The organism is Enterobacter cloacae complex sp. IR5428 (assembly GCF_049238585.1).
In the GTDB taxonomy this organism is placed as follows: Bacteria; Pseudomonadota; Gammaproteobacteria; order Enterobacterales; family Enterobacteriaceae; genus Enterobacter; species Enterobacter intestinihominis.
The window spans coordinates 1-57,671 of sequence record NZ_JBMKHV010000009.1; the positions used below are offsets into that span (position 1 = coordinate 1).

At 56.4% G+C, this 57,671-nt stretch carries 48 protein-coding genes and 1 rRNA gene (1 of these 49 running past the window's edge); 24 read left to right on the forward strand and 25 right to left on the reverse strand.

All coding sequences use genetic code 11. The features are described from left to right. Positions 1-5: 5 nt before the first annotated feature. The 3 genes from rrf (at position 6) to birA (ending at position 2,243) form a co-directional block, all read left to right on the forward strand. A 5S ribosomal RNA gene (rrf, locus tag ACOTXC_RS14440) occupies positions 6-121 on the forward strand. Positions 122-255: 134 nt separating this feature from the next. Beyond that, a complete protein-coding gene (gene murB, locus ACOTXC_RS14445; RefSeq protein WP_063138096.1) occupies positions 256-1,284 on the forward strand; it encodes a UDP-N-acetylmuramate dehydrogenase in 1,029 nt (342 codons plus the stop codon). Further along, positions 1,281-2,243 carry a bifunctional biotin--[acetyl-CoA-carboxylase] ligase/biotin operon repressor BirA gene (birA, locus tag ACOTXC_RS14450; protein WP_003861169.1) on the forward strand — a complete coding sequence of 321 codons (963 nt, stop codon included), beginning with the start codon at positions 1,281-1,283 and terminating at the stop codon, positions 2,241-2,243. Before murB ends, birA begins: the two co-directional genes overlap by 4 nt. Before the next feature lie 32 nt (positions 2,244-2,275). Here the strand turns inward: birA and bcsG are convergent, their stop codons facing one another. Genes bcsG through bcsE form a run of 3 tightly spaced genes read right to left on the reverse strand, consistent with a single transcriptional unit; the run spans position 2,276 to position 5,701 of the window. Then, entirely contained in the window at positions 2,276-3,955 is a 1,680-nt protein-coding gene (gene bcsG, locus ACOTXC_RS14455) for a cellulose biosynthesis protein BcsG (protein ID WP_165716348.1), read from the reverse strand. After that, entirely contained in the window at positions 3,948-4,142 is a 195-nt protein-coding gene (gene bcsF / locus ACOTXC_RS14460; RefSeq protein ID WP_022649733.1) for a cellulose biosynthesis protein BcsF, read from the reverse strand. The genes bcsG and bcsF overlap by 8 nt, the downstream gene beginning before the upstream one ends. Further along, positions 4,139-5,701 carry a cellulose biosynthesis c-di-GMP-binding protein BcsE gene (gene bcsE, locus ACOTXC_RS14465; protein ID WP_022649732.1) on the reverse strand — a complete coding sequence of 521 codons (1,563 nt, stop codon included), beginning with the start codon at positions 5,699-5,701 and terminating at the stop codon, positions 4,139-4,141. The genes bcsF and bcsE overlap by 4 nt, the downstream gene beginning before the upstream one ends. A 174-nt stretch (positions 5,702-5,875) precedes the next feature. On the opposite strand from bcsE, the gene bcsR reads away from it, so the two are divergent. The 9 genes from bcsR (at position 5,876) to ACOTXC_RS14510 (ending at position 21,736) form a co-directional block, all read left to right on the forward strand. Then, positions 5,876-6,064, forward strand: coding sequence for a cellulose biosynthesis protein BcsR (bcsR, locus tag ACOTXC_RS14470; protein WP_022649731.1), 189 nt, complete (start codon positions 5,876-5,878; stop codon positions 6,062-6,064). A gap of 11 nt (positions 6,065-6,075) precedes the next feature. Then, the gene (bcsQ, locus tag ACOTXC_RS14475; RefSeq protein WP_023298843.1) at positions 6,076-6,828 is read left to right on the forward strand and encodes a cellulose biosynthesis protein BcsQ; all 753 of its coding nucleotides are present in this window, start codon (positions 6,076-6,078) and stop codon (positions 6,826-6,828) included. Continuing rightward, entirely contained in the window at positions 6,825-9,440 is a 2,616-nt protein-coding gene (gene bcsA / locus ACOTXC_RS14480; protein WP_023298842.1) for a UDP-forming cellulose synthase catalytic subunit, read from the forward strand. The genes bcsQ and bcsA overlap by 4 nt, the downstream gene beginning before the upstream one ends. A gap of 10 nt (positions 9,441-9,450) precedes the next feature. Continuing rightward, positions 9,451-11,874 (forward strand): cellulose biosynthesis cyclic di-GMP-binding regulatory protein BcsB, encoded by a 2,424-nt coding sequence (bcsB, locus tag ACOTXC_RS14485; protein WP_421767793.1) that lies wholly within the window; start codon positions 9,451-9,453, stop codon positions 11,872-11,874. Between the two features lie 6 nt (positions 11,875-11,880). Beyond that, positions 11,881-12,987 carry a cellulose synthase complex periplasmic endoglucanase BcsZ gene (bcsZ, locus tag ACOTXC_RS14490; RefSeq protein ID WP_045622444.1) on the forward strand — a complete coding sequence of 369 codons (1,107 nt, stop codon included), beginning with the start codon at positions 11,881-11,883 and terminating at the stop codon, positions 12,985-12,987. After that, positions 12,969-16,451 (forward strand): cellulose synthase complex outer membrane protein BcsC, encoded by a 3,483-nt coding sequence (bcsC, locus tag ACOTXC_RS14495; protein ID WP_421767794.1) that lies wholly within the window; start codon positions 12,969-12,971, stop codon positions 16,449-16,451. Before bcsZ ends, bcsC begins: the two co-directional genes overlap by 19 nt. Positions 16,452-16,571: 120 nt before the next feature. After that, a complete protein-coding gene (gene hmsP, locus ACOTXC_RS14500) occupies positions 16,572-18,578 on the forward strand; it encodes a biofilm formation regulator HmsP (protein WP_023307153.1) in 2,007 nt (668 codons plus the stop codon). A gap of 159 nt (positions 18,579-18,737) precedes the next feature. Beyond that, positions 18,738-20,024, forward strand: coding sequence for a C4-dicarboxylate transporter DctC (dctA, locus tag ACOTXC_RS14505; protein ID WP_022649724.1), 1,287 nt, complete (start codon positions 18,738-18,740; stop codon positions 20,022-20,024). Positions 20,025-20,245: 221 nt separating this feature from the next. After that, a complete protein-coding gene (locus ACOTXC_RS14510; protein WP_022649723.1) occupies positions 20,246-21,736 on the forward strand; it encodes a M16 family metallopeptidase in 1,491 nt (496 codons plus the stop codon). Positions 21,737-22,142: 406 nt separating this feature from the next. Here the strand turns inward: ACOTXC_RS14510 and ACOTXC_RS14515 are convergent, their stop codons facing one another. Beyond that, entirely contained in the window at positions 22,143-23,072 is a 930-nt protein-coding gene (locus ACOTXC_RS14515) for a sugar kinase (RefSeq protein ID WP_022649722.1), read from the reverse strand. Between the two features lie 230 nt (positions 23,073-23,302). Here ACOTXC_RS14515 and pdeH point away from each other — a divergent pair, with 230 nt between their 5' ends. Then, positions 23,303-24,076 (forward strand): cyclic-guanylate-specific phosphodiesterase, encoded by a 774-nt coding sequence (pdeH, locus tag ACOTXC_RS14520; RefSeq protein ID WP_015571521.1) that lies wholly within the window; start codon positions 23,303-23,305, stop codon positions 24,074-24,076. Positions 24,077-24,141: 65 nt separating this feature from the next. Continuing rightward, positions 24,142-26,184 (forward strand): AsmA family protein, encoded by a 2,043-nt coding sequence (locus ACOTXC_RS14525; RefSeq protein ID WP_023298835.1) that lies wholly within the window; start codon positions 24,142-24,144, stop codon positions 26,182-26,184. A 93-nt stretch (positions 26,185-26,277) separates the two neighbouring features. Here ACOTXC_RS14525 and ACOTXC_RS14530 read toward each other — a convergent pair whose 3' ends face one another. The 3 genes from ACOTXC_RS14530 to ACOTXC_RS14540 all read right to left on the reverse strand — a co-directional run bounded on the left by ACOTXC_RS14530 (position 26,278) and on the right by ACOTXC_RS14540 (position 29,836). After that, complete coding sequence (locus ACOTXC_RS14530) at positions 26,278-27,600, reverse strand: MFS transporter (protein ID WP_022649720.1); 1,323 nt, start codon at positions 27,598-27,600, stop codon at positions 26,278-26,280. 260 nt (positions 27,601-27,860) lie between these two features. Then, positions 27,861-28,886 carry an inner membrane protein YhjD gene (gene yhjD, locus ACOTXC_RS14535; RefSeq protein ID WP_022649719.1) on the reverse strand — a complete coding sequence of 342 codons (1,026 nt, stop codon included), beginning with the start codon at positions 28,884-28,886 and terminating at the stop codon, positions 27,861-27,863. Positions 28,887-28,936: 50 nt separating this feature from the next. Then, a complete protein-coding gene (locus ACOTXC_RS14540) occupies positions 28,937-29,836 on the reverse strand; it encodes a LysR family transcriptional regulator (RefSeq protein WP_421767795.1) in 900 nt (299 codons plus the stop codon). 119 nt (positions 29,837-29,955) lie between these two features. On the opposite strand from ACOTXC_RS14540, the gene ACOTXC_RS14545 reads away from it, so the two are divergent. Both ACOTXC_RS14545 and ACOTXC_RS14550 read left to right on the forward strand, forming a co-directional pair. Continuing rightward, positions 29,956-30,714, forward strand: coding sequence for an SDR family NAD(P)-dependent oxidoreductase (locus ACOTXC_RS14545; protein ID WP_047052705.1), 759 nt, complete (start codon positions 29,956-29,958; stop codon positions 30,712-30,714). Between the two features lie 174 nt (positions 30,715-30,888). Continuing rightward, positions 30,889-31,491, forward strand: coding sequence for a response regulator transcription factor (locus tag ACOTXC_RS14550; RefSeq protein WP_022649715.1), 603 nt, complete (start codon positions 30,889-30,891; stop codon positions 31,489-31,491). On the opposite strand, the gene ACOTXC_RS14555 is transcribed toward ACOTXC_RS14550, so the two are convergent. Together ACOTXC_RS14555 and ACOTXC_RS14560 are read right to left on the reverse strand one after the other, a co-directional pair. Then, entirely contained in the window at positions 31,470-31,808 is a 339-nt protein-coding gene (locus tag ACOTXC_RS14555) for a lysozyme (RefSeq protein ID WP_022649714.1), read from the reverse strand. The genes ACOTXC_RS14550 and ACOTXC_RS14555 overlap by 22 nt on opposite strands. 71 nt (positions 31,809-31,879) lie before the next feature. After that, positions 31,880-32,419: a GNAT family N-acetyltransferase gene (locus tag ACOTXC_RS14560; protein ID WP_022649713.1), complete on the reverse strand. Its 540-nt coding sequence runs from the start codon at positions 32,417-32,419 to the stop codon at positions 31,880-31,882. 146 nt (positions 32,420-32,565) lie between these two features. Between ACOTXC_RS14560 and ACOTXC_RS14565 the strand changes: the two genes are divergently transcribed. After that, a complete protein-coding gene (locus tag ACOTXC_RS14565) occupies positions 32,566-34,152 on the forward strand; it encodes an STY4199 family HEPN domain-containing protein (RefSeq protein WP_421767796.1) in 1,587 nt (528 codons plus the stop codon). Between the two features lie 47 nt (positions 34,153-34,199). On the opposite strand, the gene ACOTXC_RS14570 is transcribed toward ACOTXC_RS14565, so the two are convergent. The 3 genes from ACOTXC_RS14570 to ACOTXC_RS14580 form a co-directional block, all read right to left on the reverse strand. Continuing rightward, a complete protein-coding gene (locus tag ACOTXC_RS14570; RefSeq protein WP_022649711.1) occupies positions 34,200-35,849 on the reverse strand; it encodes an alpha,alpha-trehalase in 1,650 nt (549 codons plus the stop codon). 182 nt (positions 35,850-36,031) lie between these two features. After that, a complete protein-coding gene (gorA, locus tag ACOTXC_RS14575) occupies positions 36,032-37,384 on the reverse strand; it encodes a glutathione-disulfide reductase (protein ID WP_421767797.1) in 1,353 nt (450 codons plus the stop codon). Between the two features lie 71 nt (positions 37,385-37,455). Next, a complete protein-coding gene (locus tag ACOTXC_RS14580) occupies positions 37,456-38,298 on the reverse strand; it encodes a 23S rRNA (adenine(2030)-N(6))-methyltransferase RlmJ (protein ID WP_022649709.1) in 843 nt (280 codons plus the stop codon). 208 nt (positions 38,299-38,506) lie between these two features. Here ACOTXC_RS14580 and prlC point away from each other — a divergent pair, with 208 nt between their 5' ends. Then, on the forward strand, positions 38,507-40,549 hold the full coding sequence (prlC, locus tag ACOTXC_RS14585; protein WP_038416884.1) for an oligopeptidase A: 2,043 nt from the start codon (positions 38,507-38,509) through the stop codon (positions 40,547-40,549). Positions 40,550-40,556: 7 nt separating this feature from the next. Beyond that, on the forward strand, positions 40,557-41,309 hold the full coding sequence (rsmJ, locus tag ACOTXC_RS14590) for a 16S rRNA (guanine(1516)-N(2))-methyltransferase RsmJ (RefSeq protein WP_032671543.1): 753 nt from the start codon (positions 40,557-40,559) through the stop codon (positions 41,307-41,309). Positions 41,310-41,402: 93 nt separating this feature from the next. Here rsmJ and uspA read toward each other — a convergent pair whose 3' ends face one another. Next, a complete protein-coding gene (uspA, locus tag ACOTXC_RS14595) occupies positions 41,403-41,840 on the reverse strand; it encodes a universal stress protein UspA (RefSeq protein ID WP_003861223.1) in 438 nt (145 codons plus the stop codon). A 283-nt stretch (positions 41,841-42,123) separates the two neighbouring features. Here uspA and uspB point away from each other — a divergent pair, with 283 nt between their 5' ends. Further along, positions 42,124-42,459, forward strand: coding sequence for a universal stress protein UspB (gene uspB, locus ACOTXC_RS14600; protein WP_003861224.1), 336 nt, complete (start codon positions 42,124-42,126; stop codon positions 42,457-42,459). Between the two features lie 54 nt (positions 42,460-42,513). Here uspB and pitA read toward each other — a convergent pair whose 3' ends face one another. Beyond that, positions 42,514-44,013: an inorganic phosphate transporter PitA gene (pitA, locus tag ACOTXC_RS14605; protein ID WP_022649706.1), complete on the reverse strand. Its 1,500-nt coding sequence runs from the start codon at positions 44,011-44,013 to the stop codon at positions 42,514-42,516. A 228-nt stretch (positions 44,014-44,241) separates the two neighbouring features. On the opposite strand from pitA, the gene ACOTXC_RS14610 reads away from it, so the two are divergent. Next, positions 44,242-45,438 (forward strand): NAD(P)/FAD-dependent oxidoreductase, encoded by a 1,197-nt coding sequence (locus tag ACOTXC_RS14610; RefSeq protein WP_126315244.1) that lies wholly within the window; start codon positions 44,242-44,244, stop codon positions 45,436-45,438. A gap of 30 nt (positions 45,439-45,468) precedes the next feature. On the opposite strand, the gene ACOTXC_RS14615 is transcribed toward ACOTXC_RS14610, so the two are convergent. Together ACOTXC_RS14615 and ACOTXC_RS14620 are read right to left on the reverse strand one after the other, a co-directional pair. Further along, positions 45,469-46,413 (reverse strand): hydroxyacid dehydrogenase, encoded by a 945-nt coding sequence (locus ACOTXC_RS14615; protein ID WP_063152543.1) that lies wholly within the window; start codon positions 46,411-46,413, stop codon positions 45,469-45,471. After that, positions 46,413-47,105 carry an RraA family protein gene (locus tag ACOTXC_RS14620; RefSeq protein ID WP_022649701.1) on the reverse strand — a complete coding sequence of 231 codons (693 nt, stop codon included), beginning with the start codon at positions 47,103-47,105 and terminating at the stop codon, positions 46,413-46,415. The genes ACOTXC_RS14615 and ACOTXC_RS14620 overlap by 1 nt, the downstream gene beginning before the upstream one ends. Before the next feature lie 169 nt (positions 47,106-47,274). Here ACOTXC_RS14620 and ACOTXC_RS14625 point away from each other — a divergent pair, with 169 nt between their 5' ends. Continuing rightward, a complete protein-coding gene (locus tag ACOTXC_RS14625; RefSeq protein ID WP_032674096.1) occupies positions 47,275-48,012 on the forward strand; it encodes an IclR family transcriptional regulator in 738 nt (245 codons plus the stop codon). A 36-nt stretch (positions 48,013-48,048) separates the two neighbouring features. Here the strand turns inward: ACOTXC_RS14625 and ACOTXC_RS14630 are convergent, their stop codons facing one another. Further along, on the reverse strand, positions 48,049-49,383 hold the full coding sequence (locus tag ACOTXC_RS14630) for an MFS transporter (RefSeq protein ID WP_022649699.1): 1,335 nt from the start codon (positions 49,381-49,383) through the stop codon (positions 48,049-48,051). A 328-nt stretch (positions 49,384-49,711) separates the two neighbouring features. Here ACOTXC_RS14630 and ACOTXC_RS14635 point away from each other — a divergent pair, with 328 nt between their 5' ends. Then, positions 49,712-50,737 carry a TerC/Alx family metal homeostasis membrane protein gene (locus tag ACOTXC_RS14635; protein WP_038416880.1) on the forward strand — a complete coding sequence of 342 codons (1,026 nt, stop codon included), beginning with the start codon at positions 49,712-49,714 and terminating at the stop codon, positions 50,735-50,737. Positions 50,738-50,797: 60 nt separating this feature from the next. Here the strand turns inward: ACOTXC_RS14635 and ACOTXC_RS14640 are convergent, their stop codons facing one another. The 3 genes from ACOTXC_RS14640 to ACOTXC_RS14650 form a co-directional block, all read right to left on the reverse strand. Further along, a complete protein-coding gene (locus ACOTXC_RS14640; RefSeq protein WP_022649697.1) occupies positions 50,798-51,460 on the reverse strand; it encodes an HAD family hydrolase in 663 nt (220 codons plus the stop codon). 106 nt (positions 51,461-51,566) lie between these two features. After that, on the reverse strand, positions 51,567-52,361 hold the full coding sequence (locus tag ACOTXC_RS14645; protein ID WP_022649696.1) for an SDR family NAD(P)-dependent oxidoreductase: 795 nt from the start codon (positions 52,359-52,361) through the stop codon (positions 51,567-51,569). Between the two features lie 32 nt (positions 52,362-52,393). Beyond that, the gene (locus ACOTXC_RS14650) at positions 52,394-53,275 is read right to left on the reverse strand and encodes a LysR family transcriptional regulator (protein WP_023298821.1); all 882 of its coding nucleotides are present in this window, start codon (positions 53,273-53,275) and stop codon (positions 52,394-52,396) included. Between the two features lie 99 nt (positions 53,276-53,374). Between ACOTXC_RS14650 and ACOTXC_RS14655 the strand changes: the two genes are divergently transcribed. Then, positions 53,375-53,881, forward strand: a complete 507-nt coding sequence (locus ACOTXC_RS14655) for a phenolic acid decarboxylase (RefSeq protein WP_022649694.1) — start codon at positions 53,375-53,377, stop codon at positions 53,879-53,881. A 59-nt stretch (positions 53,882-53,940) separates the two neighbouring features. Here the strand turns inward: ACOTXC_RS14655 and acpT are convergent, their stop codons facing one another. The 5 genes in view from acpT to ACOTXC_RS14680 are tightly spaced (at most 2 nt apart) and all read right to left on the reverse strand, a layout consistent with a single transcriptional unit that may run on beyond the window. Then, complete coding sequence (gene acpT / locus ACOTXC_RS14660; protein ID WP_022649693.1) at positions 53,941-54,534, reverse strand: 4'-phosphopantetheinyl transferase AcpT; 594 nt, start codon at positions 54,532-54,534, stop codon at positions 53,941-53,943. A 2-nt stretch (positions 54,535-54,536) separates the two neighbouring features. Then, a complete protein-coding gene (locus tag ACOTXC_RS14665; RefSeq protein ID WP_023298820.1) occupies positions 54,537-55,766 on the reverse strand; it encodes a beta-ketoacyl-ACP synthase in 1,230 nt (409 codons plus the stop codon). Beyond that, positions 55,763-56,494, reverse strand: a complete 732-nt coding sequence (locus ACOTXC_RS14670; protein ID WP_032626847.1) for a 3-ketoacyl-ACP reductase FabG2 — start codon at positions 56,492-56,494, stop codon at positions 55,763-55,765. The genes ACOTXC_RS14665 and ACOTXC_RS14670 overlap by 4 nt, the downstream gene beginning before the upstream one ends. After that, positions 56,488-56,961, reverse strand: a complete 474-nt coding sequence (locus tag ACOTXC_RS14675) for a 3-hydroxy-fatty acyl-ACP dehydratase (RefSeq protein ID WP_271074511.1) — start codon at positions 56,959-56,961, stop codon at positions 56,488-56,490. The genes ACOTXC_RS14670 and ACOTXC_RS14675 overlap by 7 nt, the downstream gene beginning before the upstream one ends. Further along, positions 56,961-57,671, reverse strand: the 3' portion of a protein-coding gene (locus ACOTXC_RS14680) for a beta-ketoacyl-[acyl-carrier-protein] synthase family protein (protein ID WP_046620697.1). Its footprint extends 456 nt past the window's final position; 711 of the gene's 1,167 nt are visible here — the last part of the coding sequence; its start codon lies beyond the right edge, outside the window; the stop codon is at positions 56,961-56,963. The genes ACOTXC_RS14675 and ACOTXC_RS14680 overlap by 1 nt, the downstream gene beginning before the upstream one ends.

Genomic DNA, 57,671 nt, shown 5'->3' on the forward strand with positions numbered 1-57,671 from the left:
ATTTGCCTGGCGGCTTTAGCGCGGTGGTCCCACCTGACCCCATGCCGAACTCAGAAGTGAAACGCCGTAGCGCCGATGGTAGTGTGGGGTCTCCCCATGTGAGAGTAGGGAACTGCCAGGCATCAAACAAGTGAAGAGGCCATCCGCAAGGATGGCCTTTTTGCGTTTCTGCACCTGCTTCCTTTCCATAAACTAATCACCCATCCCTTCGTATATACGGTAAACTATCCCGGTTTTTGCATCAGGATAGCGTCTATGAATCACTCCCTTAAGCCCTGGAATACCTTTGGTATTCAACGGAATGCTAATCAAATTGTACGTGCCGACAGTGCTCAGCAGTTGCTGAATGCCTGGCAAAACGCAACAGAAAACGGTGAACCCGTACTTATTCTGGGCGAAGGAAGTAATGTCCTGTTTCTCGATGATTTTGCGGGGACGGTAATCGTTAATCGCATCATGGGGATTGAGCGTAAAGAGAGCGCTGACAGCTGGCATTTACACGTGGGTGCTGGCGAAAACTGGCACCATCTGGTGCAATATACCCTTGAAAAAGGGATGCCCGGACTGGAAAACCTGGCCCTCATCCCGGGCTGTGCAGGATCATCTCCTATTCAAAACATCGGTGCCTACGGCATTGAACTGAAACACGTCTGCGAATATGTCGACTGCATCGAACTCGCGACCGGAACGGCGAAGCGTTTGACCGCAGAGCAGTGCCGCTTTGGCTATCGCGACAGCATTTTCAAGCACGACTATCAGGATCGTTTTGTCATTGTGGCCGTTGGCCTGCGTCTGCCGAAAGCATGGAAACCCGTTCTGACTTACGGCGATCTGGCCCGTCTCGATCCGGCTACCGTCACACCGCGTGAGGTTTTTGATTCCGTTTGCCACATGCGAATGACCAAGCTACCGGACCCGAAAGTTAACGGAAATGCGGGCAGTTTCTTCAAAAATCCGGTGATCGGCAGCGAAAATGCGAAAGCGTTTCTCGCTGGCTGGCCAACGGCCCCGCATTATCCTCAGGCGGATGGCAGCGTGAAGCTGGCCGCAGGCTGGCTTATCGATCAATGTGAATTAAAAGGTACTACGCTCGGTGGCGCTGCTGTTCATCGTCAGCAGGCACTGGTGCTGATCAATCAGTCCAACGCGACAAGTGAGGATGTCGTCAACCTGGCGCATCATGTTCGCCAGCGTGTGGGCGAAAAATTTAACGTCTGGCTGGAGCCTGAAGTTCGCTTTATTGGCCGAACGGGCGAAGTGAATGCCGTGGAGACCATTGCGTGAAGGACAATACTATTCCGTTAACTCTCATCGGTATTCTTGCTGATGGCGAGTTTCATTCTGGCGAGCAGCTGGGCGAACAGCTGGGCATGAGCCGCGCTGCCATCAATAAACATATTCAAACGCTCCGCGACTGGGGCGTGGATGTGTTTACGGTGCCGGGAAAAGGCTACAGCCTGCCGGAACCAATCCAGTTACTGAATGAAGAGATCATCCGCAGCCAGATTGGACACGGTAACGTCGCGGTATTGCCGGTCATTGATTCGACGAACCAGTATCTGCTGGATCGCCTGAGCGAGCTAAAATCCGGTGATGCCTGCGTTGCCGAGTACCAACAGGCAGGACGTGGCCGCCGGGGGCGTAAGTGGTTTTCGCCATTTGGTGCCAACCTCTACCTTTCCATGTACTGGCGGCTTGAACAGGGGCCAGCTGCGGCCATCGGGCTGAGCCTGGTCATCGGCATTGTGATGGCAGAGGTGCTGCACGATCTGGGTGCCGATCAGGTGCGGGTAAAATGGCCCAACGATCTGTATCTCAACGATCGAAAGCTGGCGGGGATCCTGGTCGAACTGACAGGAAAAACAGGCGATGCCGCACAGATCGTCATTGGGGCGGGGCTGAACATGGTGATGCGAAACGTGCAGAACGATGTCGTGAATCAGGCCTGGACCAACCTGCAGGAAGCGGGGATCACCATCGATCGCAATACGCTTGCCGTCCGCATGATCAATGAGTTGCGTAGTTCGCTGACGCTCTTTGAACAAGAGGGGTTAGCGCCATTCCTGTCCCGCTGGGAAAAGCTGGATAACTTTATTAACCGACCGGTGAAGCTGCTGATTGGGGATAAAGAGATTTACGGCACATCACGCGGCATTGACGCGCAGGGCGCGTTGCTGCTTGAACAGGATGGCGTGATTAAGCCCTGGGTGGGCGGTGAAATTTCATTACGAAGTGCAGAGTAACCCTCTCCCCACAGGGGAGAGGGTGTAGCAGGTCACTGCGGATACGGCACCCAATCCCCGGCATTCAGCCGGACATAAGGCTTATTCTGATACTGGATCACCACCGCATTGGCGTTTTCCGATACCTCCGCCGTCTGCGGCAGCCCGCTGGTGAGCTGATCCCAGTTCACGCTATCTTCCACAAACAGCTTACCGTCTACAGCGCGAGCAACCAGTTCCGAGATGGCCAGATAGCTGCTTGGCTGGGTGATCTCAACTGGCGCGCCCTGATGCGGTGCCTTCATGCCAAAGAACTTAATCCCGGCCGGAACGTTTGTGATGGACGGGCTTGGGATATCGCGCAGACCAGACACCTGCATCCTGTCGCCTTTCAGCGCTCCACCATGTTCCGGAACCACCACCACCATCACTTTACGGCCTGATTTTTCCAGCTCGTTGAAGAACGCGTTCAGCTCGTCGAAGAACTTCTGCGCACGGGCCTTATAATCGGCCGTTTTACTTACGCCGGGATAATGGTTCCCGTCGTGAAGCGGCAGCGTATTATAGAACGTCGCGCTACGCGTCCCTTCCTCTTTACCGACGGTGTCGAACCAGCGCTTAAGTACGGCGGTATCGTCATAGACCGGCGAGCCATCGAAGCCCAGTAACGTCACTGGCAGCCCTTTCTGGTCCATCAGCGGGGCCTGCATGCCACCCTGTTCACGCACTTCTTTCAGGAAGTTACCGAACTGACCGTTATGGCCCATCATCAGGTGTTGGGTAAAGCCCAGTTTTGCCAGGTTATCAAACAGGTAACACTGGTTAGCTGCCGGCTGGTAGAGATTCTTATGCGAAGGCTGCCCACAGCTTGCGCGCAGCAGGCGGATAGCCGCTGGGCCGCTGTACGACGTGGCCGAGTTGAAGTCTTTGAACTGAATATCGAAATGCGACCACAGCGGGTGCGACATCAAACCAGCCGCGTCAACGTCAGCCCAGGACAGAGAACAGATGTTAATGACCAGCAACTCAAACGGCTGAGCATCGGCAGGCAGCGCGTCCGGGAATTTCGTCTGACGCTTATCTTCCGCAGCGTAAAAACTGGAGAGCCACGCGTTCAGGTTCGTAGATGTCGGCGGTGCCGTCTGCGCTGGAATATCCCCAACCACAGGCGTATCCCCTGCTGTCGCGACGGTAGCGGCGGCGGAACCGCCCGTGGTGGTTACGGTTGTCGTCGGCTGACCGGCTGGCCACAGCGAGAAGCTCGGGCCCGTCAGCGTCAGTACGTTTAGCCAGATCATAATCGCGACGACAAACACCGTCACCCGGATCCACTGAGACAGGAACAGCCAGGCAACCAGCAGGACAAATACCGCGCCAATCATCTGCCAGTTAATAAAGCGCTCAACCAGATCGAGCATATAGTCCGCACTGAAACCTGCGACCTGGGAGCCCTGGCTCATAATGCTTTCGGGGCCGGGTAGCCAGGTATCATGCCAGAACAGGGCGAAACCGATAGGGATAGCAATCCAGTGACGTATACGGTGCAGCCTGAGGTTCGGGATTGGCATCAGGAGGAATGCCATAAACACCAGATTAAGCAGCGGGTGGAAATTAAGATAGCCTGCCCACAGCAGACCAAACTTCACCAGAAAGTAGAAATTCCAGCCGGACAGACCGCGCCAGTATTGCCAGAGTGGCGATGGCGCTGAAGAGGTATAGGTAGAATTAGTCATGTTTTCGGTTTGCCTTGACGTTTGAAGCGCGAGTCAGTGTTCCGGCGGGTTTAATATAGCGAGGTTTGACGAACAGTAATCTGATCGTATCGCGAATACGGCGCAGGGAATGGCGTGCATAGTAGCCAAGCGGCAAAAAAATCAGCGCGCACAGAACAACCAGTTGGATGATATCGCTGATATTCATAATGGAACGCTCTCCTTGTTCTCATCCATTAAGCGTAGCGGCTCAGGAACCCGACGCCATACATGCCCGTCATGTTTCGCGTTCAGAACCGGTTTGGCACCACTTGTTACAGGCAACGGTTTGGCCCATTTTTCAGGTGCCAGGGCTCGCATCTGGACAAGCTCAGCGCTGATCAAATTATCTTCAAACCAGACCATGCGGTTCGAGAAAATATCCCCGGTAGGCAGCGGGAAGATATGGTTCAGGGCGGTATCCAGATCGTTCACCCGACAGAAGGAGAGGAACAGCACCAGGCGATTATCGCCAATGGTCATGATATCCCCGATACGATTAGGGCGGCACAAGGTGAGCGCCTGCTCAACGCGAATGCCCGGCACAGGACGCAGGGCAACCATCACCCCTTTTCCGTCTGCCGGTAAAAGCGTATTGCTCATCATGTTGCCCACCGCATCGCAGAAGGTGTCCCATTTCTGGTAGCCGCGCAGTTTCATCGGCTGCGTCATTGAAAGCAGGGTGCTGATATCTTCCGGAACATATCGATTAAACTGCTGGCCCTGAATGCTTTCGATCAGCGTCAGACAGCGCGACAGGGGAGCATTCCAGGGAATGACCATATTCGCGCCGCAGCCCAGTAATAAGCGCTCATCGGTGGCGCGCAGGCTGGTATTATTTTCACGTACCACGATTTTTAACGCGCTGCCGCGCTGGCGACGTAATGTGTGAATGTGCCGTGCCAGCGTTTCGATTTGGTTATTCTGGATCAACGAGAAGATAATGGTCGCCGCCTGCGTGGTGCGCGCCTCATCAAATAAGGCCTCGTTGGTTTCGAATAGTGACCAGTGCTCAGACAGTGCAGGCGCACCTTCCAGTACCGCAATATGACTCAGAACGCGCTTTTCATCACTGCGTGGCTGAACCACCGTCTCTTCCTGTTGAGCAAGATGCCACTCGTCCCCGACATTTTTGAGGGTAAGCTGCTGTCGGGAGCTCACCCCTTTTTCATTGCACCAGAAAGCCACGTCGTAAAGATGGCTGTCAGTCTGGACACGAATACTGGCCAGGCCATAGAGGGAACGGTATTCACTCATTAAAAGTGAAAAAAGTTTGTCGTTATTACTGCCCGGGTTAACAACCAATAAGGTGCAATTTTGATTTTTTGCCCATCTGCTGATTCTTCCCAGCCATTTCAGCAGTTTTTCAGACGGGATATTTTGTAGACCGTTTTGAGAACATTTAAGAATCAGTAAATAGTGTTCAGGAACAATAGAGCACTGAATATCGCGGGGCAAAAAGTATAAACTGTCGGCCTCCGCTGGCATGGAAAATAATCGTACTGTCTGGGGTCCACGGTCAGTTTCGAGCCTGATGATTGACTTTGGCTCATCGCCCATCGTAATGACGGCCACGCGGTAATCCTTACCCTGCGCCGCTATCGTCTGGTTTACCAGACTGATGGCATCTTCATTACGATCCGTATTAACCCACCAGACTCCTCCGACTGGCATGTGGCGCAATTCGTCCCATAATGACTGGATGCCAATAGAAAATATGGAGTCCACGGTGTCCCTCTTTTCGTCGAATTTCTATGTCTCTCAGTTTACTAGCGAAAGCGTAGAAATAAACCTAACATTGAAATTAAAGAACATCAGATTTAGCATGTAAATGAAATTTCGTGGGCAGGACGCCTCGCTGCATCTGAATCTTATGATTTTACTCAAAGGGATGAAATAAGAATGCAAAATAACGAACCCGCAACTCCAGTCGACCCAAGCCTGGGTTACACATTCCAAAACGATTTTCTGGCGCTCACGCAGGCTTTTTCATTGCCTGAAATAGATTACACCGATATTTCCCAGCGGGAACAGTTGGCTGCGGCTATTAAACGTTGGCCGTTATTAGCTGAGTTTGCCCAACAACAATAAGGAAGCCATTGATGGCCGTACTAGGATTACAGGGCGTCCGTGGTGGAGTGGGTACAACTTCCGTAACCGCGGCGCTGGCGTGGTCATTACAGGTTTTAGGTGAATCAGTACTGGTTATTGATGCCTGCTCCGATAATTTGCTGCGCATGTCATTCAATGTCGACTTTACGCATGAAAACGGCTGGGGGCGCGCGCTTCTGGACGATAAAGACTGGCGGGATGCGGGTTTGCGCTATACCTCCCAGCTCGATTTGCTTCCCTTTGGTCAGATGACGGAAACCGAACGCGGGAATGAAGCTGCGTTTCAGCGCCTGTTCTCTCGCTTCACCACCGCTTTGCAGAGTCTGAAAGAGAGCGGACACTATCAGTGGATCCTGCTGGACCTGCCGCACGGCGCCGCGTCGCTGACCCGCCAGCTTCTGTCGCAGTGCGACCATGTGCTCTCCATTGCGAACGTAGATGCGAATTGTCATATCCGTCTGCATCAACAGGCAATGCCTGCCAATGCCCATATTCTGATTAACGATCTGCGCATTGGCAGCCAGATCCAGGACGATCTGTACCAGGTCTGGCTCCAGAGTCAGCGCCGCCTGTTGCCAATGGTTATTCATCGTGACGAAGCGATGGCGGAGTGCCTCGCTTCCAAACAACCGCTTGGGGAGTACCGTAGTGATTCACTGGCGGCAGAAGAGATCCTGACGCTGGCCAACTGGTGTCTGCTGCACTTTGCTAAACGGCCGGAGCCTGCCGGGAGTTCAGTATGAGCCGCCTGACCAACTGGTTGCTCATCCCGCCGGTCAGTTCGCGCTTAAGTGAACGCTACCGCCATTACCGTCATCATGGCGCCTCATCGCTGAGCGCTGCGCTGGGCTGCTTCTGGATGATTCTGGCGTGGATGTTCATCCCCCTCGAACATCCACGCTGGCAACGTATTCGTGCGCGCCACGGTGAACTCTATCCGCATATCAACCCTGACAAGCCGCGTCCGCTCGATCCCGCGCGCTACGCTATACAGTCCATCTGGCTTCTGGCGACCTCAACGGGTGCGGAGAAAAAAACGTCCCGCTGGCGCAGCTTCGATCGCGTGCAGAACTTACGTGAACACTATCACCAGTGGCTTAACCGGCTACCCGACCGGGTTGGCGATAGAACAGGTCATTTAGATAATCACAAAGAGCTCGGGCACCTTCACCCGGGCTTACGGCGTTTTATTCTCGGCGTGGTGGTGGTGTTCTCGCTCATACTGGCGCTGGTCTGTATTACCCAGCCCTTCAACCCGCTGGCACAGTTTACCTTCCTGATCCTGCTGTGGGGCGTGGCGCTGCTGGTGCGGCGCATTCCGGGGCGTTTTTCTGCCCTGATGCTGATCGTGCTGTCGCTGACCGTTTCCTGCCGCTACATCTGGTGGCGATATACCTCAACGCTGAACTGGGACGATCCGGTCAGCCTGGTGTGTGGGTTAGTGCTGCTGTTTGCTGAGACCTACGCCTGGATCGTGCTGGTGCTGGGTTACTTCCAGGTTATCTGGCCGCTGAATCGACAGCCGGTGCCGCTGCCAAAAGACACGACCCAGTGGCCAACGGTGGACCTCTTCGTGCCGACCTACAACGAAGACCTGTCGGTGGTGAAAAACACCATTTACGCCGCGCTGGGTATCGACTGGCCGAAGGATAAAATCAAAATCTGGATCCTTGATGACGGTGGCCGCGCCGAGTTCCGCCAGTTCGCGGACGAAGTAGGGGTCGAGTACATCGCCCGTACCACGCATGAACACGCTAAGGCCGGTAACATCAACAATGCGCTGAAATATGCCAAAGGGGAGTTCGTCTCTATTTTCGACTGCGACCACGTGCCAACGCGCTCGTTCCTGCAAATGACCATGGGCTGGTTCCTGAAGGAGAAAGAGCTGGCGATGATGCAGACGCCGCACCACTTCTTCTCGCCGGATCCGTTTGAACGTAACCTCGGTCGTTTTCGTAAAACCCCGAACGAGGGCACACTGTTCTATGGTCTGGTGCAGGACGGGAACGACATGTGGGACGCAACGTTCTTCTGCGGCTCCTGTGCGGTGATCCGCCGTAAACCGCTGGATGAAATTGGCGGGATCGCCGTCGAGACGGTCACGGAAGATGCGCACACTTCGCTGCGTCTGCACCGTCTTGGCTATACCTCCGCCTACATGCGCATTCCTCAGGCGGCGGGGCTGGCCACGGAATCCCTGTCGGCGCATATCGGCCAGCGTATTCGCTGGGCGCGCGGCATGGTGCAAATTTTCCGCCTCGATAACCCGCTGATGGGTAAAGGACTGAAACTGGCGCAACGGCTGTGCTACGTCAACGCCATGTTCCACTTCCTGTCGGGTATTCCACGGCTTATCTTCCTCACTGCGCCGCTGGCGTTCCTGCTTCTTCACGCTTACATCATCTATGCGCCTGCGCTGATGATTGCCCTGTTCGTTCTGCCGCACATGATCCACGCCAGCCTGACGAACTCGAAGATTCAGGGGAAATATCGCCATTCGTTCTGGAGTGAAATCTACGAAACGGTGCTGGCCTGGTATATCGCGCCGCCAACCATGGTGGCGCTGATTAACCCGCATAAAGGGAAATTCAACGTCACCGCGAAGGGCGGGCTGGTGGAAGAGGAGTATGTCGACTGGGTGATCTCCCGGCCCTATATCTTCCTGGTGCTGCTGAATATTGTAGGCGTGATTGTTGGGGTCTGGCGCTACTTCTACGGTCCGGAAAACGAAATTCTGACGGTCTTCGTGAGTATGGCGTGGGTGTTTTATAACCTGATTATCCTCGGTGGCGCGGTGGCGGTATCAGTGGAGAGTAAACAGGTTCGCCGCGCGCATCGCGTCGAAATCAGCATGCCAGCGGCCATTGCCCGCGACGATGGACATCTCTTCTCCTGTACCGTACATGACTTTTCGGATGGCGGTCTGGGTATCAAGATCAACGGTCAGGCGAAGGTGCTTGAGGGGCAGAAGGTCAACCTATTGCTTAAGCGCGGCCAGCAGGAGTATGTCTTCCCGACTCAGGTGGTACGTGTGAGAGGAAATGAAGTGGGTCTGCAACTGATGCCGCTGACTAAAAAGCAACATATTGATTTTGTGCAGTGTACGTTTGCCCGCGCGGATACGTGGGCTCTCTGGCAGGACAGCTTCCCTGAGGATAAGCCTCTGGAAAGCCTGCTGGATATTCTTAAGCTGGGGTTCCGTGGCTATCGTCACCTTGCAGAATTTGCCCCGTCGTCGGTGAAATTAATTTTCCGGTCACTTACTTCACTGGTTTCCTGGGTCGTGTCGTTCATTCCGCGTCGACCTGAGCGAGATGAAGCGAAGCAGGCGGACCCGGTTATGGCTCAACAATGATGATAACGCGATGAAAACAAAACTTTCCTGGTTATGTGCAGTGGCAATGGGGATGAGTGCGCTCCCTGCAACAGTGGCTAACGCGGCGCCTGATAACGCAGCGACCACACCCGCGCCAACGGTGCCTGTCGTCGCGCAAGCGACCGATCCGGTAGTGACGGCGGCGCCGGGGCAGACGGAAAACGTCGTCCCGAATCAGCCGACGACGGGGAATACGCTGCCCGCCGACAACCCGGTGGTTGGGCAGGTTATGCCTGGCGTGCCGGGAGCCAGTGCACCGGTGGTTGCGGAAAATACGCCGTCGCGTGACGTTAAGCTGACGTTCGCCCAGATCGCGCCTCCTCCGGGCAGCATGGTTCTGCGCGGCATCAACCCAAATGGCGGTGTCGAATTCGGTATGCGTAGCGATGAAGTCGTGTCGAAAGCGATGCTCAACCTGGAATACACGCCATCGCCGTCGCTGCTGCCGGTGCAATCCCAGCTTAAGGTCTATCTGAATGATGAGCTGATGGACGTCCTGCCCGTCACCAAAGAGCAACTGGGCAAGAAAACCCTGGCTCAGGTGCCGATTAACCCGCTGTTTATCACCGACTTTAACCGCGTGCGTCTGGAATTTGTCGGCCATTACCGCGATGTCTGTGAAAACCCGGCCAGCAGCACCCTGTGGCTGGATGTTGGTCGTAACTCTTCGCTTCAGATGACCTATCAGCCGCTGGCGTTGAAAAACGATCTCTCCGCCTTCCCGGTGCCGTTCTTCGACCCGCGTGATAACCGTCCACTGAACCTGCCAATGGTGTTTGCGGGCTCTCCTGATGTGACCGAACAGCTGGCGGCCTCTATCGTGGCATCCTGGTTTGGTTCCCGCTCCGGCTGGCGTGGCCAGAGTTTCCCGGTTATGTACGACAAAATGCCGGACAAAAACGCGATTGTGTTTGCCACCAACGCCAAACGCCCGGCATTCCTGCGGGACCATCCAGAGGTGAAAGCGCCCACCATCGAGATGATCAGCCATCCCGACAATCCGTACGTGAAGCTGCTGGTGATCTTCGGGCGTGATGATAAAGATCTGGTGCAGGCGGCAAAAGGCATTGCGCAGGGCAATATCCTGTTCCGCGGTAATAGCGTCGTGGTGGATGAGGTGAAACCGCTGCTGGCACGTAAGCCTTATGATGCGCCGAACTGGGTCCGCACCGACCGCGCGATTACCTTCGGCGAGCTGAAAACCTATGAAGAGCAATTGCAGTCAACCGGGCTTGAACCTTCTCCTGTCAGCCTGTCGCTGAACCTACCGCCGGATCTCTATCTGCTGCGCACCAACGGTATTGATATCAACCTGAACTACCGTTACACCGCGCCGGTAACCAAAGACAGCTCGCGCATGGATATCAGCCTCAACAACCAGTTCCTGCAATCCTTCAGCCTGACCAGCAGCCAGGAGACAAACCGGTTGATGCTTCGTCTGCCTGTATTGCAGGGGCTGCTGGATGGCAAAACCGATGTGTCGATCCCGGCGCTGAAGCTCGGTGCGGTGAACCAGCTGCGGTTTAACTTCCAGTACATGAACCCGATGCCGGGTGGATCGGTGGAAAACTGTATTACCTTCCAGCCGGTGCAAAACCACGTGGTGATTGGTGATGATTCCACAATCGACTTCTCGAAGTATTACCACTTTATCGCGATGCCGGATCTGCGTGCGTTTGCTAACGCCAGTTTCCCGTTCAGCCGCATGGCTGATCTCTCTGAATCGATTGTCGTGATGCCAAAAGCGGCCAACGAAGGCCAGGTTGCCACGCTGCTGGACACCATGGGCACCGTCGGGGCGCAAACCGGCTTACCGGCTATCAACGTGACGGTGACGGATGACGGTAGCCAGATCCAGAACAAAGATGCCGATATCATGGTCATCGGCAACATTCCGGACAAGCTGAAAGACGAGAAGCGCGTCGATCTGCTGGTGCAGGCGGCTCATTCATGGGTCAACACGCCGCTGCGTCAGACCGAGTTCCCAAGCATCATGCCGGACAGCGGCGATCGTCAGGCCAATATCAGGACGACCGTAAGCTCAACGGGTCCGATGGCTGCGATTGTCGGTTTCCAGTCTCCGTATAACGACCAGCGCAGCGTGATCGCCCTGCTGGCGGACAGCCCGCGCGGCTATGAGCTGCTCAACACGGCCATGAACGACAGCGGTAAACGGGCGGCAATGTTCGGTTCCGTCTCGGTGATCCGTGAGTCGGGGGTAAACAGCCTGCGCGTGGGGGATGTCTACTACGTCGGTCATCTGCCGTGGTTCGAACGCCTGTGGTACGCCCTCTCTAACCACCCGGTGCTGCTGGCCGTGCTGGCTGCGCTCAGCGTTGTATTGCTGGCGTGGGTATTGTGGCGTCTGCTGCGAATCATCAGCCGTCGTCGTCTTAACCCGGACCATGAGTAAGCCGTGATGAAAATCTTTCGCGGGTGTGTAGTCGCAGCGTTGATGCTGGCGGCGGCGAATCTGCATGCCGCCTGTCGCTGGCCTGCCTGGGAGACGTTCAAGCAGGATTATATGAGCGAAAGTGGGCGCGTCATTGATCCCAGTGACGCGCGCAAAATCACCACCTCCGAAGGGCAAAGCTACGGACTGTTCTTTGCCCTGGCAGCAAACGATCGCAAGACGTTTGATCTGCTGCTGACATGGACGCGCGATAACCTTGCCGAGGGGGATTTAGCCCAACATCTCCCGGCGTGGCTATGGGGAAAAAAGGACGACAACACCTGGGCGGTTATCGACCCTAACTCCGCGTCCGATGCCGATATCTGGATAGCCTGGTCGCTGCTGGAAGCCGGGCGGCTGTGGAAAAATCCCGATTACACGCGCACGGGTAAGGCGCTGTTGACGCGCATTGCCAGTGAGGAAGTGGTGAAGGTGCCGGGGCTGGGTTCTATGCTGCTGCCGGGTAAAGTCGGTTTTGCCGAAGAGAGTGTCTGGCGCTTCAACCCCAGCTACCTGCCGCCGCAGCTTGCGAGCTATTTCACCCGTTTCGGCGCACCGTGGACAACGCTCCGTGAAACCAACCTGCGTCTGCTGCTGGAGACCGCGCCAAAAGGATTTTCCCCGAACTGGGTGAAATACCAGAAAAAGGGCGGCTGGCAGTTGAAGCAGGATACGACCCTGATCGGCAGTTACGATGCGATTCGCGTCTATCTGTGGGTAGGGATGATGAACGATAACGATCCGCAAAAAGCCCGGCTACTGGCGCGTTTCAAGCCCATGGCGACCACCACAATCAAACAAGGCTTACCGCCGGAAAAAGTGGACGTAGCGACCGGGAAACGTACCGGAGATGGGCCGGTAGGGTTTTCTGCCTCCCTGCTTCCATTTTTACAAGAACGGGACGCGCAGGCGGTGCAACGCCAGCGTGTCGCCGATCGTTTTCCCGATAACAATGCTTATTACAGCTACGTTCTGACCCTCTTTGGACAAGGGTGGGATCAGCATCGTTTTCGTTTCACCGCGCAAGGTGAATTACTACCGGATTGGGGCCAGGAATGCGCACGTTCACACTAAATTTACTCGCCTTATCGCTTGGCCTGGCGCTCATGCCCCTGGCCCAGGCCGCCAACTCCCCGCAGCAGAGACAGCTGCTGGAACAGGTTCGTCTGGGGGAATCCACCCAGCGTGAGGATTTGGTGCGCCAGTCGCTCTATCGCCTTGAGCTGATCGACCCCAACAACCCGGACGTGATTGCCGCTCGCTTCCGCTACCTGTTACGACAGGGGGATACGGCGGGCGCGCAAAAAGAGCTGGATCGCCTGAAAGGAATAGCACCCGATTCCAGTGCGTACCAGTCCTCCCGTACGACCATGCTGCTCTCCACGCCGGATGGTCGCCAGGCCCTCCAGCAGGCTCGTCTGCTCGCCACCACCGGGCACACGCAGGAAGCTATTGCCGCGTATGACAAACTGTTTGACGGTAATCCGCCCAGCGGCGACATCGCGACGGAGTACTGGAACGTGGTGGCGAAAGAGCCTGCCCGCCGCAATCTGGCCATTAATCAGCTGAAGAAAATCAACGCCAGCAGTCCGGGCAACGCCCCGCTACAGGCTTCGCTGGCGCAGCTTCTGTTCCAGAGCGGACGGCGTGATGAAGGGTTTGCGGTGTTACAGGAGATGGCCAAATCGAACAATGGCCGCAGTCAGGCGTCGGACATGTGGTACCAGCAGATCAAAGATCAGCCGGCCAGTAGCGCCAGCGTTACCGCGCTGCAACAATACCTGAGCGTGTTCAGCGATGGCGATAACGTGACGGCGGCGCGCGCCCAGCTTGAAGCGCAGCAAAAACAGCTCGCCGATCCGGCGTTTCGCGCCAAAGCCGAAGGGTTAGCCGCAGTGGATGCCGGGCAGGGCAGTAAAGCGGTAACGGAGTTGCAGAAAGCAGTCAGCGCCAACCACGCCGACAGTGAAGCCGTAGGCGCGCTGGGGCAGGCCTATTCGCAGAAAGGCGATCGCGCCCGCGCGGTTGCGCAGTTTGAAAAGGCGATCGCCCTCGATCCGCAGAGCGACAACCGGGGCAAATGGGACAGCCTGCTGAAGGTTAACCGATACTGGCTGCTGATCCAGCAGGGTGATAACGCCCTGAAAGCCAACAAGACAGCCCAGGCGGAACGCTATTATCAGCAGGCGCGCAACATTGACAATACGGACAGCTACGCGGTCCTGGGGCTGGGTGACGCGGCGGCGGCGCGGAAAGATAACGACGCGGCTGAACGCTATTATCGCCAGGCATTGCGGATGGACAGCGGCAACAGCAACGCGGTACGCGGTCTTGCCAATATTTATCGCGCGCAGTCTCCGGAGAAGGCGACGCAGTTTATTCAGTCGCTCTCTGCCAGCCAGCGCCGCAGCATTGATGATATTGAACGTAGCCTGACGAACGAGCAGCTCTCGGCTCAGGCTGAACAGCTGGAAAGCCAGGGAAACTATGCGCAGGCCGCAGAAATTCAGCGCCGACGCCTTGCGCTTTCCCCGGGCGACGTGTGGATCACCTACCGACTGTCACGCGATCTGTATAGCGCGGGTCAGCGCAGCCAGGCAGATAACCTGATGCGCCAGCTGGCAAGCCAGAAACCGGGCGATCCGGATCAGGTTTACGCCAGCGGGCTGTACCTGTCCGGTAACGATCGGGACCGGGCCGCGCTGGCGCATCTGAACACGCTGCCGCGCGACAAGTGGAACGGCAACATCCAGGCGCTGGCGGACCGCCTGCAAAGTAACCAGGTGCTGGAAAACGCCAACCGCCTGCGCGACGGTGGAAAAGAGCAGGAGGCGGAAGCGCTGCTTCGCCAGCAGCCCCCGTCCACTCGTATCGACTTAACGCTGGCGGACTGGGCTGAACAGCGTGGCGATCATGAGGCCGCGAAAACCGCCTACAACACCGTCCTGCAACGGGAACCGCAGAACGAAGACGCAATTCTCGGCCTGACCGAAGTCAATCTTGCTCAGGGCAACAGGGACGCCGCTCGCGCTGAGCTGGCGAAACTGCCCGCGGCACAAAACGGCGAACCGCTCTCCCTCAATATGCAGCGCCGGATCGCCATGGCGCAGGCCGGTCTGGGTGATCCTGCCGCGGCAGAAAAGACCTTCAACGCCATTGTTCCTCAGGCAAAATCGCAGCCGACTTCTATGGAAAGCGCGCTGGTGATGCGTGATGCCGCCCGTTTCCAGGCGCAAAACGGCCAGCCTCAGCAGGCGCTGGAAACCTGGAAAGATGCGATGGTCTCATCGGGCATCACGACGACCCGTCCGACCGATAACGACAGCTTTACGCGTCTTACGCGTAACGATGAGAAAGATGACTGGCTGAAGCGCGGCGTGCGCAGCGATGCAGGCGATCTTTATCGTCAGCAGGATCTGAACGTCACGCTGCAACACGACTACTGGGGATCCAGCGGCACGGGGGGCTATTCCGACCTGAAAGCGCACACCACTATGCTCCAGGTGGATGCGCCGCTATCGGATGGCCGCATGTTCTTCCGTAGCGATCTGGTCAATATGAACGCCGGTTCCTTTGATACGGACAATGGAACCTACGATCCAACGTGGGGTACCTGCGCCGAAACGCCATGTCACGGCAGCACGAACCAGTCGGCCAACGGCGCCAGCGTGGCCGTCGGCTGGCAGAACAACACCTGGGCGTGGGACATCGGTACAACGCCGATGGGCTTCGACGTGGTCGATGTGGTGGGCAGCCTGAGCTACAGCAACGACTTGGGGCCGATTGGCTACACCCTGAACGCCCATCGTCGTCCGATTTCCAGCTCTGTGCTGGCCTTCGCCGGGCAAAAAGATCCCAATACCGACACCACCTGGGGCGGCGTGCGTGCTACCGGTGGCGGCGTGAGCATGAGCTACGACAAAGGCGAAGCTAACGGGATCTGGTCAAGCCTGAGTGCCGACAGCCTCACCGGGAAGAATGTCGAAGATAACTGGCGGGTCCGCTGGATGACCGGCTATTACTACAAGCTTATCAATCAGAACAACGAGCGTCTGACGGTCGGCGTGTCCAATATGCTCTGGCATTACGATAAGGATTTAAGTGGCTATTCGCTGGGCCAGGGCGGTTACTACAGTCCCCAGGAGTATGTGTCGTTTGCCTTACCGGTGAACTGGCGTAAACGCACAGAGAACTGGTCATGGGAACTGGGCGGTTCCGTCTCATGGTCCCATTCAAAAACAAAAGATGTGATGCGTTATCCGTTGCAGGGGCTGATCCCGGACAATGAGCCAGGCCGTTATACCGATAAAGGTGTGATGGGAACCGGAAGTAGCTCGTCAGGGACGGGTTATACCGCAAGGGCGATTGTTGAACGCCGTGTGACGTCCAACTGGTTTGTCGGTCTGGGCGTCGATATTCAGGAAGCGAAAGACTATACCCCGAGCCATGCGCTGCTCTATGTTCGGTATTCTGCCGCAGGCTGGCAGGGTGATATGGACTTACCGCCGGAACCGCTGGTGCCTTATGCAGACTGGTGATCGGATTTTTGCTTAATCTAATTGTAAGTCTCTCTTAAAAGTGCAGCTATCGGGTATACTCGGGCGCACCAGGTTTACGCCCTGGTGCGCCCTGCGCTTCGAGTTTTGTGGAGAGTCATTTTGCGTGTCAGCCGTTCCTTAACGATCAAACAGATGGCGATGGTGTCTGCCGTCACAATGCTGTTTGTCTTCATCTTCTGCGTCATTTTGCTGTTTCATTCCGTACAGCAGAATCGCTATAACACGGCTTCGCAACTGGAAAGTATTGCCCGCTCGGTGCGGGAACCCCTGTCGGCCTCGATCCTGAAAGGGGATATCCCCGAGGCGGAATCCATCCTGAAGCGCATTCAGCCCGCCGGTATCGTGAGCCGCGCCGACGTCGTGCTGCCGAACCAGTTCCAGGCGCTGCGGATGAGCTTTATTCCGGAGCGTCCCGTCCCGATGATGGTGATGCGCCTGTTTGAACTGCCGGTGCAGATTTCCCTGCCTCTCTATTCCCTGGAAAGACCGGCTAACCCGCAGCCGCTGGCCTATCTGGTACTACAGGCGGACTCGTACCGCATGTATAAATTCGTCATGAGTTGGGTTGCTACGTTAGTGACTACTTACTTACTTTTGACCTTAATGTTGAGCGTGGCGCTGACGTGGTGCATCAACCGGTTAATTGTGCATCCGTTGCGCCGCATAGCCCGGGAGCTGAATGACCTCTCTCCGCAGGAGCATATGGGGCATCAGCTTCCCTTGCCGCGTCTGCATCACGACGATGAAATCGGCATGCTGGTCCGCAGTTACAATATCAACCAGCAGCGTGTCCTGCGTCAGCAGGAAGAGGTCAGTAATAACGCCACCCGTTTCCCGGTTTCCGACCTGCCAAACAAAGCGTTTTTAATGGCCCTGCTGGAGCAGACCGTCGCTCGCCAGCAGACCACCGCGCTGATGGTGATTGCCTGCGAGACCTTGCAGGACACGACGGGCGTGCTGAAAGAGAGCCAGCGCGAGATGCTATTACTGACGCTGGTGGAAAAAATCAAATCTGTGCTGGCGCCGCGCATGGTACTTACCCAGGTCAGCGGCTATGACCTGGTGGTGATTGCGCACGGTGTAAAAGAGCCGTGGCACGCTATTACGCTAGGTCAGCAAGTACTCACTGTCATAAATGAGCGGCTACCCATTCAGGGTATCCAGCTTCGCCCAAGTGCCAGCATTGGTATCGCAATGTACTACGGTGGTCTGACCGCCGAGCAGTTATACCGTCGGGCTTTCTCAGCAGCGTTTACCGCGCGCCGAAAAGGCAAAAACCAGATCCAGTTCTTTGATCCGGAGCAAATGGAAAAAGCCCAGCAGCGCCTGACGGAAGAGAGCGACATTCTGACGGCGATGGACAATCGCCAGTTTGCGCTCTGGCTACAGCCGCAGGTGGATTTGCGCACGGGTGAAGTGACCAGCGCCGAAGCGTTGCTGCGCATGCAGCAGCCGGACGGCACGTGGGAGCTGCCTGAGGGGATGATCGAACGTATCGAGTCCTGCGGACTGATGGTCACCGTCGGATACTGGGTGCTGGAAGAGTCGTGCCGCCAGCTTGCGGCCTGGCAACAACGGGGCATCACGCTGCCGCTGTCGGTGAATCTTTCTGCGCTACAGCTGATGCACCCGACTATGGTGCCGGATATGCTCGAGTTGATCCATCGCTACCGCATCCAGCCCCACACGTTGATCCTGGAAGTCACCGAGAGCCGTTGTATTGACAATCCTGACGACGCTGTCGCCATTCTGAAACCGCTGCGTAATGCCGGGATCCGCATTGCGCTGGACGATTTTGGTATGGGGTATTCCGGCCTGCGTCAGCTCCAGCACATGAAAACCCTGCCGGTGGACGTCCTGAAAATCGACAAAACCTTTGTGAAAGGGCTGCCGGAGGATTGCAGCCTGGTGCAGGCCATTATCCAGATGGCGCACAGCCTGAACCTGCACGTGACTGCCGAAGGTATTGAGGCCGAAGCCCAGCGCGAGTGGCTGGCTGCGGCGGGTGTGGAGAGCGGTCAGGGCTTCCTGTTTGGCCGCGCCGTGCCGACGGATACCTTTGAGCGACGCTATCTCGCCGACGCTGGCAATAACGCAAAAGTGTAATTTTGTTGCTGGCTTGTGCGAGCCAGCTCAAAGTTCTTAACATTTGTGTTTCAAATTTGAACCCCGTTTATTTCTGTCCTGTTATGTGGGTGTTATTTTAAAGCCGCAGGTTAACCATAACCTTACAAAGCCTGTAGTTATTCTTTCCAGGGACACCCTATGAAAACCTCACTCTTCAAAAGTCTTTACTTCCAGGTCCTGACAGCCATCGCCATCGGTATTCTGCTCGGTCACTACTACCCGGAGCTGGGCGCGCAAATGAAACCGCTTGGCGACGCGTTCGTTAAGCTCATCAAAATGATCATCGCGCCGGTCATCTTCTGTACCGTGGTGACCGGTATCGCTGGCATGGAAAGCATGAAGGCGGTCGGGCGTACGGGGGCGGTTGCCCTGCTGTACTTCGAGATTGTAAGTACCATCGCGCTGATTATCGGCCTGATTATTGTCAACGTGGTACAGCCTGGCGCGGGCATGAACGTTGACCCGGCCACGCTGGATGCGAAAGCGGTGGCGGTTTACGCTGAACAGGCGAAAGATCAGGGGATTGTTGCCTTCCTGCTGGACGTGATCCCGAGCAGCGTGATTGGCGCGTTCGCCAGCGGAAATATCCTCCAGGTACTGCTGTTTGCCGTGCTGTTTGGCTTTGCCCTGCACCGTCTTGGCAGCAAAGGTCAGCTGATTTTTAACGTCATTGAAAGCTTCTCGCAGGTTATCTTCGGCATCATCAACATGATTATGCGTCTGGCCCCGATTGGTGCCTTTGGCGCGATGGCCTTCACCATCGGGAAATACGGCGTCGGCACGCTGGTACAGCTTGGCCAGCTGATTATCTGCTTCTACATCACCTGTATTCTGTTTGTGGTGGTGGTGCTCGGCTCCATCGCTCGTGCGACCGGCTTCAGCATCTTCAAATTTATCCGTTACATTCGTGAAGAGCTGCTGATTGTCCTCGGCACATCCTCTTCTGAGTCCGCGCTGCCGCGTATGCTCGATAAAATGGAAAAGCTGGGCTGCCGTAAGTCAGTGGTGGGGCTGGTTATTCCTACGGGCTACTCCTTTAACCTGGACGGCACCTCGATTTACCTGACGATGGCGGCGGTCTTTATTGCTCAGGCCACCAACAGCCACATGGATATCTTCCATCAGATTACGCTGCTGGTCGTCCTCCTGCTCTCCTCGAAAGGGGCGGCGGGCGTAACGGGTAGCGGATTTATCGTGCTGGCGGCCACTATCTCAGCGGTTGGCCATCTGCCGGTGGCGGGTTTGGCCCTGATCCTCGGTATCGACCGCTTTATGTCTGAAGCCCGCGCGTTAACCAACCTGATTGGTAATGGTGTGGCGACGGTTGTGGTGGCGAAGTGGGTAAAAGAGCTGGATCACAAGAAACTTAACGATACGCTGAATAATCGCACATCTGAGGACAAAACCCCCGGTTTATCCTCTTAATCCCTCATAAATGCCCGTATTCCCTTGTGGGGATGCGGGCACCTGCGCATAATAACCGCTCATACCTGTCATATTTCGACAAAATTTTTTTGGGTATATTTCGCTTCCGCCCGTGACGTTTAGCCGAACACGCTGTCTAATCGGAAGGTTTTCATCGTCATCTTTGAGTGCTCACGTCGCGAGACACTCTCTTTAACCAGGAATGTTGATCAGGGGTTCACATGCAGGGCACAAAAATTCGACTCTTAACCGGCGGTTTGCTGATGATGGCAGCAGCCAGTTATGTGCAGGCAGATGCGCTCCAGCCAGACCCGGCCTGGCAACAGGGAACACTGGCGAACGGATTCCAGTGGCAGGTGTTATCCACTCCGCAACGTCCGAGCGATCGCATTGAAATTCGTCTGGCTGTGAATACCGGCTCCCTCACTGAAAGCACCCAGCAGACCGGCTTAAGCCATTTTATTCCTCGACTGGCGCTCACCCAGAGCGGCAGTTTGCAGGCGGTTCAGGTGCGTTCTTTATGGCAACAGGCCATCGATCCTAAACGCCCGCTGCCCCCGGCTGTGGTCTCCTATGACTACACCATGTTTAATCTGAGCCTGCCCAACAACCGTAACGATCTGCTTAAAGAAGCGCTGACCTATCTTTCCGATGCCACCGGCAAACTGGCGATTACGCCTGAGACCGTAAACTATGCGTTGAGCAACAGCGACATGGTGGCGACCTGGCCGACGGATACCAAAGAAGGCTGGTGGCGCTACCGCCTGAAAGGGTCCACGCTGCTTGGCCACGACCCGGCAGAACCGCTGAAACAGCCGGTGGATCCAGAGCAGGTGAAATCTTTCTACCAGCAGTGGTACACCCCGGATGCCATGACCCTCATTGTAGTGGGCAACGTGGACAGCCGTGCGGTGATAGAGCAGATCAACAAAGCCTTTGGCGATCTAAAAGGGAAGCGTGAAACGCCCGCCCCTGTTCCTACTTTGTCCCCGCTGCGTCCTGAGACGGTCAGTATCATGACGGATACCGTGCGTCAGGATCGTCTTTCGATGATGTGGGATACCGCCTGGCAGCCGATCCGCGAGTCCTCGGCGCTGTTGCGTTACTGGCGTGCGGACCTGGCGCGTGAAGCGCTGTTCTGGCATGTTCAGCAGACGCTCAGCAAGAACAACGTGAAAGACATTGGTCTGGGCTTTGACTGCCGCGTGCTGTTCCAGCGCGCCCAGTGCGCCATTAACGTCGAATCGCCGGGTGATAAGCTGAATGCCAATCTCGGCGTGGTGGCGAAAGAGCTGGCTAAAGTGCGTAAAGAGGGCCTGTCTGAAGAGGAATTTAACGCGCTGGTGGCGCAGAAATCCCTCGAATTGCAGAAACTGTTTGCCACCTATGCCCGCGCCGATACCGATATCTTAATCAGCCAGCGCATTCGCTCCTTACAGAATCAGGTCGTGGATATCGCGCCGGAGCAGTATCAGAAATTGCGTCAGGATTTCCTGAACGGTCTGACCGTGGAGATGCTGAATCAGGATCTGCGTCAGCAGCTGTCTCAGGATATGGCGTTGATTCTGTTGCAGCCGAAAGGTGAGCCGGAATATGACATGAAAGAGTTAAAGGCCACCTGGAACGCCATCATGGCGACGCCGTCGCAGCCAGTACAGGCGGCGGCCGATGATTTGCACCAGGATGCGAGCGATATTCCGCAGGGCCAGTAAGGCCCTGCGTTCCCTCTCCCTGTGGGCTGAGGGATCCCCAGTAATTTTTTTATGCAGAAGCAATAAAGTTGCTTTCTAAATGACTGAGGGCTGTCAGCGATGCCCTGGTCCGGCTGTAAATCGCTGAGGCGTTTCCTGCAGGCCGGGGCGAGGCACAGGGATGCGCCGGGAGCCCGGGTCGCCAGGGTGGTGGCGACTGAGCCACCCTGGCACGTTCACCGGTCATGTCGTTACAGAGTAGCAAGGAACATAAAGTGAACGGAATGACCACCACCGCCGTATGTTCCCCTCACCCTAACCCTCTCCCCGGAGAGGCGAGGGGATTGCTCAGTGCTCGCATTAATTTGTGGGGAACCCTCAGCCCTGTGGGAGAGGGTTAGGGTGAGGGCATCAGCCCGCCCATTCCTTAAGCAGGCATCGCCTCGCGCGGAATAATCGCTCCGCGATACTGAATCACCGTGCTGGCCGTCAAGTGTCCGCGCTGCGCTGCCGCTTCTGGCGTACCTCCCGTCAAACGTACCGCCAGATACCCCGCGCTGAAAGAATCGCCCGCCGCAGTGGTATCGATCACTTTCTCTTTCGCCAGCTTCACCGCCGGCACCTCTGTCACGGCTTCACCCGCCACCGCCACCAGGCAAGACTCCGCCCCGCGCTTAATCACCACTTCGCTGACCCCAGCGGCCTGCGTCCGAGCGATGACCTCATCAACCGGCTTTTCACCCCACAGGGCATCTTCATCGTCCAGCGTCAGGAAGGCGATATCGGTGCATTCCAGCATCTGCTGATACACCTGCTGCGTCTCTTCACGGCTGGCCCAGAGGCGCGGACGGTAGTTGTTATCGAAAATCACCTTACCGCCGTTGGCACGGCATTCGCGCAGCAGTGACAGCAGCTTTTCACGGCTCTGCTGGCTCAGGATCGCCAGGCTGATCCCGCTCAGGTAGAGGTAATCGAAGGTGGCCAGCTCTTCGCAAATCGCAGCGGCGGCATCGCTTTCCAGCCAGAATTTGGCAGCCGCTTCATTACGCCAGTAATAGAAGGTGCGCTCGCCGGTACTGTCGGTTTCGATGTAGTACAAACCCGGCAGACGGTTTTCCATTCGCTGGATCAGCGAAGTTTCAACGTTTTCACCCTGCCAGGCCTCAAGCATCTGCTGGCTGAAGCTGTCCGTTCCCAGCGCGGTAACGTAGCTCACGCTCAGCGCGTCGGGGGCGACCTGACGGGCAATGTAAACGGAGGTGTTCAATGTATCGCCGCCAAAACCGCGGCTGACTTCCGCGCCTTTCTGGGACAGCTCAATCATGCATTCGCCAATCACGGCAATTTTCTTAGACATAGTCGTGAACCTGAACAGAGTAATTAAGAGTAGTGTGCGCTGTGTGTTTTTTACGGTCAACTATATTAAAACGACGTTCCATTATTTTTTTTGAGCCAGCGCGTGTTCCGGCATATTTCTGTCATCTTAATTTCATTTTCCCGCTGAATTGAACATAAAGTTCTCACCTGGCGGGCCGATAACTCAGTGACGAGTCCAGAAAGGCTATCCCATACAACAGGACATCCGAAATGAAGTCAGAGCAGGTTATCCAGCGGCTGAGCACTACGCCTGAGGCAAGTATTGAGAACTTGCAGGAGCATCGCTACTGGCTGCAATGTGAGCGAGCGTATACCTATCAGCCTATCTACCGTACTGACGGTCGGTTAATGGCAATTGAGGTGTTAACGGTCGTCACTCATCCATCGAACCCTTCGCAGCGTATCGCGCCGGACCGCTATTTTGCGGAGGTTGCCGTGCGTCAGCGCATCGACGTGCTGGAAGAGCAGTTGAGAATGCTGGCGACGAAGCAGGCGTTCTTCGAGCAGCACGGTATTCTGGCTTCGGTGAACGTGGATGGTCCAACCCTGATGGCGTTACGTCAGAATGCGACGCTGCAGGCGCTGATTGCCACCTTGCCGTGGATGCGCTTCGAGCTGGTGGAACATGTTCAGCTGCCGCAGGACTCCTCATTTGCCTCGATGTGTGAGTTTGGCCCGCTGTGGCTGGATGATTTCGGTACCGGTATGGCCAACTTCTCCGCCCTGAGCGAAGTGCGTTATGACTACATCAAAGTGGCCCGCGACCTGTTTATCATGCTGCGCCAGACACCGGAAGGACGGAACCTGTTTACGATGCTCCTGCAACTGATGAACCGCTATTGCCAGGGCGTCATTGTGGAAGGCGTAGAGACGCTGGAAGAGTGGCGCGACGTGCAAAATTCTCCGGCAGCGGCGGCACAGGGTTATTTCCTCTCTCGTCCTGTCCCCATGGATACCCTGGAAAAGGTGATAACCACCCTCTGATCTGCCCGCTTCCCTTTGTCTGAACTATAGTTTTAAAGGCAAGTTCATCAGGAAAGGGGACAACAATGACAAAAACAACCAGGGTGATTTCCTGGACAGCAGGGATTTTCTTGTTGCTGATCGTGGTCTTAATCATCATTATCGCCACGTTTGACTGGAACCGCCTCAAACCGACCATCAACCAGAAAGTCTCGACCGAGCTAAACCGCCCCTTCGCAATACGTGGCGATTTGGGGGTCGTGTGGGAGCGTCAGAAAGAGGAAACCGGCTGGCGAAGCTGGGTGCCCTGGCCGCACGTTCACGCTGACGACATCATTCTTGGCAACCCGCCGGACATCCCCGAAGTGACCATGATCCACCTGCCGCGCGTGGAAGCCACGCTGGCGCCGTTAGCCCTGTTAACCAAAACGGTGTATCTGCCGTGGATCAAACTTCAGCAGCCCGACGCGCGGCTGATTCGCCTGTCGGAGAAAACCAACAACTGGACGTTCGATCTCGCCAGCAGCGGCGATAAAGATCCGAATGCGCAGCCCTCTTCGTGGTCTTTCCGCCTCGACAATATTCTGTTCGATCGGGGGCGGATCGCCATTGACGATAAAGTGAGTAAGGCTGACGTGGAGATCCTCGTCGATCCGCTGGGCAAGCCGCTGCCGTTTAGCGAAGTGACGGGCAGCAAAGCCAAAGGCGATGACAGCAAAGCTGGCGATTACGTCTTCGGCCTGACAGCGAAAGGGCGCTACAACGGCCAGCCACTGACCGGTAAAGGCAAAATCGGCGGTATGCTGGCGCTCAGGAGCGAGGGTACGCCATTCCCGGTGCAGGCGGACTTCCGCTCGGGCAATACCCGCGTGGCGTTCGTGGGCACGGTTAACGACCCGATGAACATGGGCGGCGTCGACCTCCAGCTTAAGTTTGCCGGGGATTCGCTGGGTGAACTGTACGATCTCACCGGCGTGCTGCTGCCGGATACCCCGCCGTTTGAAACGGACGGGCGGCTGGTCGCAAAAATCGACGCTGAAAAATCGTCCGTCTTTGACTACCGGGGGTTCAACGGCCGCATCGGCGATAGCGATATACACGGCACGCTGACCTACACCACCGGAAAACCGCGCCCGAAACTGGAGGGGGACGTTGAATCCCGCCAGCTGCGTCTGGCCGATCTTGGTCCGCTGATTGGCGTAGATTCGGGTAAAGGCACGAAGTCAAAAGAGGTCAAAAAGGACGCTCAGCCTGCGGGTAAAGTGCTGCCCTATGACCGCTTCGAAACCGACAAGTGGGACGTAATGGATGCGGACGTGCGCTTCAAAGGACGTAAAATTGAGCATGGCAGCACGCTGCCGTTGAGCAACCTCTCGACCCATATCATCCTGAAAAACGCCGATCTGCGCCTGCAACCGCTGAAGTTTGGCATGGCCGGGGGAACCATTTCCTCGAATATCCACCTTGAGGGGGATAAAAAGCCGATGCAGGGAAGGGCGGAGATCCAGGCGCGTCGTCTGAAGCTGAAAGAGCTGATGCCGGACGTGGAGTTGATGCAGAAAACCCTCGGTGAGATGAACGGCGATGCGGATATTCGCGGCACGGGTAACTCTGTGGCCGCGCTGTTAGGCAGCGGAAACGGCAACCTGAAGCTGCTAATGAACGACGGGCTGGTGAGCCGTAACCTGATGGAGATCCTGGGGCTGAACGTCGGTAACTTCATCGTCGGACAAATCTTCGGAGACGATGAAGTGCGCGTAAACTGCGCGGCGGCAAACGTGGACCTGGTCAACGGTGTGGCGCGTCCGCAGATTTTCGCATTCGACACGGAAAACGCGGTTATCAACATCACCGGTACCGCCAGCATGGCGTCCGAGCAGCTGGATTTAACCATCGATCCGGAAAGTAAAGGCATTCGCATCATCACCCTGCGCTCGCCGCTCTACGTTCGCGGGACCTTCAAAGATCCGCAGGCGGGCGTGAAGGCCGGGCCGCTGATTGCGCGCGGTGCGGTTGCCGCCGCCCTCGCCACGCTGGTCACCCCTGCGGCGGCGCTGCTGGCGTTGATTTCGCCGTCAGAAGGCGAAGCGAATCAGTGTCGGACGATTTTGTCGCAGATGAAGAAGTAAGGTGTGGCCTGTTCTTGCCGGGTGACGCTGCGCTTACCCGGCCTACATGTGAATCGTAGGCCGGGTAAGGCGTAGCCGCCACCCGGCATTCGCTTACAGAGTCTGATGCTTAGTTTCGTGCGTCAGCAGCAGCGCAATCAGCGTCAACGCTGCCATTGCCGCCAGATAGACACCCACATAGAACAGACCATAGTTCGCCTGAAGCCACGTGGCGATATACGGGGCCACCGAGGCGCCCAGAATAGACGAAACGTTATAGGAGAACGACGCGCCGGTATAACGCACTTCAGTCGGGAACAGCTCCGGCAGCAGCGCGCCCATTGGGCCAAAGGTCAGCCCCATCAGGCTCAGACCAATCAGCAGATACGCCATCACCAGCGCAGGGCTACCTGAACCCAGCAGCGGCGGGAAGACAAACAGTGCGAACAGGATGATCAGCGAGGTGATGACGATCATGCTTGAACGACGGCCAAATTTATCCGCCAGCAGGCCCGCGATGGGCACCATCACGCCAAATCCAATAACCGCCATCATCAGCATCCACAGCACTTCGTTACGCGGCAGGCCCAGTCCGACCGGTACGGCGGCGGTACTGTAGGTCATGGAGTACACGGTCATGATATAGAACAGCGTGTAGGTCGCCAGCATGATGAACGTACCCAGCACGGTCACGCGGAGGTGTTTGGTCAGCAGCGTCCCCAGCGGAACTTTAACCTGCTTTTTCGCCGCGGCGACTTTAGCGAAGACCGGCGTCTCGTGCAGCGACACGCGCACGTACAGGCCAATCAGCACCAGCACGGCAGAGAAGACGAACGGAATACGCCAGCCCCAGCTCATGAACTGTTCATCGGTCAGCAGCCAGGAGAGGAGCAGGAAGGTGCCGTTCGCGAAGAAGAAGCCAATCGGCGCGCCCAGCTGTGGGAAAGAGCCATACAGGGCACGCTTACGCGCCGGGGCGTTCTCGGTCGCCAGCAGCGCCGCGCCGCCCCATTCCCCGCCCAGCCCCAGGCCCTGACCAAAGCGCGCCAGCGCCAGCAGCACAGGCGCCAGAATGCCGATAGTCTCATAGGTCGGCAGCAGGCCGATGGCGACGGTGGAGATCCCCATCGTCAGCAGTGAGGCAACCAGCGTCACTTTACGACCGACGCGATCGCCAAAGTGGCCAAAGACCGCTGAACCTATAGGACGCGCAACGAAGGCGATAGCAAAGGTAGCTAAAGACTGTAGCGTGGCTGCCGTCGGGTCGCCCTGCGGGAAGAAAATATGCGGAAAGACAATGACCGCAGCGGTGGCGTAAATATAAAAGTCGAAGAACTCAATGGCGGTGCCAATCAGCGATGCGACGACGACTTTATTGCGGGAGTTGACCGGAACGTGTTCCGCCCCTTCGTTAAGTGTGGTGGCTGTTGCTTGCATAATATTTTCTTATTTTTGGACGAACGAAGGGCCATATTAGGCACAGCAAAAGCGACATTTCAATCTGTAACAAAGGCGTGATATGGTCATAAAAGCAACAAAAAGCGGATAATTTTCAGGCCAGCGAAAACACTTCCATGAAATGCTTCACACATTTTAAATATCAGTCATTAAAACTGGTTTTGAGTTAAATAAAAGTTACGGTCTGGATTTATATGCTGAAATGATGAATCGGGCTGAAATATCAGCCCGACAGGACATCAGTGGTGGGTTTTTCCCGGCATGCGCGGGTCGTCTTTATACTCTGCGGTGGCGATCCACGCGGCACAGAACAGCGTCAGGCGAGCGAAGAAATAGAAGAAAGCCATCAGCCCCAGCACCGAACCAAAGGCCGCGCCGGAGGGGGACTTCACCAGCGATGGCAGCGTATAGGTCATCACAATTTTGATCACCTCAAAGCCAATGGCGGCAATCAACGTCCCACGGATCAGCGCCTTCTTGCGCGGCCGATGGCGGGGCAAACGCCAGAAGATCCAGAAGAACAGCAGGTAGTTAGCAAAGATGGAGATAGCAAGCCCTATACCGCGCCAGGCCGGTTTCAGCCATTCAATGTAGTCCAGATACAGCGCGGAGATAATCATCTGCTGCGCAGAACCGGCGACCGAGGTGATAGAGAGCGTGATGACCAGCGCCACCAGCAGACCAATCAGCGAGATAAAGTCGCGCAAATACTTCACCCATATCTTCTCCTGATCCTGCGGCGTACGCTCCCAGACGTCACGCGACTGGGCGCGAATGGCCTCACGCAGGTTGCCCATCCAGTTAACCCCGGAATAGAGCGCAATCAGCAACCCGACGATACCCACGGTGGTACGCTGCTGCACGGCGGTATTGATGGTGCTTTTGAGCGTCGTGGCGAGCGTCTGGTCGCTGACGTTGGTCAGGATCTTATTGAAGATGTCCTGCAACAGCGTCGGGTGAGACGCCAGCACAAAACCGGCGGCAGCAAACGACACCATCAGGATGGGGATCATCGACAGGAAAGAGAAGTAGGTGATCGCCGCGCCAAACTGATTTCCCATGCGGTCGTTAAAGCGCTCAGCGGCGCGGATCAGGTGAGCAATCGCGGGTATCTGCTGAATTTTTTCGGCTATGCCGGTCACGGTACCCAGCGCTTTGCTGGTCGTTCCAGGCTCCTTCGGCGCTTCAGGCTCGTTATCCATCTTTTTGATGGGTTCATAATCTAAATGTTGAGTCGGTCGTTGCGGGTTATTTTCCGGCGTCACGCGCATTTTCCTTTTCGTTGAGCTGGATGTTACTGAATTATAGCTTGCGACTAGTCCACGTAACTTTTTGTGAGTTCGGTAAGCCACTCCATAAACACATGCACCCGACGGGAGAGGTTACGGCGGTGGGGATAAATGAGGGAGACGGGCATTGGTTCAGCCCGATTTTGCGGCAGGATCTCAACGAGTTTTTTCGTGCGCAGGGCATCACGCACCCCGACGCGCGGGACCTGAATAATGCCAAGCCCGGCGATACAGGCGGCCTGGTAGGTTTCCGTGCTGTTAACCGTCAAAACGCCTCCCGTTTTTATCCACTGGGTCGCGCTGCCGTTGAAATACTCAAAACCCAGAGGACGGGTGCCCAGCGTGGCGGAGTAATGAATGAGGGCGTGTGAGCCCAAATCATCCAGCGTCTCAGGGTAGCCGAATCGCGTGAGATAATCCGGGCTGGCGCAGTTAATCACTGAAAGCTTCCCAAGCGGGCGGGCGATAAGCCCGGAGTCCTTCAAGTTTCCCACGCGAACCACGCAGTCAAATCCTTCGCGGATGACATCGACCAGACGATCGCTGCTGCTCAGCTCAAGCTCAATGCCGGGAAACTGTTGTAAAAATGCAGGCAGTTTCGGAATGACGACATTTCGTGCAATGGCAACGGGCATATCCACACGTAGCCGACCGCTGATGGTGGAAGGGTCGTGCAGAAACATGCCGTCCAGTTCGTCCAGATTCATCAGCAGATCTTTTGCGCGTTCGTAATAAACCATGCCGTCCTGCGTCAGGCTGACGCGGCGGGTAGTGCGGTGCAGCAGCTGCGTGCCAAGCGCGTTTTCCAGGGCCTGGATCTGTCGCGATACGCTCCCCTTCGGCAGGCTCAACGTCTCCGCCGCGCGGGAAAAACTCTCCAGTTCCGCGACCCGAAGGAAAAGCTGCATTGCGTGTATTTTATCCATAGATGTTGGTCATTGTTGTTGTGAATGAAACAGTGAAGCGCTGACGGCACTATTTATTGATTTTCTACCATCTAATAAGCTCTTTCTCAATCTTCATCACAGCCGAAACGAGGTGAATTATGAGTGAACGTATTGCTTTAGTGACGGGCGGTAGCCGCGGCCTGGGTAAAAATGCCGTTTTGAAGCTGGCCGCGGAAGGGACCGGCATCATTCTGACCTGGAATAACAGCCAGCAGGAGGCGCAGGACGTTGTGCGCGAAATCGAGGGAAAAGGCGGAAAAGCGGCAGCATTGCAGCTTAACGTCGGCGATACGGCAAGCTTTTCGCGCTTTGCTCAACAGGTGAAGGATACCCTTAAACACGTCTGGCAACGTGACACCTTTGACTATTTAGTGAACAACGCAGGCACGGGGTTATACGCACCCTATACCGAGACGACAGAGGCGCAGTTTGATGATGCGCTGAACATTCACTTCAAAGGGCCGTTTTTCCTCACGCAACAGCTGCTGCCGCTGATAAAAGACGGAGGGCGGATCCTGAACGTCTCCAGCGGACTGGCCCGTTTTACTCAGCCCGGTTCAGGCACCTACGCGGCAATGAAAGGGGCGATGGAGGTGCTGACCCGCTATCAGGCAAAAGAGCTTGGCGCGCGCGGGATTTCCGTCAATATCATCGCGCCTGGCGCGATTGAAACCGACTTTGGGGGCGGACGCGTGCGGGATAATGCGGAGCTTAACCAGCTGCTGGCTTCGCAGACGGCGCTGGGACGCGTGGGCCTGCCCGATGATATTGGTGATGCCATTGCGGCGTTGCTCAGTGACAAACTGGGCTGGATGAATGCGCAACGTATTGAAGTTTCAGGCGGTATGTTCCTGTAATGTTCAGACTTAAGGGGGAGGGAACCCTCTTAAGGAAATCCTTAAATCAGGTGTGTCTAAATGATGAAAGATATAAAGAGAGCTGGGTGAATTGTAACCTCTCCATTCATTGAGTTTTTTCTTAAAAAATGCCTCTGTAGAATCTCCCTTCGCTATTCTCAGAGGAGTAATACGATGCGAGTAATCATGTTTGACAGGCAGTCATTATTTATTCATGGAGCGAAGTGCAGTTTGCAGAAATTAATTCCGGAAATAGATTTGACAGGAACTCGTCAGACTGATGAATTATGGGCACACTTATCCGCGTCACCTTCCGCTATCGTCATGATAGATGGGTATTTAATTCATGATAACGGTGTGGCTTTACCGGAAGAGATTATGAATCGTTTTCCAACAGCGCGCGTGGTGCTGGTGTTAACGAAAAAAGAGCCTCGCTGGGTTGAGCAAATGCTACAGCGCAACGTGGTGGCAATAATCCCTCGTAATGCGAATCCCGAACGCTTTTCCGCCGTGCTGGATTCTGTATCGCGAGGGATGGTCTGTTTTCCCGGCGAGTGGATGAACCAGCACTCCTCTCATGATGAGCTGTCATTGTTAAGTGAGCGCCAGCGTGAGGTATTGAAATTACTGGCGGCCGGAGAGTCAAATAAAGAGATAGGTCGTAATCTCAATATCAGTGCGGCAACGGTAAAAGCCCATCTTGAGACGCTTTTCCGTCGTCTTGATGTCAAAAACCGGACGCAGGCCGCGATGTACTATACCCGGGCGACGGCCTGAAGGATCTTCTCTGGCAGAGGGGAATCTTCCCCAAAACTGAAGAGCGTTAATACCAGTGCATCATGCTGCTGTTGGGTTAATGGGCGTTTGTTCATTTCCCGCAGCAGCGACTCACATAAATGAATATCATTGAAAAGCAAATTCTCCGCCTCAGTCGGCGTGATGAGGCCGTTAAATTTTTCCCACTGGCGAATCACGTGACCGTAACCTATAACCCATATTCCCTTTTCGTCACGGTATTTCTCCAGGGAAAGACCCTGCTGTTTTTTAATTAATGCGATTGCAGCAGAAGATATCTGCATTGCATAACCCGTCATAAGCGTTTCCTCTTTATGGCGGAACTATAAAGGGAAAACAGCCCGGGGAATATCCGCCAAATGGCCGTTGATCAGGTTTTACTGAACGGATATTCCTTTTTCAGTAAACCGAATAGCCAGTCGTTATGCCATTGCCCTGAAAGGAAATAACTCTCGCGCAACTCACCTTCCAGCTGAAAACCTGTTTTTTCCAGCAGTCGCCTTGAGGCGATATTTCCCGCCGTCACGGTCGCGGTGAGCCGACGGATATTGCCCTGGGTCAGCGCGAAATCACACACCGCCCGCAGAGATTCAAAGCCGTAACCTTTTCCCTGCGCAGAGGGCGCAAAGAGAAAACCGACTTCGGCACAATCTGCTTCCCGGTGCACATAGCCGGTTACGCCCAGCGGCGTCTGGCTGGCCGTCTCACGCACCACCAGGCAGAGCCAGTGCGAGCTGCCCGGTGCCCACGGCAACAGACGAGACACAAAGGCCTCCCGAATGTCAGCCTCGCTACGCTCATGGGCGACAAAACGCATCACGTCAGGATTTTGCTGTAGCGACAGAAAAAAGGGCCAGTCTTGCTCTTGCAGCGGCAAGCAGGTGAGACGCGCGGTGGTTAAGGCGGGCATGACGATCCTCCGGAGACATTGCAAATGATTATAGGGTTGTCACTTTATTTCAACAGAAAGTCAGGTATGTTTAACCTCCTATAAATAAAAAGAAAAACGACTTTTAATGCCGCTTTGGCGGTACTCATTGTCTCTCAAGGAAAACAATGATGATTAGCTCATCGCATCATACCCGCGAACAGTTTGAACACTGTCTGGCGGCGATCCGCCAGGCGTCTGTTGAAATCTTACTTCTGTTGAATGTACATGTTTCTGAAGGAAAAGATCCACGCTGGTTTCTGGAACAACTGGATAGCGCCCGCCTGGGGCTGGGCGGGTGGGGCGCCGTAGCCAGAAAGCTGAACCTGAATGATGCGGAAATGACAGCCTTTACGCTGCAATTACGCTTGCTTCAGCAGCGCGTTCCCCAGTATGAAAGCGGGCAGGATGTCAGCGAAAACCAGCTGATTGCGGCGATGCGCTTCGTCACATCCCTTGAATATCTGCGTCTGCAACAGCCCCTTCTGACCTACGATACCGGGAGGGTGCCAGACAAGGCGAGCCAGCTCCAGGCGCAGAAACAGGTGCGTGCCATTGAGCTGATGATAAAAGGATTGATACAGCAGGCATGGCCCGATCCGGTGAGGCTGAATAATCATCTTAAGACCTTGTTTAATGCTGAACGTGTGCGTCGCTGGCTGAAAAACGGTGAAATTAATGATGTTCTGAGCGGCATGTTATTTAGTGAGCTGGCCCAGCTGCTGGTGGATAAGAAAGAATTTAGCCGCTACTACGCGTCGCTGTTTAACGCCCCGGACATGCTGACGCTGCTGGTAGAACCCCGCAAAACCCTGCAAACCTTCCTCGAAGATATCCGTCAAATCCGCAACAGCATCACCGTGCAGCAGCCGTTGAGCGGGGCGCAAATCCAGCTGCTCGACAGCTATTACATGCAGATCACCCGCTCCGTTCAGCGCGCGTTTGAGGAAGGGCGGACACGCGTTAACCCGGCGGCGCTGATGGCGGTGGATGAAAGCGAGCTGCATGCATTCTGGGAAAAGGCGCAAAAAATAGACCGCACCACAGGCGGCGATCTGTTTGAAGTGCGTGACAGCATAGAGAAACCGACTCAGCGCGCCGCGCGTACGCCAGAGCAGCGCGAACAGCTGATTTCCGGCGTGCTGTGGGGAGCGGTTGGCGTGATGGTTATCGCGATTGTCGTGGGGGGATTCTGGCTGGTGACCAGCAGTAAACCGCAGCCGGCTGTGGCCAGCACGGCATCTCCCGCGCCGGTGCAGGAGATGCGCGAAACGCCTTCCTCGCGAGAAACGCTGACGCGCATGGGTGTCACCTGGGATGAGAACAACTTCCGTTCAGCGATTAGCCGCAATGATACCCGCGTGGCGCTCCTGTTCTTGCAGGGTGGCATGGACTGGAAAATGTCATGGACGGAGGAGGCATTGTCGGCAGGCTACGATGACGTGCTGGAAGTGATGTTGCGCTACCGCCTGCAAATGACAGAGCAAAAGCCCTGCCGACGCTTTATTAATACGCTTAGCCATGCGATGGCGAACGGCGAATCGCTGACGTCTATGCGTAAGCAGTACCTGAAAGCATTCTGTACCGTCCCGGCGGTAGTGAAACGTCAGCAGCACGACGCCGATATGGCAACGCGCCGCGCGAAGACGCAGCCCGATGCCAGTACAAAAAAATGGCAGTCCATCCAGACTGCCATTTATGAGGTGATTCGTTAACTTTTCCCTCTCCCCTCAGGGGAGAGGGTCAGGGTGAGGGGCAAGGCTCAAGGTTCACCATATAACCCAATCAACCGCCGCACCACCCCATTCGTCCAGCCGAAGCCATCCTGCAATGGATACTCCCCCCCGCCACCTTCGCGTGGCGTGCTGCTGGCGATGTGGTACTTCTCAATCAGCTTATGATGGGTTTTGTAGTAATGGTTTACCGTGTGCAGCCAGCTCCAGGCGATCTCATCCCCCAGCGAGTCGTTGCCGTACTGCTTGAACCCCTGGATCGCCATCCATTGTAGCGGTGCCCAGCCGTTCGGCTTATCCCACTGCTCACCTGTTTCATATTCGGTGGCGAGAATACCGCCCGGCGTGAGCAGACGGGCTTTAACGGCATCGGACAGCCGTTCAGCCTGCTCATGCGTCGCCATGCCCACATACAGCGGCACAATGCTGGCCGCAGAGAACAGCGCCAGGGCTTCACGGCGCCAGTCGTAATCACGATAACAGCCGTTCTCTTCGTCCCACAGATAGCGGTTCACCGCCGCGCGCCGGTCGCTGGCTTTCTGGCGGAATAGTTCAGCCGTCTCTTTATCCCCTTTCGACGCTGAGATATTGGCGATAGCGCTCTCCAGTTTGAACAGGAATGCGTTCAAATCGATGGGGATAAATTGCGTCGTGCGGATACTGGCCAGCCGCGCAGGATCGCGCAGCCAGCGGGACGAGTAATCCCATCCTGAGGCTGCCCCGGCGCGCAGGTCGCGATACACCTCGTTCGGCGGACGACCGGAATGACGGGCGGTTTCAACGTCCTCAATCCAGGATTCATCCCGTGGCGTATCGCGATCGTCCCAGTAGCGGTTGAGCAATGAGCCATCTGGCATGCGCACCGCACTGCGATAGGCCTGGTTGAGCAGCAGCGATTCCGCCCCGTCCATCCAGAAGGCGTACTCCATCTTGAGATGCTCAAGATAGCGCTTCGCCCCGCGCACGCCGTCCTCTTCAAACAGCTCCACCATCAGGGCAAAAACCGGCGGCTGGGAGCGGCTGAGGTAGTAGGTGCGGTTGCCGTTCGGGATATGTCCGTAGCGCTCAATCAGCCAGGCGAAGTTATCGGCCATGCATTTCAGCAGATCGTTACGACCGCTTTCTGCCAGCCCCAGCATGGAGAAATAAGAATCCCAGTAGTAGGTCTCGCTGAATCGCCCGCCGGGCACAATATAGGCCTGCGGCAGCGCCAGCAGCGACGACCACGGGATATGATCCTGCGGCTCGCGCGTCAGCACCGGCCACAGGTTATCAATGTGTTCTTTCAGGGAGAAGCCGGGATCAGAGACATACTCTTTACTGTAGTCCTCCGGCAGCCAGAAGTGATTCTCCACAAAGCGCGCCAGGTCAAAATCCCGATGACGACGCACTTTACGGTAGCGGATCAGGATATCCAGCGGGTCCATTTTCGGCGCGCAGTCTGGGAAAGTTTTGCTGTCCGCAAACAGCCGTGTCGACTGCACATGTTCGAACAGTTCAAGATAACGATCGGCAGGCGTCAGGGCATCGGAGGCAGGTAGCCCCTCGATCATTTCGGGTTCCGGCTCCGCCTCAATCATTTCATCCAGTTTCAACTCGCAGGGATCGGTCTCGTAGCGCAGCTCTTCTGCAATCTCGAACTCGATGTTCTCGGTAGCCTGTAGTTTCTGGTTGAACATGGTGATAAGGACCTCCGGTTGTGTGTTCTAAAAGACAGGTTTTTCCGGGCGTCTTATAAGCGTAGACATTCGCTTCGGTGGATGTGGAGGGATATGTGCGGTAGATCACGATTTTCGGAGCATTCGTTTTGCAACGATTTATGAATGTTAAAAAAATGCCCCTTTGAAGAGGGGCATCAATATCAACGCATTGTTACAAACTCTTCTGCCGCAGTGGGGTGGATCGCCACGGTGTTATCGAAGTCTTTTTTCGTTGCGCCCATCTTCAGCGCCACCGCAAAGCCCTGCAGGATCTCGTCCATGCCAAAGCCTATGCCGTGGATGCCGACGATCTTCTCGTCCGGGCCCACACAGACCAGCTTCATGCGGCACGGCTGACGGTGCGAGGTGACCGCGGTATACATCGCGGTAAACGCCGATTTATACACTTTCACCTGATCGTCGCCGTACTGCTCACGCGCCTGCGGCTCGGTTAAGCCGACGGTGCCGATTGGCGGGTGGCTGAAGACCACGGTCGGGATGTTGCTGTAATCCAGATGTTCGTCCGGCTTGTTGTTAAACAGACGCTCGGAAAGACGACGCCCCGCGGCCACGGCAACCGGCGTCAGTTCTACGGCACCTGTGTTATCACCAACGGCATAAATACCCGGTACGCTGGTGTTCTGGAACTTATCAACGACGATGTAGCCTTTTTCATTGGTTTTCACCCCGGTTGCGGCCAGGTTGAAGTTGTCGGTGGCCGGTTCACGACCAATCGCCCAGATCAGGCAATCAACGGTCTGGCTGCGGCCATCTTCCAGCTCCAGGGTCAGGCTACCGTCCGCATTTTTAACCACCGCTTTTGGCACGGCGTTGGTGTGCAGGGTTGGGCCTTCGGCGTTCATCACCTCGACCAGCGTGTCGACGATTAGCGGATCAAAGCTACGCAGCGGCGCGTGTTTACGCACAAACAGGTGCGCTTCCGCCCCAAGGCCGTTAATCACGCCAGCAAGCTCAACCGCGATGTAACCCGCGCCTACAATGGCAACGCGCTCTGGCAGAGCAGGCAGCTCGAAGAACCCGTCGGAGTCGATACCGTATTCCGCGCCAGGAATGTTCGGATGGCTCGGACGGCCACCGGTGGCGATCAGGATGTGATCGGCGGTGATCGTCTCGCCGTTCACTTCGATCGTCTTCGCATCCACGAAACGGGCGAAGCCGCGGATCACGTCGACGTTATTCTTGCCCAGCACGTTATCGTACGAGGTGTGAATACGGTCGATATAGGCGGTACGGCTGGCGATCAGCTTATCCCAGTCGAAGTGGTTGATGGTGGTGTCAAAGCCGTAGTCCGGGCCATACATATGGATAGCTTCACGGATTTGCGCGGCATGCCACATCACTTTCTTCGGTACACAACCCACGTTTACGCAGGTGCCGCCGAGTTCTTTGGCTTCAATCAGCGCACCCTTCTGGCCGTACATGGCCGCACGGTTGATGGAGGCGATGCCGCCGCTGCCGCCGCCGATTGCGATGTAGTCATAATGCTTAGTCATAGCTTTTGTCCTTAATCGTGAATTGCCGCGATTGTATACCTGAAATCAATAGGTTCCACCGATGGCTGCGATTACTCCGGCACGATCCAGCTTACGGTGGCGTGGCCCGTACCGGCTGGCACCAGCGTTTTGTGCAGCCACGGCAGCACGTTGTTCATCTGCGCTTCGAGCTTCCACGGCGGGTTAATCACAATCATGCCGGACGCGGTCATGCCGCGCTGGTCGCTGTCGGGGCGCACCGCCAGCTCAATCTGCAGGATTTTGCGGATGCCGGTCGCCTCCAGATCCTTGATCATGCGCTTAATTTGCGCGCGTAGCACTACCGGATACCACAGGGCATAGGTTCCGGTCGCAAAGCGTTTGTAACCTTCGTTGATACCGGCCACCACCGCCTGATAGTCGGTTTTGATTTCGTACGGCGGGTCGATCAGCACCAGGCCGCGACGCGAAACCGGCGGTAGTTTGGCTTTTAGCTGCTGGTAGCCATCGGCTTTGTCCACGCGGGCGCGGTTATCTTTCTGAAACTCAGCGCGCAGCAGCGGGAAGTCGCTTGGGTGCAGCTCGGTCAACTGGAGGCTGTCCTGCTCGCGCAGCAGCTGGCGGGCAATCAGCGGAGAGCCAGGGTAATAGCGCAGCTGGCCGTTGCGGTTGAAATGATTCACCACGCCGATGTACGGCTCCAGTTCGGCAGGCAGATCGTCCTGCTGCCAGATACGGGCGATGCCTTCCAGATATTCACCGGTACGCTCGGCATGTTCGCCGCTCAGCTGATAACGGCCCGCCCCCGCGTGGGTGTCCAGGTAGAGAAACGGCTTGTCTTTCTCTTTAAGCGCTTCAATGATCAGGCTCTGAACGGTGTGTTTAAGGACGTCGGCGTGGTTGCCAGCGTGGAAGCTGTGGCGATAACTGAGCATGGGTAATGATTTTCCGCTGAATTGACGATTTGCCACAGTTTACAGCAGAACGGCACAGATTACCCGTAGGCCCGGTAAGCGCAGCGCCACAGGGCGTTTTTCGACAACCTCCGGCATTGAAATCCTCTACACTTAACCCCATTACAGAAAACAATATGCACAGCGCCGGATGCGCGCTTCATTCATCTATTTCAACAGGACAGCGTTTATGACCAATCCATTACTGACGCCTTTTTCGTTGCCACCGTTTTCTAAAATCCTCCCTGAGCATGTGGTTCCAGCCGTTACCCAGTCGCTGGAAAACTGCCGCGCGGCGGTAGAGAACGTGGTCGCGCAGGGCGCGCCGTACACCTGGGAAAATCTGTGTCAGCCGCTGGCCGAAGTGGACGACGTGCTGGGGCGCATTTTCTCCCCGGTGAGCCACCTGAACTCGGTGAAAAACAGCCCGGAGCTGCGTGAAGCCTACGAACAGACCCTGCCGCTGCTCTCCGAGTACAGCACCTGGGTCGGCCAGCACGAGGGGCTCTACAAAGCCTACCGCGACCTGCGCGACGGCGACCATTATGCCGAACTGAACACGGCGCAGAAAAAATCGGTTGATAACGCGCTGCGTGATTTCGAACTGTCCGGGATTGGCCTGCCAAAAGAAAAACAGGTTCGCTACGGCGAAATCGCTGCGCGCCTGTCCGAGCTGGGCAACCAGTACAGCAACAACGTCCTCGACGCCACCATGGGCTGGACGAAGCTGATTACCGATGAATCCGAACTGGCCGGTATGCCGGAAAGTGCGCTGGCGGCGGCAAAAGCCCAGGCCGAAGCGAAAGAGCAGGAAGGCTTCCTGTTAACGCTGGATATCCCAAGCTATCTGCCGGTGATGACCTACTGCGACAACCAGGCCCTGCGCGAAGAGATGTACCGCGCCTACAGCACCCGCGCCTCCGATCAGGGGCCGAATGCCGGTAAGTGGGATAACAGCCCGGTGATGGCGGAGATCCTCGCCCTGCGCCACGAGCTGGCACAGCTGCTGGGCTTCGACAGCTACGCGGATAAATCCCTCGCCACCAAAATGGCCGAGAACCCACAGCAGGTGCTCGACTTCCTGACCGATCTGGCGAAACGCGCCCGTCCTCAGGGTGAAAAAGAGTTAGCTCAGCTGCGCGCCTTTGCGAAAGCGGAGTTCGGCGTGGACGAGCTTCAGCCGTGGGATATCGCATACTACAGCGAAAAACAGAAACAGCACCTCTACAGCATCAGCGACGAACAACTACGTCCGTACTTCCCGGAAAACAAAGCCGTCAACGGTCTGTTCGAGGTAGTAAAGCGCATCTACGGCATTACCGCGAAAGAGCGTACCGATATCGACGTCTGGCATCCGGACGTGCGCTTCTTCGAGCTGTATGACGAGAACAACGAGCTGCGCGGCAGCTTCTATCTCGATCTCTACGCGCGTGAGAACAAGCGCGGCGGGGCGTGGATGGACGACTGCGTGGGCCAGATGCGTAAAGCGGATGGTTCCCTGCAAAAACCTGTTGCCTACCTGACCTGTAACTTCAACCGTCCGGTGAGCGGCAAACCTGCTCTGTTTACCCACGATGAAGTGATCACCCTGTTCCACGAGTTCGGTCACGGCCTGCACCACATGCTGACCCGCATCGAAACCGCTGGCGTCGCCGGTATCAGCGGTGTGCCATGGGATGCGGTCGAGCTGCCAAGCCAGTTTATGGAGAACTGGTGCTGGGAGCCGGACGCGCTGGCGTTTATCTCCGGTCATTACGAAACGGGCGAACCGCTGCCGAAAGAACTGCTGGATAAAATGCTGGCGGCGAAAAACTACCAGGCGGCGATGTTTATCTTGCGTCAGCTGGAGTTCGGCCTGTTCGACTTCCGCCTGCACGCCGAGTTCAGCCCGGAGCAGGGGGCGAAAATCCTCGAAACCCTGGCTGAGATTAAAAAGCAGGTTGCCGTCATTCCAGGCCCGACCTGGGGACGCTTCCCGCACGCGTTCAGCCATATCTTCGCAGGCGGGTACGCCGCAGGCTACTACAGCTACCTGTGGGCCGACGTGCTGGCGGCGGATGCCTTCTCACGCTTCGAAGAAGAGGGGATTTTCAACCGCGAAACCGGTCAGTCGTTCCTCGACAACATCCTGACGCGCGGCGGTTCAGAAGAGCCTATGGAGCTGTTCAAACGCTTCCGTGGCCGTGAGCCGCAGCTGGATGCGATGCTGGAGCATTACGGAATCAAAGGCTGATTGCTACGTGAAGATCTGCTTAGTAGATGAAACAGGCGCCGGTGACGGCGCCTTATCTGTTCTGGCGGCCCGCTGGGAGCTGGAACATGATGAAGAGAACCTGATGGCGCTGGTGATGACGCCGGAACATCTGGAGCTGCGCAAGCGCGATGAGCCAAAGCTTGGCGGGATTTTTGTCGATTTTGTCGGCGGCGCGATGGCGCACCGGCGTAAGTTCGGCGGCGGTCGCGGCGAAGCGGTGGCCAAGGCGGTTGGCATTAAAGGGAGCTATCTTCCGGACGTGGTGGACGCCACGGCGGGGCTGGGGCGCGATGCGTTTGTGCTGGCCTCGGTGGGCTGCCGTGTGCGGATGCTGGAGCGTAATCCGGTTGTCGCCGCGCTGCTCGACGACGGGCTGACGCGAGGCTACGCGGACCCGGAAATCGGCTCGTGGTTACAGGAACGTTTGCAACTTATTCATGCCTCCAGCCTGACGGCGCTGACCGATATCACCCCGCGCCCGCAGGTGGTCTATCTCGACCCGATGTTCCCGCATAAGCAGAAAAGCGCGCTGGTGAAGAAAGAGATGCGGGTGTTTCAGTCGCTGGTGGGGCCAGATTTAGATGCCGATGGCCTGCTGGAGCCGGCTCGTCAACTGGCGACGAAGCGGGTGGTGGTGAAACGTCCTGACTATGCGCCGCCGCTGGCGGACGTTGCGACCACTAACGCGGTGACCACCAAAGGGCATCGCTTTGATATCTACTCAGGTACGCCGGAATAAAAAAAAGCCGGGTGGCGGCTTCGCCTTGCCCGGCCTACATTCAGTGCCGCTTGTAGGCCCGGTATGCGTTAGCGCAACCGGGCTTTTTTGCACTTACTCGTCTTCTTCGTCACGCAGTGGAACAATCAGCATATCCACGTGTACGGTGTTAATCAGCTGACGTGCGGAAGACATCAGTTTGCTCCAGAAGTCCTGATGGTGACCGCATACCACCAGGTCCATATCGTATTTCTTAATCGCATCAACCAGCACCTGGCCCAGATCGCCGCTACCGCTTAAGGTTTCAGTGATTGGATAGCCCGCGTTGGTAGAAAGCTCGCTCAGCGCGTGGTGAGTCTCTTCGGAGATGCGTTTCTGCATATCGCCGAGATTCACGTCGATCAGACCGGTGTAGAGGTCGGAGTAATTCACATCAACATGAATCAGCGAAACTTTCGCGTTGTAGGGGCGTGCCATGGATACTGCTTTATCAACCAGCACTTTACTCTCCGGGGAGAGGTCTACTGCGATAAGAATGTGTTTGTAAGCCATAGTGTTACTCCTTCCTTAAGTTATCGATGACTAAATGGGAAAGCCGTCGTCTGATGCTTTCATTACGGCCCAGTTAAACATATTTTTCAAGCTTTGGTGTTGATAACGATTAACCTTGTGGCAAAAAAATTAACGGATCTCCTACACTATTTAATGAGCCGTTCGGATATTAAAACGCGAACCGGATCGACTTTTAGTCATTCTTTCACTGAACTGTCTGTCAGGGCATTGGGGTGCGGTAGCTCAGGAGCCTTGCTTCGTGGGTGGACGCCGGGGAGGATGTATGATTAGCACCGTCGCATTGTTTTGGGCGTTATGCGTGGTTTGCATAGTGAATATGGCGCGCTACTTCTCATCGTTACGTGCGCTGTTAGTGGTACTTCGTGGTTGCGATCCGTTGCTTTATCAATATGTGGACGGTGGAGGGTTCTTCACCTCGCACGGACAGCCCAGCAAGCAGATGCGTCTGGTGGGGTATATCTACTACCAGCGCTACCGCGATCACCACGATGAAGAGTTTATCCGTCGCTGCGAGCGCCTGCGTCGTCAGTTCATTTTGACCAGCGCCCTGTGTGGTCTGGTTGTGGTGAGTATGATTGCGCTGATGATATGGCACTGAGCATAAAAAAAGCGGGCCAGTTTCCTGACCCGCTTTTTTGTCGCCTTCAGCCGATTAAATTAGCTTCAGCGAAATCCAGTACAGACCGCCAGACAGCAGGATGGACGCCGGGAGGGTGAACACCCAGGCCATCAGAATGTTGGTCACGGTTTTACGCTGCAAACCGCCGCCGTCAACAATCATGGTACCTGCCACGGACGAAGAGAGTACGTGGGTGGTGGAGACTGGCATACCGGTGTAGCTCGCCAGACCGATAGACACTGCCGCCGTCATCTGCGCGGACATGCCCTGAGCATAGGTCATGCCTTTCTTACCGATCTTCTCACCGATGGTGGTCGCCACACGACGCCAGCCAATCATCGTACCGATACCCAGCGCCAACGCGACCGCCATGATGATCCAGATTGGCGCGTACTCAATGGTGTTGAGCATATCGCCTTTCAGTTTCTTCAGCAGACGCTTATCGTCAGCATTGACCTCTGGCAGCTTCGCGACTTTATCGGTCACGTCGGAGATACAGAGCATGATACGACGCAGCTGACCACGCTGTTCTACAGCCAGTTTGTCGTAGCTTTCGATATCGGCCAGCATGCCTTTCGCACGTTCCAGCGCGTTAATCGCGTTTGCCGGGTGGCAATGGAACTCGCCCGGTGCAGTCAGTGCGCCAGAGTCAGGAGAAGGGATCAACTGGTCTACGCCGGTCGCTTTCTTCAGCAAATCAGGATGCTGCTGGAAGTAAGTCTCAACGTTGTTTACCGCATCACGGGTACGGGTGATCTCATAGCCAGAGGCGTTCATGTTAACCACGAAGCCTGCCGGTGCGACGCCAATCAGAACCAGCATCACCAGACCGATACCTTTCTGACCATCGTTCGCGCCATGAGAGAAGGCGACACCGATAGCGGAAATGATCAGCGCGATACGCGTCCAGAACGGCGGCTTTTTCTTGCCGTCTTTCTTCTCACGCTCTGCTGGCGTCAGGTGGATACGTGCACGTTTCTTCGTGTTGCTCCAGTAGCGACGCAGGATGAAAATCAATCCACCTGCTACCACCAGACCGACGATAGGGGAGATGATCAGAGAGCCGAAAATACCCAGTACTTTAGGAAGGTTCAGCGCATCAACAACCGATGTACCGGTCATCAGGGCGTTAGTTAAACCGATACCGATAATCGCGCCGATAAGGGTGTGAGAGCTGGATGCCGGCAGGCCGAAATACCAGGTACCGAGGTTCCAGATAATCGCAGCAAGCAGCATTGAGAACACCATGGCCAGGCCATGACCGGAACTCACGTTAAGCAGCAGATCCGTTGGCAGCATATGCACAATGGCATAGGCAACGCTCAGTCCGCCCAGGAGGACACCAAAAAAGTTAAATACCGCCGCCATAACGACCGCAAGCTGCGATCGCATTGCGCGAGTGTAGATAACCGTTGCAACTGCGTTTGCAGTGTCGTGGAAGCCATTGATCGCTTCGTAAAACAGCACAAAAACCAGAGCAAGCAATAATAAAAGCCCGGTATGTAAATCCAGGCCGGCAAACAAATGTAGCATAGGACGTTACGCCATTTTGAGGACATGAACGCGGCGCATTATCCAGGACAAATGCGCAACGGGCAAAGTGAAATATAGACTTTTTTTGACATACCACCTGATTTGAGAAATGTGCCTGAATAGATAATCTTTAAATATCAATGGAATGGCTTTGTAATATCTTTTTACGCTGGTGCGACCACTGAGGAAACTTTACAATCCGCGGCAGTTAACGAAGAGGATTTTGACGTGGAAAGGTTTGATGCCGTAGTAATTGGCGCCGGTGCGGCGGGTATGTTTTGTGCGGCAATGGCCGGACAAGCGGGTCGTCGTGTGCTGCTGCTGGATAACGGAAAAAAGCCTGGCCGCAAGATCCTGATGTCCGGTGGCGGGCGCTGCAATTTCACTAATCTTTATGTCGAGCCTGCGGCCTATTTGAGCCAGAACCGTCATTTTTGTAAATCTGCGCTGGCGCGCTACACGCAGTGGGATTTCATCGAACTGGTGGGTAAACACGGTATCGCGTGGCATGAGAAGACGCTGGGACAGCTGTTCTGCGACGACTCCGCCCAGCAAATCGTGGATATGCTGGTGGCCGAGTGCGAGAAAGGCGGCGTAGTCATGCGCCTGCGCACTGAAGTGCTGGACGTCGCCCGTAACGAGCAAGGGTACACGCTGCAACTCAACGGCGAAACCGTCAGCGCCGATAACCTGGTGATCGCCAGCGGCGGCCTCTCGATGCCGGGGCTGGGTGCCTCACCGTTCGGCTACAAAATCGCCGAGCAGTTTGGCCTGAAAGTATTACCCACGCGCGCCGGGCTGGTGCCGTTCACGCTGCATAAGCCGCTGCTGGAACAGCTTCAGACGCTCTCCGGCGTGTCTGTGCCGTCGGTCATTACGGCCGAAGACGGCACGGTGTTCCGCGAAAACCTGCTCTTTACCCATCGCGGTCTCTCGGGGCCAGCGGTATTGCAGATCTCCAGCTACTGGCAGCCGGGGGAGTTTGTCTCCGTAAACCTGGTGCCGGATTGCGATCTGGACGCCTTCCTCAATGAGCAACGCGCCGCGCACCCGAATCAAAGCCTGAAAAATACCCTGGCGATGCAGCTGCCGAAGCGTCTCGTGGAGTGCTTGCAGGTGTTAGGGCAAATTCCGGATGTTGCGCTTAAGCAGCTCAACAGCCGCGAGCAGGACACGCTGGTGGAGACGCTGACGAACTGGCGCGTGCAGCCAAACGGCACCGAAGGCTACCGCACGGCGGAAGTGACGCTGGGCGGCGTGGATACACACGAACTCTCATCCCGCACGATGGAAGCCCGCAACGTGCCGGGTCTTTATTTCATTGGTGAAGTGATGGACGTGACCGGCTGGCTCGGCGGGTATAACTTCCAGTGGGCGTGGGCCAGTGCCTGGGCATGCGCGCAGGCGCTGGCTGAGGGTAAATGACAAGCGGGCGCGGTCATTCATCATTGCATTTCAGGGGCTGACGGCGACGTCAGTCAGGTGTACAACGTCCAGAATATTGCTGGCGGCCACGGTTCCCATCTTGATGTATGACGCTGCGCTGACGCCGCCAATGTGCGGCGAAATGATGACGTTATCGACGGTCTGCCACAGGTTCGGGGCGGTCAGTGGCTCGCTGTTAAAGCTGTCGAGTGCTGCGCTGTGCAAGGTTCCATCCTTCAGCGCGTGTAACAGGGCTTCATCGTTAATTAACCCGCCGCGCGCTGTGTTCACCAGAATCGCGTTACGTTTACAGTGCGCGAGCGTGTCTGCGTTGATCATTCCTCTGTTGTCGTCAGTGAGCGGACAATGCAATGAGATAACATCGGCACGGGATAAAAGGTCGGGTAAGGTGTTTGCCCGTTCACAACCAGAAGGCATCGTTTTAGCGTAAGGATCATACGCCACAATCTGCATGCCGAATGCCTGCCCCACCAGCGCAACCCGCGAGCCAATCGCCCCCAGACCGATAAGCCCCAGCGTCATGCCTTCCAGCTCGATAGATTTGTGCGTGGCTTTATCCCAGTGCCCGTCGCGCAGGCGTTTATCAAGGGTGACCACGGATTTGGCACAGGCAAGGATCAATGCCCAGGTATGTTCTGCAACCGCTGCCGCATTGGCACCGGGGGCGGAACGAACGGCGATATTACGCGCCGCTGCCGCTGGCTGGTCTATCACGTCAATGCCGCTTCCGTGTTTCGATATAACCTGTAATGCAGGGGCTGCATCCATGATCCTTGCGGTTATTTTGCCGTAACGCACCAGGATGGCCACAGGATTGTGCCGTTCGCACAGCGTAACCAGCTGATCTTCTGTGGGCTGGTGACCGGCATACACCACGTCAAAGTCTCGCAGCATGTTGACAGCCTGGTCCGCCAGGTCGCATCCCGTGACCAGTACAACGCGTTTGTCTTCCATTACAGCGTCTCCCCGTCAGATAACATGCCTGCCTTACGCAGCGCGTCGTTAAGCCAGTGTGGACGTAAATCGCCCTCACGAATAGCAGCAAGACGTCGGGTCTCTGTTTCGAGTTTCCCTTTGGCCATGGCGATAACGGCCTGCACTTCATCACGCGGGATCACCACCACGCCGTCGATATCCGCGACCACCAGATCCCCGGCTCGTACCGTTGCACCAGCGATAGAGATGGGGTGATTAACCCGGCCAGGAATGGATTTTGTCGGGCCACAGGGGTTAAGACCGGCGGCGAAGACGGGGTAGTGCCCTTTACTCAGGGTATCGGCATCACGTACCGCCCCGTCAATGATGATGCCCGCAATACCGCTTGCCTGGGCCTGCGTCGCCATAATCTCACCGAGCAGCGCACAGGTCAGGTCGCCTTTCCCGTCAACAACCAACACATCGCCAGGCTGTGCTACGGCCATTGCGGCATGGATGGCCAGATTATCTCCCGGGCGCACCTCCACGGTAACTGCCGGGCCCGCAACGGCCATGTGAGGCGCGAGCGGTTTGATACGACCATGGAGTGTACCGCGGCGACCGGCAACATCCGCCAGAATGGCGGCCTGATACTCTGCAGCCTGGTGAACCTGTTCAGCCGATACGCGTTCGACCTGACGATTAATCAATGATTTTTCAGAAACGGACATATATGCCTCCATATTGTTTTACTGTGTACAATGCAGGTGTACAATACAAAACAACTATAGCGGTGTTACTTTCCCATTAGCCAGATCTGCGATGGCGTTTGTGATGTAAACACGAAGTGACTCACAAAAATTGAGGTACACTCACTGCCGAGCAGAAAAGGAGATGATGATGGGTAACGAAGGCGTTGTAGCGGTCGAAAAGGCGCTGGCTTTACTGGATTGCTTCCGTCCCGGCGATGAGAGCCTGACGCTGACCGCGCTGGCGCAGCTATCGGGTTATCACAAAACCACGGTTTACCGGTTAATGAATTCGCTTGAGCGAATGAACTATGTCGTCAGGCATGATGACGGCAATTATGCGCTTGGCCCACGTCTGCTTTACCTTGGCAAACTTTATGAACAATCTTTCCATCTTTCCCGGGTGGTGCAGCCTGAGCTTCAGGCGTTATCACAGGCCTCTCAGGAGAGCGCCAGCTGGTATGTGTTAGAAGGCGGGCAACGTCTGTGCCTGTTCCGGGCAGAAGCATCGCACGGGTTGCGTCACAGCAATCTGCCGGGTACTCAGTTTCCGCTGGACGATTCTGCCATCAGTAAAGTGCTTCGCCACTGGGGCCTTAATGACGCGCTGCCAGAGGGGGAGCCCGCTGTTCCGCTCTATACCGCAGGCGCCCGTGACCCGCATACTGCGGCGTTCGCAATGCCCGTCTTCGGCGTCAATGACAAGCTGATTGCGGCGCTGGCGTTGACCGGGCCCATCTCCAGACTGACTGAAGATCGCCGTGAACAGGGGATCAGCCAGCTAATGCATGCCACCGCCAGCCGCCTGTCACAGAAAATGGGGGCCAGTAAGCCTTTTTGCCAGCAGTTTTATGGGGAAACGCAGGATACTGCGGAAGAGAGTCTCTAAGCATAAAGCGGGACGTGCGTCCCGCTTTTGTTATGTCTAATGGGTGACCTGCTTTTCATGCAACTGAGCATTGCTGGCCTGGCGTCCCATCACCAATACCGCGATACCCCCCGTGACGCATAACGCCGCCAGAGGAAGCATGGCCAGCGTGTGGCTACCCGTCCGTTCGTTGATAATACCGTAAGCGTTGACCATCACCGCACCGCCGATAAGGTTAGCGATGGCGCCAATTGCAGCCAGGCCCGCAGCCGCCGACGTGCTGCTCATCCAGCCTGACGCCAGCGCCCAGAAAGGCCCCTTCATTGAATACGCCCCTATCAGCATGATGCTCAGGATAACAATGGTGGCGGAAAGAGAGACGCTGACAAAGGCGGCAAATACGCCTGCGGCAATAATGAAAAGGGTCAGAGCGGTATGCCAGCGGCGTTCGTTGGTTCGGTCCGAACTGCGTCCCCACACAATCATCAGTACGGATGCCAGACCGTAAGGAATGGCGTTGAACAGACCCGTCTCCAGATTATCCAGGTGGAACGATTTCAGCAGCTGCGGTGACCAGACGCTGATGGTGGTGCCCGCTGATGACGCGCCTGCGTAAATCAGCGCCAGCAGCCAGATTTGACGATGCCTGAGCAGCTGCCATGTCGTCTGGTGTCCGATATTTTTTTGCTGTTGACGCTCGGTTTCAAGCGTCGTTTCCAGCCATTTTTTCTGTTCCGCGTTAAGCCAGTTAGCCTGGTGCGGACGATCGCGAAGAACAAACCAGGCGGCAATACCCAGCAGGACGGCGGGTAAACCTTCAATGATAAACAGCAGATGCCAGCCGCGCAGACCCAGCCATCCATCCAGCGACAGAATCAACCCGGACAGCGGCGAGCCAATAAAATTGGCCAGCGGGATCGCGACCATAAAGGACGCGATAATTCGCGCACGGTAGCGGGAAGGGATCCACCAGGTCAGAAAGAGTACGACGCCGGGGAAGAAGCCCGCCTCCGCGGCACCCAGCAGAAAACGCACGATATAAAGCGACGTCGTGTTTTGTACCAGTGCCATACACATGGATACCACCCCCCAGCTGATCATAATGCGGGGGATCCACAGACGTGCGCCAACTTTCTGCATTGCCAGATTGCTTGGAACTTCAAACAGAAAATACGCCACGAAATAGAGGCTACTGGCGAAGCCAAACGCCGCTTTGCTGAGACCGAGATCCTCATTCATCTGTAGCGAAGCCATGCCGATATTGCCGCGATCGATAATGGAGACCAGATAACTGACTATCAGAAACGGGAGGATACGCCAGATCACCTTGCGCATAGTCTCTCTTTCTATGTCCTCAGTGGCGGCAGTGCCATTACGAATATGTTCTGTCATGTGTTCCTCGCAGGGTCTGTTCTTGGTTTTATCAGGTACAACTCGGTTTTATTAAACAAAACCACTATAGCGTCGGCGCCTTCTTTTTATCCAGTTAATGGAAGGTTTAAATGATGTAAATAAGACGTGACTCACAGTTAACGGGCTTTACCTCGTGAGCCTAAACGACAGATGCGCCACCCCCCGTTGTGAGGTAAAGTACACACCTTGCGCAGCCAAAGAGCTGCGGTTTTGTGGGGTATAGGCGAATAACACGCTCCCCCATTCTCACTTCTGGTTTACGCCAGCCTGCATGGTGTTGTGTTTTGTCTTCTTAAAAGGGTTGTCTATGTCTGCTGCTCATCTCGGTTTCCCGACGGAAACCGTTGTTGTCTTTGTGGTGATGGCCGTTGGGGCGATGTTTATCGACCTCTTCATGCACCGTCACGATAAACCGATCTCGCTGAAAAGCGCGGCCTTGTGGTCCATCTTCTGGGTCATGATGGCGATGGCGTTTGCTGGCTTCTTATACGTGCACCACGGCGCGGAGATGGCCAGTCTGTTCCTCACCGGCTATGCACTTGAAGAGGTGCTCTCCGTCGACAACCTGTTTGTGATGATGGCGATCTTCGCCTGGTTCGGCGTGCCGGATAAGTATCGTCACCGCGTGCTCTACTGGGGCGTGCTGGGGGCGATTGTGTTCCGCGGTATTTTTGTTGCCATCGGCACCAGCCTGCTAAGCCTGGGGCCATACGTTGAGGTGATTTTTGCGCTGGTCGTCGGCTGGACCGCGGTGATGATGCTGAAACGCAATGAAGAGAGTGATGAAGTCGAGGATTACTCCAACCATCTGGCGTACCGCCTGGTAAAACGCTTCTATCCGGTCTGGCCAAAAATCAGCAGCCACGCGTTTATCCTGACCCAAAAAGAGGTGGACGCCGAGCTGGAGAAGCCTGAAAACAAGGATGTGATGGTAGGTCGCGTGAAGAAGGCGAAGCGCTACGCGACGCCGCTGCTGCTCTGCGTGGCGGTGGTAGAGCTGTCCGACGTGATGTTCGCCTTCGACTCCGTTCCCGCGATCATTGCCGTCAGCCGCGAGCCGCTGATTATCTACAGCGCCATGATGTTCGCAATCCTCGGCCTGCGTACCCTCTACTTCGTGCTGGAAGCGCTGAAGCAGTATCTGGTGCATCTTGAGAAAGCGGTAGTGTTACTGCTGTTCTTCGTGGCGTTCAAGCTGGGGCTGAATGCGACCGATCACTTCTGGCATCACGGCTATAACATCGGTGCCACGGCAAGCCTGTTTGTGGTGCTGGGGGTACTGGCGCTGGGGATTATTGCGAGCGTGATGTTCCCGGGGAAACGTGAGGCCTGATGTATCGCTTTTCTCCCTCTCCCTGTGGGAGAGGGCCGGGGTGAGGGCACCGGGCCGCACCTAACCCTTAATTGGTGAGTTTCGGCGCTTGCGCGGATGATGGAAATGGCGCCAGTGCGGATCCTGCGCCGCCGCCAGCAGCTCGTGGTCGCCACGCGTGTCGCCCCAGGCGCGCAGGTGATATGCGTTCAGATCGCCATACACCTTTTCCAGCCTCGCCACTTTCTGCGCGCAGCGGCAGTTGTTACCGGTGATCCGCCCGGTCAGCTTGCCGTCTTTCACTTCCAGTTGCGTGCCAATCAGCTTAATGCCGAGCTTATCGGCCCACGGCTGCAATACCAGCGCCGGGGAGGCGGAGCAAATCGTCACTTCCGCACCGGAATTAACTTCGTTGGCGACAGCCATGACCCCTTCCGGGCGCATCAGCTTGTTCCAGTATTTTTCACAGAAGGCCTCTGCCTGCTGACGTAACCAGTGCTCATCCACCCCCGTCAGGAAGGTTTTGATCAACACCTCTTTCAGCTCATCACGCGTCAGCTTGCGACGCACGCAGTGCAGCGTAGGCAGGGCCATGCGCACCAGGCGACCCGCAAAGTAGCGCTTGCCAAAGGCAAAGCGCAGGAACGGAATAAAACTGTCGTGGTGCGTCAACGTACCATCAAAGTCAAAGACAGAGAGCACGCTGGACTTCGCCACGGCTTCGTCGGCAATCATATTGGTCATAAATACGTCTTAGCTGAAATACACATTCTGTTCACTAGTTTACCTGCTTTACCTTCACAGTCCTTCTATCCGATCTCATTTTTTCTCGAACCTGTGGGCTGACGGGTCAAACTATGTCATCCACCACGCCACCGTCAACGCGCAGCGCCGCGCCGGAAGTCGCGGAGGCCTGCATGGAACAGACATACACCACCATATTCGCCACTTCTTCTACCGTTGCGGCGCGCTGAATAACCGAGCTGGGGCGATTCTCCATCACGAACGCTTTCGCCAGCTGCTCCAGCGATTTGCCGGTTCTCTCCATCTCGTCTTTCATCATCGCGGCAAAACCGTCCGACATTGTCGGGCCCGGCAGCACGCTGTTCACCGTGACGCCGCTGCCTGCCACGAACTTCGCCAGACCGCGCGCCAGCGAGAGCTGGGCGGTTTTTGTCACGCCATAGTGGATCATATCCGCAGGAATATTGCAGGCCGATTCTGACGAGATAAACACTACCCGACCCCAGCCTTTTTGTACCATACCGGGCAGCAGGGCACGGGAGAGGCGCACGCCGGACATCACGTTGGTTTGCCAGTAGCGTTCCCAGGTCTCGTCGTCGGTGGAATAAAAATCCTGCTGGCCATAGATCCCGGCGTTATTCACCAGAATATCGACGTGCGTGGCGACCCTGAGCAGTTCGTCAACGCCCTCCTGCGAGCTCAGGTCGGCGATGGCGGCACGGACCTGTACGCCAGGCACCACCTGCTGGAGCGCCTGAATGCCTTTGTTCACCGAGTCGACGCTGCGCCCGTTGACGATCACTTCCGCACCGCTCTCCGCCAGTCCGCGGGCGATGGCAAACCCAATACCGCCGGTGGACGCGGTCACCAGCGCTACTTTCCCCGTTAAATCGATTTTCATCGTTCACTCCTTGTCGTTTTATGGTTCAAAACTTAAAGCGTAGCAGTTGACGATGACGGCTCCTGTTTAAAAAGGCGCAACAGCGTCTCAACCTGCTCGTCCAGCGGGCTGAGGGAGCGTTTAACGATGAGGTGCAGCGGCGTGGCGCGTCGAACGCCGTGGCTGAGGGGCAGGATTTTGAGGATGCCCTGCTGGAGCGGGGTCTGAATGCGTTCTTCCGGTAACCAGCCATATCCAACCTGATACATCACTGCTTCGATCGCGGCATCGATGGTGGAGAATGTCCACGACTCCCCGGTGGGGCGAACGGTGGGCTGGCTGTCTGCGATCTGAATGCGCGGCCACGGTCGAAGCATCTCGTCGTTAAGCGGTGTATCCAGCGCAAACAGCGGGTGCGCGTGATGCGCGACGGCAACAAAATCGATATTCATCAGCCATTCGCCCAGGCCGGTAATGTCCTGGCGGCGGGTTAAGACCATCACGTCGGCCTCATCATTGAGCGCATCTGCGCGGCTGTTTTCCAGCACCTCGGTAAGCCGCACCTGCGTTTGCGGGTACAGCTGCTGAAACTGGCGCAAAATCGCGAACAGCCGGCTGCGCGGAAAAATACTGTCTACCATCAGGTCGATACGGGTTCGCATCCCGCTGCGCAGGGTCGCAGCGCGCGTTTCAACATAGGCGAAGGCTTTCAGCAGCGGTTTAACCTGGTTCAGCAACAGCTCACCCGCCGGGGTCAGCACGGCACGGCGTCCCTCTGTCATCAGGAGCGCTACGCCCAGCCGCTCCTGCAAAAGCGACAGGTTATAGCTGACCGAGGACTGGCTGCGATGGGTCTCTTCCGCCGCCTTAGCGAAGCTGCCAGCCTCGATGACTCTTTCCAGCAAGGCCCACTGTTCGAGCGTCGTCTTGTGCATGATTAATCTAAATTTTGGATGAATTTGATTCAAACATAGCGTTATTCATTCATTTTTTGAAGGGGTACGATCGTCTCATCAAAACAAAGGAGACATCTTATGAGCACCTTCGATAAACATGATTTAAGCGGCTTCGTCGGCAAACATCTGGTATATACCTACGACAATGGCTGGAACTACGAAATTTACGTTAAAAACGAGAACACGCTCGACTACCGTATTCACAGCGGTCTGGTGGGCAATCGTTGGGTGAAAGATCAGCAGGCCTACATTGTCCGCGTTGGGGAAAGCATCTATAAAATTTCCTGGACGGAGCCAACCGGTACCGACGTGAGCCTGATTGTGAACCTGGGCGACCGCCTGTTCCACGGCACCATCTTCTTCCCACGCTGGGTCATGAATAATCCGGAAAAAACCGTCTGCTTCCAGAACGATCACATTCCGCTGATGAACAGCTACCGTGATGCCGGGCCAGCGTATCCAACCGAAGTGATTGATGAATTTGCGACGATTACTTTTGTACGCGACTGCGGTGCGAATGACGATAGCGTTATTGCGTGTGCTGCCAGCGAGTTGCCAAAAAACTTTCCTGATAATTTAAAATAAGCTTAGCAACGCGTTAAATGCGCATCGGCCATTTCGGTTTTAACCGGAATGGCCGTTTTTTATGCTGCAGAAATACCGGAGTAAGTCACCGATTCCGCCGTTAAGGTGAAAGGCGTAGGAGTACAGACCGCCAGGCTCAGCGAGCCGAAGCGCAGCTGGCTGACCGGGAGCGACTGGGCGGTGCTGTCAATGCTGACAATCTGCCACGCGCTGCCGCCACGCTGTTTGACGATCGCCTCTTTGCGCGTCCAGATGCGCCAGAATGCGGAAAGCTGTTCTTCCGGCGCTTCACGCTCCAGCTCGTCATGCTCGGTGAGGCTGAAAACGGCATTCGCCAGCGCCTGCCAGTTTTCCCGCGGGCGGATCACTTCGATATCGCAGCCAACCTCGCCTTCATCGCTTATCAGCATGGCAATGTCGTCCCCGCTGTGGCTCAGGTTAAACCACAGCGGATGGCCGTTAGCGAAGGCCGGTTTTCCCTGCTCGCCGTAGATTATCTCGGGAAGCGGTGAGGGGGATAAAGTTCTGGCGAGCAGCGTCCGGCCTGCAAGCCAGGAAGCGTATCGCGCACCCTGAGGTGCCATGTCTGCGAGCGTTGACGCCAGCGGGTCCGCGCTAAGGGTGGAGATCTTTCCCAGTACAAACTGGTACATAGTTACGCCCAGCGTTTAATGATTATCGAGGTATTAATGCCGCCAAAGGCAAAGTTATTGCTCTGAATAAATTCGCAATCAATCGGGCGGGTTTCCCCCATAATATAATCTAAAGCGCCGCATTGCTCATCCGGTTGTCTTAAATTGAGCGTCGGCGTGAACCAGCCCTCCCGCATCATATGCAGACTCAGCAAGGCTTCCAGCGCGCCGCAGGCACCCAGGGTATGGCCGAAATAGCTCTTTAAGGATGAAATGGGCACGCTGTCGCCGAAAATAGCGGCGGTCGCCTGACTCTCGGCGATATCCCCGCGATCGGTTGCCGTGCCGTGGGCAGAAATGTAGCCAATGTCCTGAGGGCTAAGGCCCGCCATCGCCAGCGACTGCTCCATACACACCTGCATGGTTTCACGCTGGGGCTGGGTGATGTGCGCCGCATCGCAGTTGGTGGCAAAGCCCACGATCTCGCCATAGATTGTCGCCCCGCGTGCTCTGGCGTGATCCAGCGCTTCCAGCACCAGCGTGCCCGCCCCTTCGCCAATCACCAGGCCATCGCGCTGAACGTCAAACGGCGACGGCGTGGTTTTGGGCGCGTCGTTACGCTGGCTGGTGGCAAACAGGGTATCGAAAACCGCCGCTTCCGACGGGCACAGCTCTTCCGCGCCGCCTGCCACCATCACGGTCTGGTAGCCGTGACGAATCGCTTCCCAGGCGTAGCCAATCGCCTGGCTGCCAGAGGTACAGGCGCTTGAGGTGGGGATCACCCGTCCGCGCAGGCCAAAGAACAGTCCGGTATTCACCGCCGTGGTGTGCGGCATCATCTGCACGTAGGTGGTGCCGGTGATGTTGTGGGTGTGCTTTTCGGTGAGCATGGAGGCAAACTCGCTGACCGGTCCGGTGCTGCCCGTCGACGAGCCGTAGGCGATGCCGGTCTGACCGTTGGTCAGCACCGCGTCGTCGATCAGGCCCGCCTGCTCCAGCGCCAGCTCGGTGGCGCGGGTTGAGAGCAGCGACACGCGGCCCATGGCGCGAATGCGCTTACGGGTATAGTGAGCGGGCAGAGTGAAATCTTCAATCGGCGCGGCGAGCAGGGTTTGCAGGCCGTCATACGCCTGCCACTCCGTCATGGTACGTACCGCATTTTCATACTCGCGCAGACGGCGCGAGATGGTCGGCCAGTCCTCGCCGAATGCGGTGATGCCGCCCATGCCCGTAATCACTACCCGGCGGGTCATAGCATGCCTCCGTTGATCGATATCACCTGTCGCGTCACATAGCCTGCTTTATCCGACATCAGGTAGCTCGCCAGCCCGGCCACTTCCTCGGCCTGGCCCATACGCTGCATCGGGATCATCGACATCGCCGCGTTCAGCGCGGCTTCATCCATCTCGATCATACCGGTATCAATCAGCCCCGGCGCGATGCAGTTGACGGTGATTTTGCGTTTTGCCAGCTCGGTGGCGAGCGCTTTGGTGGCGCCGATGATCCCGGCTTTCGCCGCGCTGTAGTTCACCTGCCCACGGTTGCCCATAATGCCTGACACCGACGACAGGGTGATGATCCGCCCGCCCTTGCGGGTGCCGATCATCGGCATAATGCAGGGATGAATGACGTTATAAAAACTGTCGAGATTGGTGTGGATCACGCTGTCCCAGTCATCGTCGCTGAGCGCCGGAAATGCGCCGTCGCGGGTAATACCGGCGTTACTGACCACGCCATACCACGCGCCGTGGTCAGCGATCGCCTGTTCCAGCACCGTACGGCACTGCTCGCGGTTGCCCACGTCAAAGGTGAGTAAACGGCCCGCGCCGCCTGCCTGGACAATCGCTTCCAGCGTCTCCTGCGCGCCCGCTTCATCACGATGGTAATGCACGCCGACGGTGAAACCGTCCGCCGCAAGCTGAAGGGCGATAGCGCGGCCAATGCCTTTGCTGGCGCCGGTGACCAGTACGGATCTCATGATGGTGTTCCCTGGTTGAAAAGTGTGGTTAATTCTTCCTCGCTCGGCTGGAAGGTATTCACGCGGCCCGTGGCGAGGGAGACATTGTCCGCATGAATGGTGCACTCGAAGCTGCCAAAGCGCTCATCCTGCATCAGACGTTCGATGGTGATGGTCAGCGTGCAGCCTGCGGCAAAATGCCCTGCGTCGCACACCAGCTCGCGCGCGCCCAGCACCATACCCAGCGCACAGTGCGGCAGCCCTTTTTGCATCCGGTGCCATTCAGACCAGACGCCCACGGTCTGAGCCATCAGCTCCAGCGCAAACCAGCCGGGCAGGTTGCCGCCTGCGTCCAGAAACGGCGCCAGAACGCCCCGTTCGTTCACCGTCACGCTGCAAACGGCGCGGTCATCGGTGACGCTTTCCACGCTCTCAAGCAGCAGCATCGGCGTGTCGTGAGGAAGATAATCCCCGGGAGGTAAGTAGTGCATCATACTCTCCCCAGCAGAAGGCTGGCGTTGTTGCCGCCAAACGCGAAGGAGTTTGACAGGATCACTGGTTTATTCAGCGGTGCGCTCTGGTGCAGTAGGCCGAAGGCGGGCAGGGTGTCGTCCGGCGCGTAGCGGGAAAAATCCTGCGGCGGCAGCGGCAGGTCTCGGGTCAGGATCAACCAGCTCAGGGCGGCCTCGGTGATCCCCGCGGCGCCCAGCGTGTGGCCGGTAAGATGTTTCGTGGAGCTGCACGGCACGCGGTCGCCAAAGAGATCGTGGATCACCTGCGCCTCAATGCGATCGTTCAGCGGCGTGGCGGTGCCGTGCAGGTTGATATAACCGACGTCCGCCGCCGTCATGCCCGCCTCGTTCAGCGCCTGGGTGATGGCGCGGATCGCCCCTTCGCCCTGCGGATGTGGGGCGGAAATATGGTACGCATCGCTGGATTCCCCCGCGCCCAGCAGTGCAATCTCGCCCGGCTCGCGGGTCAGTACCATCAGTGCTGCCGCTTCGCCAATGGTGATCCCCCGACGGTTGCGGCCAAACGGTTCGCACAGGGTCGGGGAGAAGGATTCCAGGCTGTTGAAGCCGTTGACCGGCATTCGGCTCAGGCTGTCGGCTCCGCCGACGATGGCGACGTCCACCAGACCGGCGTCGATCAGGCGTCGACCGCTGATGATCGCCCGTGCGCTGGAGGAGCAGGCGGTCGA

Bases quoted from the DNA above. Each gene is read 5' to 3' on its own strand.
- ACOTXC_RS14625 (WP_032674096.1), top strand. From the start codon at position 47,275: ATGGGTAACGAAGGCGTTGTAGCGGTCGAAAAGGCGCTGGCTTTACTG.
- ACOTXC_RS14570 (WP_022649711.1), bottom strand. From the start codon at position 35,849: ATGTTCAACCAGAAACTACAGGCTACCGAGAACATCGAGTTCGAGATT.
- dctA (WP_022649724.1), top strand. From the start codon at position 18,738: ATGAAAACCTCACTCTTCAAAAGTCTTTACTTCCAGGTCCTGACAGCC.
- ACOTXC_RS14510 (WP_022649723.1), top strand. From the start codon at position 20,246: ATGCAGGGCACAAAAATTCGACTCTTAACCGGCGGTTTGCTGATGATG.
- bcsZ (WP_045622444.1), top strand. From the start codon at position 11,881: ATGAAAATCTTTCGCGGGTGTGTAGTCGCAGCGTTGATGCTGGCGGCG.
- bcsA (WP_023298842.1), top strand. From the start codon at position 6,825: ATGAGCCGCCTGACCAACTGGTTGCTCATCCCGCCGGTCAGTTCGCGC.
- ACOTXC_RS14645 (WP_022649696.1), bottom strand. From the start codon at position 52,361: ATGAAAATCGATTTAACGGGGAAAGTAGCGCTGGTGACCGCGTCCACC.
- ACOTXC_RS14525 (WP_023298835.1), top strand. From the start codon at position 24,142: ATGACAAAAACAACCAGGGTGATTTCCTGGACAGCAGGGATTTTCTTG.
- uspB (WP_003861224.1), top strand. From the start codon at position 42,124: ATGATTAGCACCGTCGCATTGTTTTGGGCGTTATGCGTGGTTTGCATA.
- ACOTXC_RS14640 (WP_022649697.1), bottom strand. From the start codon at position 51,460: ATGACCAATATGATTGCCGACGAAGCCGTGGCGAAGTCCAGCGTGCTC.
- bcsC (WP_421767794.1), top strand. From the start codon at position 12,969: ATGCGCACGTTCACACTAAATTTACTCGCCTTATCGCTTGGCCTGGCG.
- uspA (WP_003861223.1), bottom strand. From the start codon at position 41,840: ATGGCTTACAAACACATTCTTATCGCAGTAGACCTCTCCCCGGAGAGT.
- ACOTXC_RS14580 (WP_022649709.1), bottom strand. From the start codon at position 38,298: ATGCTCAGTTATCGCCACAGCTTCCACGCTGGCAACCACGCCGACGTC.
- ACOTXC_RS14675 (WP_271074511.1), bottom strand. From the start codon at position 56,961: ATGCACTACTTACCTCCCGGGGATTATCTTCCTCACGACACGCCGATG.
- murB (WP_063138096.1), top strand. From the start codon at position 256: ATGAATCACTCCCTTAAGCCCTGGAATACCTTTGGTATTCAACGGAAT.
- bcsG (WP_165716348.1), bottom strand. From the start codon at position 3,955: ATGACTAATTCTACCTATACCTCTTCAGCGCCATCGCCACTCTGGCAA.
- acpT (WP_022649693.1), bottom strand. From the start codon at position 54,534: ATGTACCAGTTTGTACTGGGAAAGATCTCCACCCTTAGCGCGGACCCG.
- bcsF (WP_022649733.1), bottom strand. From the start codon at position 4,142: ATGAATATCAGCGATATCATCCAACTGGTTGTTCTGTGCGCGCTGATT.
- bcsB (WP_421767793.1), top strand. From the start codon at position 9,451: ATGAAAACAAAACTTTCCTGGTTATGTGCAGTGGCAATGGGGATGAGT.
- pdeH (WP_015571521.1), top strand. From the start codon at position 23,303: ATGAAGTCAGAGCAGGTTATCCAGCGGCTGAGCACTACGCCTGAGGCA.
- gorA (WP_421767797.1), bottom strand. From the start codon at position 37,384: ATGACTAAGCATTATGACTACATCGCAATCGGCGGCGGCAGCGGCGGC.
- ACOTXC_RS14635 (WP_038416880.1), top strand. From the start codon at position 49,712: ATGTCTGCTGCTCATCTCGGTTTCCCGACGGAAACCGTTGTTGTCTTT.
- bcsR (WP_022649731.1), top strand. From the start codon at position 5,876: ATGCAAAATAACGAACCCGCAACTCCAGTCGACCCAAGCCTGGGTTAC.
- ACOTXC_RS14515 (WP_022649722.1), bottom strand. From the start codon at position 23,072: ATGTCTAAGAAAATTGCCGTGATTGGCGAATGCATGATTGAGCTGTCC.
- bcsQ (WP_023298843.1), top strand. From the start codon at position 6,076: ATGGCCGTACTAGGATTACAGGGCGTCCGTGGTGGAGTGGGTACAACT.
- ACOTXC_RS14545 (WP_047052705.1), top strand. From the start codon at position 29,956: ATGAGTGAACGTATTGCTTTAGTGACGGGCGGTAGCCGCGGCCTGGGT.
- pitA (WP_022649706.1), bottom strand. From the start codon at position 44,013: ATGCTACATTTGTTTGCCGGCCTGGATTTACATACCGGGCTTTTATTA.
- ACOTXC_RS14620 (WP_022649701.1), bottom strand. From the start codon at position 47,105: ATGTCCGTTTCTGAAAAATCATTGATTAATCGTCAGGTCGAACGCGTA.
- ACOTXC_RS14530 (WP_022649720.1), bottom strand. From the start codon at position 27,600: ATGCAAGCAACAGCCACCACACTTAACGAAGGGGCGGAACACGTTCCG.
- ACOTXC_RS14615 (WP_063152543.1), bottom strand. From the start codon at position 46,413: ATGGAAGACAAACGCGTTGTACTGGTCACGGGATGCGACCTGGCGGAC.
- ACOTXC_RS14540 (WP_421767795.1), bottom strand. From the start codon at position 29,836: ATGGATAAAATACACGCAATGCAGCTTTTCCTTCGGGTCGCGGAACTG.
- ACOTXC_RS14565 (WP_421767796.1), top strand. From the start codon at position 32,566: ATGATGATTAGCTCATCGCATCATACCCGCGAACAGTTTGAACACTGT.
- ACOTXC_RS14655 (WP_022649694.1), top strand. From the start codon at position 53,375: ATGAGCACCTTCGATAAACATGATTTAAGCGGCTTCGTCGGCAAACAT.
- ACOTXC_RS14550 (WP_022649715.1), top strand. From the start codon at position 30,889: ATGCGAGTAATCATGTTTGACAGGCAGTCATTATTTATTCATGGAGCG.
- prlC (WP_038416884.1), top strand. From the start codon at position 38,507: ATGACCAATCCATTACTGACGCCTTTTTCGTTGCCACCGTTTTCTAAA.
- ACOTXC_RS14650 (WP_023298821.1), bottom strand. From the start codon at position 53,275: ATGCACAAGACGACGCTCGAACAGTGGGCCTTGCTGGAAAGAGTCATC.
- ACOTXC_RS14630 (WP_022649699.1), bottom strand. From the start codon at position 49,383: ATGACAGAACATATTCGTAATGGCACTGCCGCCACTGAGGACATAGAA.
- ACOTXC_RS14555 (WP_022649714.1), bottom strand. From the start codon at position 31,808: ATGACGGGTTATGCAATGCAGATATCTTCTGCTGCAATCGCATTAATT.
- ACOTXC_RS14560 (WP_022649713.1), bottom strand. From the start codon at position 32,419: ATGCCCGCCTTAACCACCGCGCGTCTCACCTGCTTGCCGCTGCAAGAG.
- ACOTXC_RS14665 (WP_023298820.1), bottom strand. From the start codon at position 55,766: ATGACCCGCCGGGTAGTGATTACGGGCATGGGCGGCATCACCGCATTC.